50 protein-coding genes and 1 tRNA gene (1 of these 51 running past the window's edge) are annotated in these 57671 nt (G+C 47.3%); 34 read left to right on the forward strand and 17 right to left on the reverse strand.

The window, feature by feature from the left end:
- Window positions 1-151: 151 nt before the first annotated feature.
- Together ACYVGO_RS33675 and ACYVGO_RS33680 are read right to left on the reverse strand one after the other, a co-directional pair.
- Window positions 152-235, reverse strand: a tRNA-Thr gene (locus ACYVGO_RS33675).
- 144 nt (window positions 236-379) lie between these two features.
- Window positions 380-2773 carry a DUF349 domain-containing protein gene (locus ACYVGO_RS33680; RefSeq protein ID WP_460973113.1) on the reverse strand — a complete coding sequence of 798 codons (2394 nt, stop codon included), beginning with the start codon at window positions 2771-2773 and terminating at the stop codon, window positions 380-382.
- A gap of 83 nt (window positions 2774-2856) precedes the next feature.
- On the opposite strand from ACYVGO_RS33680, the gene pdxH reads away from it, so the two are divergent.
- From pdxH to ACYVGO_RS33705, 5 genes are all read left to right on the forward strand, one after another.
- Window positions 2857-3498: a pyridoxamine 5'-phosphate oxidase gene (gene pdxH / locus ACYVGO_RS33685; RefSeq protein WP_460973114.1), complete on the forward strand. Its 642-nt coding sequence runs from the start codon at window positions 2857-2859 to the stop codon at window positions 3496-3498.
- Between the two features lie 153 nt (window positions 3499-3651).
- Window positions 3652-5220: an MFS transporter gene (locus ACYVGO_RS33690; protein WP_460973115.1), complete on the forward strand. Its 1569-nt coding sequence runs from the start codon at window positions 3652-3654 to the stop codon at window positions 5218-5220.
- 96 nt (window positions 5221-5316) lie between these two features.
- Entirely contained in the window at window positions 5317-5538 is a 222-nt protein-coding gene (locus ACYVGO_RS33695; protein ID WP_460973116.1) for a DUF6814 family protein, read from the forward strand.
- 97 nt (window positions 5539-5635) lie between these two features.
- Window positions 5636-7531 carry an acetate--CoA ligase gene (gene acs, locus ACYVGO_RS33700; RefSeq protein WP_460973117.1) on the forward strand — a complete coding sequence of 632 codons (1896 nt, stop codon included), beginning with the start codon at window positions 5636-5638 and terminating at the stop codon, window positions 7529-7531.
- A 91-nt stretch (window positions 7532-7622) separates the two neighbouring features.
- Window positions 7623-8204 carry a Uma2 family endonuclease gene (locus ACYVGO_RS33705; protein ID WP_460973118.1) on the forward strand — a complete coding sequence of 194 codons (582 nt, stop codon included), beginning with the start codon at window positions 7623-7625 and terminating at the stop codon, window positions 8202-8204.
- A gap of 72 nt (window positions 8205-8276) precedes the next feature.
- Here ACYVGO_RS33705 and ACYVGO_RS33710 read toward each other — a convergent pair whose 3' ends face one another.
- Complete coding sequence (locus ACYVGO_RS33710) at window positions 8277-8816, reverse strand: hypothetical protein (protein WP_460973119.1); 540 nt, start codon at window positions 8814-8816, stop codon at window positions 8277-8279.
- A gap of 216 nt (window positions 8817-9032) precedes the next feature.
- Between ACYVGO_RS33710 and ACYVGO_RS33715 the strand changes: the two genes are divergently transcribed.
- The 3 genes from ACYVGO_RS33715 (at window position 9033) to ACYVGO_RS33725 (ending at window position 11893) form a co-directional block, all read left to right on the forward strand.
- Window positions 9033-10805 carry an ABC transporter ATP-binding protein gene (locus tag ACYVGO_RS33715; RefSeq protein ID WP_142773725.1) on the forward strand — a complete coding sequence of 591 codons (1773 nt, stop codon included), beginning with the start codon at window positions 9033-9035 and terminating at the stop codon, window positions 10803-10805.
- A 185-nt stretch (window positions 10806-10990) separates the two neighbouring features.
- Window positions 10991-11398 carry a helix-turn-helix domain-containing protein gene (locus ACYVGO_RS33720; protein ID WP_460973120.1) on the forward strand — a complete coding sequence of 136 codons (408 nt, stop codon included), beginning with the start codon at window positions 10991-10993 and terminating at the stop codon, window positions 11396-11398.
- Between the two features lie 111 nt (window positions 11399-11509).
- Window positions 11510-11893 carry a VOC family protein gene (locus tag ACYVGO_RS33725; RefSeq protein WP_460973121.1) on the forward strand — a complete coding sequence of 128 codons (384 nt, stop codon included), beginning with the start codon at window positions 11510-11512 and terminating at the stop codon, window positions 11891-11893.
- A 1-nt stretch (window position 11894) separates the two neighbouring features.
- Here the strand turns inward: ACYVGO_RS33725 and ACYVGO_RS33730 are convergent, their stop codons facing one another.
- A complete protein-coding gene (locus tag ACYVGO_RS33730; protein ID WP_460973122.1) occupies window positions 11895-12476 on the reverse strand; it encodes a Uma2 family endonuclease in 582 nt (193 codons plus the stop codon).
- Window positions 12477-12585: 109 nt separating this feature from the next.
- Window positions 12586-14085 (reverse strand): DUF952 domain-containing protein, encoded by a 1500-nt coding sequence (locus tag ACYVGO_RS33735; protein WP_460973123.1) that lies wholly within the window; start codon window positions 14083-14085, stop codon window positions 12586-12588.
- 276 nt (window positions 14086-14361) lie between these two features.
- Here ACYVGO_RS33735 and ACYVGO_RS33740 point away from each other — a divergent pair, with 276 nt between their 5' ends.
- The 4 genes from ACYVGO_RS33740 (at window position 14362) to ACYVGO_RS33755 (ending at window position 20438) form a co-directional block, all read left to right on the forward strand.
- Window positions 14362-16932: a DUF7133 domain-containing protein gene (locus ACYVGO_RS33740; protein ID WP_460973124.1), complete on the forward strand. Its 2571-nt coding sequence runs from the start codon at window positions 14362-14364 to the stop codon at window positions 16930-16932.
- Window positions 16933-17095: 163 nt separating this feature from the next.
- Window positions 17096-18154: a sugar phosphate isomerase/epimerase family protein gene (locus tag ACYVGO_RS33745; protein ID WP_142773719.1), complete on the forward strand. Its 1059-nt coding sequence runs from the start codon at window positions 17096-17098 to the stop codon at window positions 18152-18154.
- Between the two features lie 62 nt (window positions 18155-18216).
- A complete protein-coding gene (locus ACYVGO_RS33750) occupies window positions 18217-19002 on the forward strand; it encodes an SDR family NAD(P)-dependent oxidoreductase (protein WP_460973125.1) in 786 nt (261 codons plus the stop codon).
- Window positions 19003-19103: 101 nt separating this feature from the next.
- Window positions 19104-20438, forward strand: a complete 1335-nt coding sequence (locus tag ACYVGO_RS33755) for an MFS transporter (RefSeq protein WP_460973126.1) — start codon at window positions 19104-19106, stop codon at window positions 20436-20438.
- A gap of 84 nt (window positions 20439-20522) precedes the next feature.
- Here ACYVGO_RS33755 and ACYVGO_RS33760 read toward each other — a convergent pair whose 3' ends face one another.
- Entirely contained in the window at window positions 20523-21467 is a 945-nt protein-coding gene (locus ACYVGO_RS33760) for a hypothetical protein (RefSeq protein WP_460973127.1), read from the reverse strand.
- Between the two features lie 464 nt (window positions 21468-21931).
- Here ACYVGO_RS33760 and ACYVGO_RS33765 point away from each other — a divergent pair, with 464 nt between their 5' ends.
- From ACYVGO_RS33765 to tnpA, 16 genes are all read left to right on the forward strand, one after another.
- The gene (locus ACYVGO_RS33765) at window positions 21932-22840 is read left to right on the forward strand and encodes a hypothetical protein (RefSeq protein WP_142773715.1); all 909 of its coding nucleotides are present in this window, start codon (window positions 21932-21934) and stop codon (window positions 22838-22840) included.
- An 11-nt stretch (window positions 22841-22851) separates the two neighbouring features.
- Window positions 22852-23283, forward strand: coding sequence for a GPW/gp25 family protein (locus ACYVGO_RS33770; protein ID WP_460973128.1), 432 nt, complete (start codon window positions 22852-22854; stop codon window positions 23281-23283).
- A 69-nt stretch (window positions 23284-23352) separates the two neighbouring features.
- Window positions 23353-25242 carry a hypothetical protein gene (locus ACYVGO_RS33775; RefSeq protein WP_460973129.1) on the forward strand — a complete coding sequence of 630 codons (1890 nt, stop codon included), beginning with the start codon at window positions 23353-23355 and terminating at the stop codon, window positions 25240-25242.
- 1 nt (window position 25243) lies between these two features.
- Window positions 25244-26179, forward strand: a complete 936-nt coding sequence (locus tag ACYVGO_RS33780) for a hypothetical protein (RefSeq protein ID WP_460973130.1) — start codon at window positions 25244-25246, stop codon at window positions 26177-26179.
- An 86-nt stretch (window positions 26180-26265) separates the two neighbouring features.
- The gene (locus tag ACYVGO_RS33785) at window positions 26266-27423 is read left to right on the forward strand and encodes a hypothetical protein (RefSeq protein WP_460973131.1); all 1158 of its coding nucleotides are present in this window, start codon (window positions 26266-26268) and stop codon (window positions 27421-27423) included.
- A gap of 103 nt (window positions 27424-27526) precedes the next feature.
- A complete protein-coding gene (locus tag ACYVGO_RS33790) occupies window positions 27527-28447 on the forward strand; it encodes a hypothetical protein (RefSeq protein WP_460973132.1) in 921 nt (306 codons plus the stop codon).
- Window positions 28448-28596: 149 nt separating this feature from the next.
- Complete coding sequence (locus ACYVGO_RS33795) at window positions 28597-31146, forward strand: ATP-dependent Clp protease ATP-binding subunit (RefSeq protein ID WP_460973133.1); 2550 nt, start codon at window positions 28597-28599, stop codon at window positions 31144-31146.
- Between the two features lie 60 nt (window positions 31147-31206).
- On the forward strand, window positions 31207-31509 hold the full coding sequence (locus ACYVGO_RS33800) for a PAAR domain-containing protein (protein ID WP_142773708.1): 303 nt from the start codon (window positions 31207-31209) through the stop codon (window positions 31507-31509).
- Between the two features lie 35 nt (window positions 31510-31544).
- The gene (locus ACYVGO_RS33805) at window positions 31545-31991 is read left to right on the forward strand and encodes a hypothetical protein (protein WP_142773707.1); all 447 of its coding nucleotides are present in this window, start codon (window positions 31545-31547) and stop codon (window positions 31989-31991) included.
- Between the two features lie 108 nt (window positions 31992-32099).
- A complete protein-coding gene (locus ACYVGO_RS33810) occupies window positions 32100-33461 on the forward strand; it encodes a DUF5458 family protein (protein WP_460973134.1) in 1362 nt (453 codons plus the stop codon).
- 50 nt (window positions 33462-33511) lie between these two features.
- Window positions 33512-33892 carry a type VI secretion system tube protein TssD gene (gene tssD, locus ACYVGO_RS33815; protein ID WP_460973135.1) on the forward strand — a complete coding sequence of 127 codons (381 nt, stop codon included), beginning with the start codon at window positions 33512-33514 and terminating at the stop codon, window positions 33890-33892.
- A gap of 16 nt (window positions 33893-33908) precedes the next feature.
- Window positions 33909-34451: a type VI secretion system tube protein TssD gene (tssD, locus tag ACYVGO_RS33820; RefSeq protein ID WP_460973136.1), complete on the forward strand. Its 543-nt coding sequence runs from the start codon at window positions 33909-33911 to the stop codon at window positions 34449-34451.
- Between the two features lie 76 nt (window positions 34452-34527).
- Window positions 34528-34899 (forward strand): type VI secretion system tube protein TssD, encoded by a 372-nt coding sequence (gene tssD / locus ACYVGO_RS33825; protein ID WP_460973137.1) that lies wholly within the window; start codon window positions 34528-34530, stop codon window positions 34897-34899.
- Window positions 34900-34923: 24 nt separating this feature from the next.
- Window positions 34924-35427, forward strand: coding sequence for a type VI secretion system tube protein TssD (gene tssD, locus ACYVGO_RS33830; RefSeq protein WP_460973138.1), 504 nt, complete (start codon window positions 34924-34926; stop codon window positions 35425-35427).
- 3 nt (window positions 35428-35430) lie between these two features.
- Window positions 35431-37227: a type VI secretion system Vgr family protein gene (locus ACYVGO_RS33835; protein ID WP_460973139.1), complete on the forward strand. Its 1797-nt coding sequence runs from the start codon at window positions 35431-35433 to the stop codon at window positions 37225-37227.
- Window positions 37228-37406: 179 nt separating this feature from the next.
- The gene (gene tnpA, locus ACYVGO_RS33840) at window positions 37407-37868 is read left to right on the forward strand and encodes an IS200/IS605 family transposase (protein WP_460973140.1); all 462 of its coding nucleotides are present in this window, start codon (window positions 37407-37409) and stop codon (window positions 37866-37868) included.
- A 53-nt stretch (window positions 37869-37921) separates the two neighbouring features.
- Here tnpA and ACYVGO_RS33845 read toward each other — a convergent pair whose 3' ends face one another.
- Window positions 37922-38683 (reverse strand): TssN family type VI secretion system protein, encoded by a 762-nt coding sequence (locus ACYVGO_RS33845; protein WP_142773696.1) that lies wholly within the window; start codon window positions 38681-38683, stop codon window positions 37922-37924.
- A gap of 233 nt (window positions 38684-38916) precedes the next feature.
- Between ACYVGO_RS33845 and ACYVGO_RS33850 the strand changes: the two genes are divergently transcribed.
- Window positions 38917-39750: an SdiA-regulated domain-containing protein gene (locus ACYVGO_RS33850; protein ID WP_460973141.1), complete on the forward strand. Its 834-nt coding sequence runs from the start codon at window positions 38917-38919 to the stop codon at window positions 39748-39750.
- Window positions 39751-39772: 22 nt separating this feature from the next.
- Here ACYVGO_RS33850 and ACYVGO_RS33855 read toward each other — a convergent pair whose 3' ends face one another.
- Window positions 39773-40999, reverse strand: coding sequence for an ABC transporter permease (locus ACYVGO_RS33855; RefSeq protein WP_142773694.1), 1227 nt, complete (start codon window positions 40997-40999; stop codon window positions 39773-39775).
- A 162-nt stretch (window positions 41000-41161) separates the two neighbouring features.
- Here ACYVGO_RS33855 and ACYVGO_RS33860 point away from each other — a divergent pair, with 162 nt between their 5' ends.
- Both ACYVGO_RS33860 and ACYVGO_RS33865 read left to right on the forward strand, forming a co-directional pair.
- Window positions 41162-43381 carry an ATP-binding protein gene (locus ACYVGO_RS33860; RefSeq protein WP_460973142.1) on the forward strand — a complete coding sequence of 740 codons (2220 nt, stop codon included), beginning with the start codon at window positions 41162-41164 and terminating at the stop codon, window positions 43379-43381.
- A 17-nt stretch (window positions 43382-43398) separates the two neighbouring features.
- Window positions 43399-44565, forward strand: coding sequence for an exo-beta-N-acetylmuramidase NamZ family protein (locus ACYVGO_RS33865; RefSeq protein ID WP_460973143.1), 1167 nt, complete (start codon window positions 43399-43401; stop codon window positions 44563-44565).
- A 767-nt stretch (window positions 44566-45332) separates the two neighbouring features.
- Here the strand turns inward: ACYVGO_RS33865 and ACYVGO_RS33870 are convergent.
- From ACYVGO_RS33870 to ACYVGO_RS33880, 3 genes are all read right to left on the reverse strand, one after another.
- On the reverse strand, window positions 45333-45920 hold the full coding sequence (locus tag ACYVGO_RS33870) for a hypothetical protein (protein WP_460973144.1): 588 nt from the start codon (window positions 45918-45920) through the stop codon (window positions 45333-45335).
- A 167-nt stretch (window positions 45921-46087) separates the two neighbouring features.
- Window positions 46088-47047 carry a hypothetical protein gene (locus ACYVGO_RS33875; protein WP_460973145.1) on the reverse strand — a complete coding sequence of 320 codons (960 nt, stop codon included), beginning with the start codon at window positions 47045-47047 and terminating at the stop codon, window positions 46088-46090.
- A gap of 229 nt (window positions 47048-47276) precedes the next feature.
- Window positions 47277-47960 carry a hypothetical protein gene (locus ACYVGO_RS33880; RefSeq protein ID WP_460973146.1) on the reverse strand — a complete coding sequence of 228 codons (684 nt, stop codon included), beginning with the start codon at window positions 47958-47960 and terminating at the stop codon, window positions 47277-47279.
- Between the two features lie 339 nt (window positions 47961-48299).
- Here ACYVGO_RS33880 and guaA point away from each other — a divergent pair, with 339 nt between their 5' ends.
- Entirely contained in the window at window positions 48300-49832 is a 1533-nt protein-coding gene (guaA, locus tag ACYVGO_RS33885; protein ID WP_460973147.1) for a glutamine-hydrolyzing GMP synthase, read from the forward strand.
- A gap of 210 nt (window positions 49833-50042) precedes the next feature.
- A complete protein-coding gene (locus tag ACYVGO_RS33890; protein WP_460973148.1) occupies window positions 50043-50591 on the forward strand; it encodes a DUF2911 domain-containing protein in 549 nt (182 codons plus the stop codon).
- 113 nt (window positions 50592-50704) lie between these two features.
- Here the strand turns inward: ACYVGO_RS33890 and ACYVGO_RS33895 are convergent, their stop codons facing one another.
- The 6 genes from ACYVGO_RS33895 to ACYVGO_RS33920 all read right to left on the reverse strand — a co-directional run bounded on the left by ACYVGO_RS33895 (window position 50705) and on the right by ACYVGO_RS33920 (window position 56760).
- On the reverse strand, window positions 50705-52324 hold the full coding sequence (locus ACYVGO_RS33895; RefSeq protein ID WP_460973149.1) for an FAD-binding oxidoreductase: 1620 nt from the start codon (window positions 52322-52324) through the stop codon (window positions 50705-50707).
- Between the two features lie 28 nt (window positions 52325-52352).
- A complete protein-coding gene (locus ACYVGO_RS33900; RefSeq protein ID WP_460973150.1) occupies window positions 52353-52718 on the reverse strand; it encodes a hypothetical protein in 366 nt (121 codons plus the stop codon).
- Window positions 52719-52950: 232 nt separating this feature from the next.
- The gene (locus ACYVGO_RS33905) at window positions 52951-53313 is read right to left on the reverse strand and encodes a YtxH domain-containing protein (protein ID WP_142773686.1); all 363 of its coding nucleotides are present in this window, start codon (window positions 53311-53313) and stop codon (window positions 52951-52953) included.
- A 250-nt stretch (window positions 53314-53563) separates the two neighbouring features.
- Window positions 53564-54976 (reverse strand): phosphoglucosamine mutase, encoded by a 1413-nt coding sequence (gene glmM, locus ACYVGO_RS33910; protein ID WP_142776769.1) that lies wholly within the window; start codon window positions 54974-54976, stop codon window positions 53564-53566.
- A gap of 130 nt (window positions 54977-55106) precedes the next feature.
- Window positions 55107-55937 (reverse strand): transglutaminase family protein, encoded by an 831-nt coding sequence (locus ACYVGO_RS33915; RefSeq protein WP_460973151.1) that lies wholly within the window; start codon window positions 55935-55937, stop codon window positions 55107-55109.
- 88 nt (window positions 55938-56025) lie between these two features.
- Window positions 56026-56760, reverse strand: a complete 735-nt coding sequence (locus tag ACYVGO_RS33920) for a peptidase (RefSeq protein ID WP_142773684.1) — start codon at window positions 56758-56760, stop codon at window positions 56026-56028.
- Between the two features lie 406 nt (window positions 56761-57166).
- Here ACYVGO_RS33920 and ACYVGO_RS33925 point away from each other — a divergent pair, with 406 nt between their 5' ends.
- Window positions 57167-57671 carry the 5' portion of a hypothetical protein gene (locus ACYVGO_RS33925; protein WP_246859163.1) on the forward strand. Its footprint extends 26 nt past the window's final position, so 505 of the gene's 531 nt are visible here — the first part of the coding sequence; it begins with the start codon at window positions 57167-57169; its stop codon lies beyond the right edge, outside the window.

Genomic DNA, 57671 nt, shown 5'->3' on the forward strand with positions numbered 1-57671 from the left:
TTTGATTAATTCACAAACCTAAAAAAATACAATGCCCTCCACAACTTTTGGAACTGATCCATTATTTTCGCATTGAGCGACTCGGCGGAAGCATATTGCAAGTACATAAAAAAGCCACTTAACATTTTTGTTAAGTGGCTGATTATCAGTGAGCCAGTGGAGGGATTCGAACCCCCGACGCGCTTGCGCATCCTGATTACAAATCAGGCGGAATCGACCGCTATCCGACACTGGCAACAATCAATCGACTCGTTTCCGAATCGTGATGCAAAAGTAAGGAATTAGAGACTTTTGTGCAAACTAGTTCTAGAAAAAAACTAAAAAGAGTGGCCAGATTTATAACCAGACCACTCTTTTTAGTTGTCAAACGATCTCTACCTTATGCCTGAGCTACGCGCAACTGATGCCGAAGGTCGTCTAATTGCTTTTCAGCTTCAGCAATTTTCTTATCGATATCCGCACGAAGTTTATCGGCATTCTTCGACCGGGCGAAGAACTCAATATTATTCCGATAGGTCGCAATGTCGTTTTCGATGGCCGTAATGCGCCGACGGATATCGCTCTCGCGTTTGTTGCCAGCGTCGCCACCACCCCGATTGAAATCCCGATCGCGATCGCGTCCACCGCCACCACCGCTGTTCCGGGAACCACCAGGACGGGTTGCTTCGGCTTCACTCTGAAGCATAATCCGTTCCTTATCTTTGGCCGGAATCTTGCCTGTTGCGCCAACCAGTGCATTTACTGCGTTGATATAACGCTTCTGCGTCGACTGCATGTCCTTTTTCGGGACAAAGCCAATGGCGTTCCATTCCTTCTTGAACTCATTCAACTGAGACAAGTCGGCGTTGGCGTTGGCCGCGGCTTCGATCCGTTCGATGAGGGCAATTTTTTGTGTAAGGTTGCCTTCAAACTCGCGTTCGGTTTCCTGATTTTTCGAGCGCTTTTTATTGAAGAACGCATCACAGGCGGCTTTGAACCGGTCGAAAATAGTATTCTTCTGCTTCTCAGGAACCTGACCGATATTCTTCCATTGACGCTGTAGCTCAATGACGGTCTGCGTAATCTCGGGCGACTCTTCGCCAGCAGCCAGAATTCCTTCAACCTGCTCGCAGAGTTGAACTTTAGCCCGCAGATTTTCTTCCCGCTTGCTTTCCAGCTGGCGGAAAAATTCGCCTTTATTATGGAAGAATGTCTTTAACGCAGCCCAGAATTTTTTGCTGAGTTCCTTGCCTTCCTCGCGGGGCATCGGGCCTTTAATGGCATTCCAACGATCCTGAAGGGCCATCACCGCCTTGGTTTTGTCGTTCCAGTCATTAATACTGTTCGACGCAAACGAGGTAATGGGTACTAGTTCTTCATAGATCGCTGATTTCTCTTCATACAATTGGGCCGACTCTTTCCGTTGCTCGTTTGTCTGTCCACGACGTTTATCGTACAGGACATCCAGAGCGGCTTTCATCCGACCCCAAAGCACTTCCTGTTCTGCTTTTGGAGCAGGACCAATGTGCTTATATTCTTCAAATAACGCATTGGCCTCATCGATGGTTTGCCGGGTTACGGGCGTTTCCTCCGATGATTTCGCCATGGCTTCGACCTTTTCAATAACCTCCGTTTTCAGGCTGGTATTGCGTTTGCGGTCAAGCTCTTTTAATTCAAAGTAGATATTACGATTGCTGTAATACCGATCAACCAACGCATGGTAAGTTGCCCAAAGGGTAGCGTTGTGGGGCGAGTTCATGTTTCCGGCCGATTTCCAATCGTCCTGAATTTTCTTGAACTCGTTCCAGCTTACTTTAGGATCACCGGCGTTGTTTTCATCGGTTTCAACCAGTTCACGCAGGCGGGTCAGCAACTCCGTTTTCGATGCGAAGTTGGTTTCCTTAGCCTTATCTAAATTCTGGAAGTATGTATTTTTCTGGCTCTTGATCAGCTTATACAGCTCATCGAACCGGGAAACAGCATCATCATATTTGTACTCAAAACCTTCTTCAGCACCTGTTTCAGCCACATAAGCCTGTAGGGCTGCTTCCCGCTCCGCCCGCTTCATCTGATCGAACAACGGCTTAACCTCCTTCAACACCAGATCCGCTTTCTTAAAATCGCCGGGGGTAACAGAGGCCGTACTAATGGCCGCCATTTGTGTCTCGAGCAGATTAACAAAATCCGACTTAGTAAACTGGCTATAATCAACGGCAGAGTGACTCGACGCGTCATCGTCAACATCTGACACGTCGGCATACTGTGCTGAAATTTCCTCACTGATTTCTGGTGAAACCGGGGATTCGGGCGCAGTCGCTTCTACAGCAGGGGCCTCAACAGTCGCTTCCTCAGTAACAGAGGTATCATCAGTTTCGGCAACCGGCTCCTGTACAGGCGCACTGACTGCCGTTGGCTCGCTGGGTGTTTCAGGAGATGGCTCAGCACTAGCTTCAACTTCTGGGGTTTCAGCTACGGGCACAGCCGTATCAGTCGGGGCAACCTCAGCTGCCTCGGTACTGTTGTCCGAAGAAACGATAGATTCACTACTGTCGACAGGCGTATCCGTTGAGGGCGTTGTTATAGTAGGATCACCCACTGCATCAGGCTGCGTTTCGGCAGTCAATGCTGGTTCGGCTTCGGCCAATTCTGGCGTAGCCTCACTACCCTCGATGGATGCATCAGGGGTGACCACAGCGGGTGTTGTGGTATCTTCGGGAATATGCACTGCCAGCGATCCATTAGCCTCTTTGGTGGTTTCTGGCTGCTGGTTAATTTCCTGTTCTTGGTTTGCCATGTTGGGAACGTACCGATTACTTTTGCAAAAGTACGATAAAATGCGAATTTTCTTCTAGTACAGCCTTTAAACAAGCCCACAGAATGTCATCAGCTATCAGTGACTTACGTAATGAATACACATTAAGCGGTTTAGACACTGCCGACGTTGCCCCAGATCCGATTACTCAGTTCCGGCAATGGTTCGATGCTGCGTTACAAGCTGGGGTTCCGGAGCCCAATGCCATGCATCTCAGCACCGTGACGGCAGAGGGTCGTCCGGATGGACGAATCGTTCTGTTGAAAGATGTGTCGAATGAAGGGTTTGCTTTCTATACAAATTATGAAAGCAGAAAAGGTCGTGAACTTACGCAACATCCGTTCGCAACACTCACTTTTTTTTATCCCGAACTTGAACGTCAGATTCGTATTGAAGGTGTAGTAGAGAAAGTAAGGCCCGAAGAATCAGACGCTTACTTTAGCAGCCGCCCGCGTGGGAGTCAGATTGGAGCATGGGTATCGCACCAGAGTAATGTGATCGACAGCCGTGATGTATTGGAAGATCGCCAGCGTGAATTGGAAGCCCAGTTTGCCCATAAACCCGTTCCCCGACCGCCTTATTGGGGTGGTTTTCGGGTTCTACCCGATGCCATCGAATTCTGGCAAGGTCGCCCCAGCCGACTGCATGATCGGATTCGCTATAAAATCGTAGATGGAAACTGGCAGATTGAACGGCTGGCCCCTTAATTTTTCTAAACACGGAGAAAACAGAGGATACACGAAGAACACAAAGTTTTTTAAAACTCAGTGATCTCTGTTTTCTCCGTGTTTAAATTTTACGGTAAAAACTCTTCACGAACCGCTTTACCAGCCTATACGTCTTCCTTCTACTCTTAATGTATGGCTAAACATCGAGCCAAAGCGAAACCACTTGTTGATAGTCGAACCCTGTTTAGTGTCATCTCGGCCTCGTCCGTTGGCACACTCATCGAATGGTACGATTTCTATATCTTCGGTAGCCTGGCGGCTATTCTATCATCGCAGTTTTTTCCAAAAGATAACCCCACGGCGGCCTTACTTTCTACTCTGGCAACCTTTGCCGCTGGCTTCGTTGTACGCCCATTTGGTGCTCTGGTATTCGGGCGATTGGGCGATCTGGTTGGCCGGAAATACACCTTTTTAGTAACGCTGGTTCTGATGGGGGGCTCAACGTTTGCCATTGGGCTGATACCGGGTTATGCGACCATCGGTTACTGGGCGCCCTTACTGGTTCTGTTGCTTCGATTAATCCAGGGATTAGCACTTGGGGGCGAATATGGCGGAGCGGCTACCTATGTGGCAGAGTACGCACCCGCAGGCCGACGAGGTTATTACACAAGTTTTATCCAGACAACTGCGACATTAGGCTTATTTGTATCGCTGGGCGTGATTATGCTCACGCGGGAATCATTGGGCGTCGATAAATTTTCGGACTGGGGCTGGCGGGTGCCGTTTCTATTGTCGATTGTGTTGGTGGGCGTATCCATTGTCATTCGACTACGTATGGCCGAATCGCCTTTGTTTTCCAAACTAAAAACGGAAGGTACGCTCTCAAAAAATCCGCTGGCCGAGAGTTTTGGCAAGAAACAAAACCTGAAAATGGTGTTGCTAGCCTTGTTTGGAGCCACGGCGGGTCAGGGGGTTATCTGGTATACCGGTCAGTTTTATGCGCTGTCGTTTATCCAGAAAGCCTGCAACATTGAGTTTGTGCAGTCGAATATGATCGTCGCGATTGCGTTACTGGCCGCAACGCCCTTTTTTATTGTTTTTGGTGGATGGTCGGATCGAATTGGCCGTAAGCCGATTATGCTGGCCGGTATGGCACTGGGTATCCTGACGTACCGGCCAATTTATGATAAGCTATACAGTCTGGCCGACTTAACCCAGAGACAGGAGTTCGTTGATGCCCAAACGATTGACCGAAAGCTGGCAAAGCTGGACAATGGAGGCACATTGGTGACTATGACGACAACTCATTTTTATGAAGATGGGTTAATTGCGAAAGACATCGAAAAAACCGTTACGGCAACACCCAAAGGTCAACCGGGCAAGCCAGAACTGACAAAATCTGTCACATTACCCCGAGCTAGTTTCTGGCTGATGGTACTCCTGATATTTGTGCAGGTCGTGTATGTCACGATGGTATATGGCCCTGTGGCTGCGTTTCTGGTCGAGTTGTTTCCAACCCGGATTCGCTACACCTCCATGTCCTTACCGTACCATATTGGCAACGGTATTTTTGGGGGACTAACCCCATTCATTGCAACAGCCCTGGTTGCGACGGCTACCAAAGCCAATGAAACGGTACCAGGTTCTGTGGCGAAACCTTATCTGGAAGGACTCTGGTACCCGATTCTGGTAGCCGGTGTTTGTTTTGTGATTGGACTGGTGTATTTGAACAACAAGAGTTATACGACGGCAGAGGATTAACGGTTTTTAGTATTTGGTTTACGGTGGCCGACGCACGAGACTACAGATGCGTCAGCCACCATAAACCAAATACTGAAAACCATAAACATAAAACATATGGATTCACTCAAAAAATACTTCGGCATTATCTGGATACTTCTCGGTATTTATGTCGGCTATGATCGCATTACCGATAGTCTGACCAAAATTGGCAGCGACAAACTCGAAGACCGTGTATTCGGCTGGGTAATCCTCTGCGTGCTCGTACCTATTGTTGTGGGCGGATTGATCCTGTTTGGGAAATATGCGCTGGATGGAGAATATAAATCTAGAGAGTGAAAGAGGGAAAGAATGAAAGAGTGAATAGATTTGCGCCACCTTTTTGCGTGTGCGATTTTATTCATTCGCTCATTCACTCTTTCGCTCATTAATCATTATGCGTATCCGAACCTTTGACGAGTACCAAACTGCTTATCAGAAAAGTGTTGATGATCCCGAGGAGTTCTGGGCCGAAATTGCCCAGAATTTTCAGTGGCGTAAACCCTGGACCAAAACCCTGCAATGGAACTTCAACGAACCCAATATCAAGTGGTTCATTGGCGGCAAACTTAATATTACTGAAAACTGCCTCGACCGACACCTGGCTGAGCGAGGTGATCAGCCAGCTATTATCTGGGAACCCAACGATCCGAATGAAGCGGGCGTTACACTTACCTATCGGATGTTGCACGATCAGGTGTGCCGCTTTGCCAATGTGCTGAAACGCAATGGCGTTGTGAAGGGTGACCGAGTGTGTATTTACATGCCGATGGTGCCCGAACTGGCTATTGCGGTGCTGGCCTGCGCTCGTATAGGGGCTGTCCACTCGGTGGTATTTGGTGGTTTTTCGGCGCAAAGCATTGCAGACCGGATCAATGATGCACAATGTAAAGTGGTCGTTACGGCTGATGGTTCTTACCGGGGAAATAAAGAAATACCGCTCAAAAGTACCGTAGACGATGCCCTGATTGGTTGCCCAAGCGTTCAGAAAGTGATCGTTATGACGCGCACCCGCACACCCGTATCGATGCTGAAAGGTCGCGACATCTGGTGGGAGCAGGAACTGAAGCAGGTGACTGCCGATTGCCCTGCCGAAGAAATGGACGCCGAAGATATGCTGTTCATTCTGTACACATCCGGCTCAACGGGCAAGCCAAAAGGCGTTGTGCATACCTGCGGAGGTTACATGGTTTATGCTACTTATACCTTCCAGAATGTATTTCAATATGAACCCGGCCAGGTGTTTTTCTGCACCGCCGACATTGGCTGGATTACCGGACACAGTTATATTGTATACGGCCCGCTGGCATCTGGCGCGACTTCGGTGATTTTTGAAGGGGTACCCACCTATCCTGATTGTGGTCGATTCTGGGACATCACGGACAAACATAACGTCAATATTCTCTACACGGCACCAACGGCCATTCGGTCGTTGATGGGTTTTGGCCTGGACAAAGTGGAGAATCATGACCTGAGTAGTTTGCAGGTATTGGGCTCGGTCGGTGAACCGATCAATGAAGAAGCCTGGCATTGGTATGATGATCACATCGGCAAAAATCGCTGCCCGATTGTCGATACCTGGTGGCAAACTGAAACCGGTGGCATCCTGATTTCGCCCCTGGCAGGCATTACCAAAACTAAACCAACCTTTGCTACACTTCCACTACCGGGCGTTCAGCCAATTCTGGTGGATGAAAACGGGAAGGAAATTGAAGGGAATGGTGTGAGTGGTAATCTCTGCATGAAGTTCCCCTGGCCAGGCATTCTGCGTACCACCTACGGTGACCACGAACGCTGCCGCCAAACCTACTTCGCGACTTATCCGGGCTTATACTTTACCGGTGATGGTTGCCTGCGAGATGAAGATGGGTATTACCGCATCACGGGTCGAGTCGACGATGTGTTGAATGTTTCGGGCCACCGCATTGGCACAGCCGAAGTCGAAAACGCCATTAATATGCACACAGGCGTGGTGGAGAGCGCCGTAGTCGGTTACCCGCACGACATCAAAGGCCAGGGCATTTATGCATACGTAATTACGGATCAGCAACCCGATGGTCATGATGCCGAACTAACCAAGCGCGACATTCTGGCGACCGTAACCCGTGTCATTGGGCCTATCGCCAAGCCCGACAAAATCCAGTTCGTAACGGGCTTACCCAAAACGCGCTCCGGCAAAATCATGCGCCGAATTCTGCGTAAAATTGCGGAGGGGGACACGGGTAATTTAGGCGATACCTCGACGCTACTTGATCCTGCGGTGGTGGATGAAATTAAAGCGGGAGCGATTTAAGGTATACGGTTTTCGGTTTACACTTTTCGGTTACGCCGGGCGGAGACGTCCGGTGTTTTTTTGTTTATCTTTGGTCGAAAGACGCATAAACATGGCAACTATAGTCGAAGTACGCAATGAGCGCTATGGGATTCCAAAGTACGCCGGTAATATCATGACGAAGGCGGATTTTCTAGGCTGGGAGTCTGACGATAATTACGTCTATGAATTCAGCAACGGCGTACTTGAGCCCACCACTGGCATGAGACAAGAGGAAATGGCAATAATTCAGCGTATAACACGACGTTTTGCCCAAACGATGGCTTATCAGAATGATGCAGAACTGATGCCGGAAATTGAGGTTTGGGTTTCAGAAAAACAAATGCGCCGACCTGATCTCTCTTTCTACACAAGTGAACAAATTGCCGCATCAAAAAAACGCGATCCTATAATGCCCAGCTTTGTAGCTGAAATTGTTTCAGAAAATGACGATGCCCGGAAGTACATAAAAAAACTACATGAGTATTTTCAAGCGGGTGTACAGAATGTCTGGCTTGTTTTCCCGGATGATTATACAGTATACGTTTATACCTCACCCAAAACGGTTACCATTTGTACCGACAACGATGTGTTAAGCGCAGCCCCTGCTTTGCCTGAGTTGCAGATGACTGTGACAGAATTGTTTCGACGTTGATCGAATAAATAGGTGCTGAGATAATAAGCGTTTACCTCCTAAACCGTTTGCTGAAGCTTGTACAATCCCTCCTCACTTCACCTTCACAATCTCCCCGAAGTAGTTCATGAACAGCGTAAAATCCATCGTCTTTTTGCTGTCTGGGTTCAGTAGATGCATAGTCAGCGTGATGTAACGCTGGCCGTTGAAGGTGGGTTTGTAGATGACTTTTTGCAGGATGGACTGCTTGATGGCGTCGTCGCTTTTGGTAAAGTAGAGTAGATCGTCTTTGAGTAACGTCCGCTTAAATTGTTGACTTCCTGATTTTTTTGTGGCCAGCACCGTAATAGCATTGTCGAAATAGCATCCAGTGGACGCCTGTATGGAACTGGTGTCCTGATCGAGTGTCAACGTGACTTTTAGCGATTTACCCGACTCCTGATACACATCCGCTTTGCCTAATTTATCCGCGTCAACAACCGATTGGCAGTTCTTGGGTTTGGGGGCTGGTGCCGCCGTGGAATCTGTAGTGGTGGTGGTAGATTGGACAGTGGCGTCCTGTTTCTTTTCAGAGTTTCCACCACAAGCCGTTAATAGACCGAGAGCAAAAAGGAGTAGAAAGGTGTTTTTCATGAAATAAAGGGGTGGCTTAACCGCAAAGAGCGCAAAGGTATCGCAAAGATTGCAAAGAAATATTGCTTCGCGTCCTTTGCGAAATCTTTGCGCTCTTTGCGGTTAAACCACCATTTAGATGACCTAAAATGCTCCTTTTTGTGTTTCATTCATGAAGGCAGTCCGGTAGTATGTACGCCCGGTTCATCAACGTCTTGCTCTACCACCAACTCATTTATGCAACTACTTTACAGTTATTTACGGCGTTATTGGGGCCTCTTGGCTCTTGCGCTCTTATTAGCAGCAATCAATCAGATTTTCTCGCTGCTCGATCCGTATATCTTCCGCAAAATCATTGATCAGTACGTCGTTAAACCGGGCGGCACACTCCGGCCGTTAGGGTTCTGGGGATTCCTGAAAAACGGGGCTGGGCTCCTGATTTTGCAGGCACTGGGCGTGGCAATGGTGAGTCGCATCGCCAAAAACTTCCAGGATTATTATGTAAACGTAATTACCCAGCGGCTGGGTGCACAACTCTATACCGATGGCCTTCGTCACTCACTCGACCTCCCCTACCAGGTATTTGAAGATCAGCGATCGGGCGAGACACTAGGGAAGTTACAGAAAGTTCGAACTGATGTTGAAAAGTTAATTCAATCGTTTGTGAATGTACTATTTACATCGGTTGTGGGCATTGTTTTCGTGATGTGGTATGCTGCCACAGTGTACTGGCCTATTGCACCCGCTTATTTTCTGACTATCCCGCTGCTGGGTTTTGTGAGTTCGCTGCTAAGCAAAAAAATCAAGACCGTTCAGAAAACGATTGTAGCCGAAACTACTGCGCTGGCGGGTTCAACGACCGAGAGTCTGCGCAATATTGAGTTAGTAAAAAGCCTTGGTTTGGCCCAACAGGAAACCGAACGGCTCAATGCCACGACCGGAAAAATCCTGAAGCTGGAACTCAAAAAAGTACGCTACATCCGGTCGCTGTCCTTCATTCAGGGAACGTTTGTGAACTTGCTCCGCAATGCCATCATGCTGCTTATGCTATTTCTGGTGGTGCAGGGTAAGATTACCGTGGGTGAGTTTTTCTCCCTGTTCATCTATTCGTTCGCCATTTTCGGTCCCTTGCAGGAACTGGGCAACATCATCAATGTTTACCGCGAAACGGAAGCCTCGCTGGCTAATTTCCAGCAAATCCTGGATACGCCCCGGGATGTGCAACCCGTCCATCCTCAACCCGTTAAGACCCTCAAAACACTTGCCTTTGAGGACGTTCATTTTAAGCACCTCACTGCTGATAAACCCGCTCTGGATGGTATTTCCTTCGACGCGGAGGTTGGAGAGACCGTAGCCTTTGTGGGCCCCAGTGGTTCAGGGAAAACGACACTTGTGAAGCTACTGGTTGGTTTGTACAAACCGCTGAGTGGCCAGATTTTGTACAATGGTATTCCCGGCTCTGAGGTAAACCTGGATGAGTTACGCGAGCAAATCGGCTTTGTGACGCAGGATACGCAGCTTTTTGCCGGAACCATCCGCGAAAACCTTCGCTTCGTAGCTCCAAATGCCACCGATGAAGAATGCCTGACAGCTTTACATCAGGCAGCTGCCGACTCGCTGCTTTCCCGAGCTCCGCTAGGGCTCGATACGGTTATTGGCGAAGGCGGGGTAAAAGTGTCCGGGGGCGAAAAACAACGGTTGAGCATTGCCCGTGCGCTACTCCGGAAACCTGCTTTACTGGTGTTCGACGAAGCCACATCGGCACTTGACTCACTGACCGAAGAAGAAATTGGTCGAACCGTTCGCGACTTATCGGGTTCGCGCCGACACATCACGATCCTGATCGCGCACCGGCTGAGCACCATTCTACACGCCGACCGGATTTTTGTACTGGAACAGGGCCATGTGGTTGAGCAGGGGCGTCATAGCGAGTTATTAGCACAAAAAGGCCTTTATTATGCCATGTGGCGGCAACAAATTGGAGAGCGTAAAGATCTGGTGGCTGTTTAAGAACATTGATCGCCTTCGCAACGTCAAGTTAAATCCCGATGGTCATCTGTATGTTCCGGTTGATGCCAGTGGCGCAATAAACTTGTTTGTCAAACTACACAAACCCGCTGGGCATGAGGTCTGGCGGGTTTTGTGTAATTGGTAGTGTAGACAAAGAAATCAGCTAATAACCGCGTTTATCAAACATGACTTTCTACCATCAGCAGGTCCTGAAAATGAGAGATGAACTCTACGCAAACGAGGATTTGTGCAACCAGATAATTCGGGCAAAGCTGTTTATGGACAGCCAATTGGAACGTAGTTTAAATCTTGATGCTATTGCTCAGGAAGCGTCGTTCTCAAAATTCCATTTCATCCGACTCTTTAAAAACATGTACGGTCAAACCCCATATCAATACCTGACAACCGTCCGGATTGACAAAGCGAAACAGCTTTTACGGATCGACAAACCCGTTCAGGACGTCTGTTTTGCGGTTGGCTTTGAGAGCACAAGTTCATTTACAGGGCTTTTTAAAAAGATGACGGGTTCAACGCCTACTGCATTTATCGAGAAGGCTGTATCCAATCGTAATCGTATTGATAGAGCGAAATAGCAATTTTCGAGAAGTGTCTATTTAATTTCGTTCTGATCTTTGCGGTCTCGGTTGGTAAGGCTACATGAGTGCCAGCCAGCAATGATTTCGCACAAGAAAAATTGAAAAAGGATGAAGATTAAAGTAACGAGCCTATTGGTGGATGATCAAGAAAAGGCCCTTGCGTTTTATACGGAGGTACTGGGTTTTGTGAAAAAAACAGAGGTTCCACTGGGTGAACATAAATGGCTGACCGTTGTATCAGGCGAGGAGAGAGACGGTGTCGAGTTACTCCTTGAACCTATGGCTTTCGAGCCCGCCAGAGTCTACCAAAAAGCCTTGTTCGACGCCGGAATTCCATTGACTGCGTTCAATGTAGACGATGTCCAGCTTGACTATGAACGGTTAATAAAACTTGGCGTGGTATTCAGTATGAAGCCGACAACGATGGGCCCGGTAACTCTGGCTGTATTTGATGATACCTGCGGAAATAATATTCAGCTTGTGCAGGTATAAATTACTCTTCTAAAATCTCCGCCAGCACCGTTTCAAAACCTACCAGTACCTCTTCACCGGAAAGTTTTTCGGTGAAGAGTTTTGTTTCTGTAGATTGGTTCGGACGGTAGATGTAGGTTAGTTTTTCATCGGGAGAAACAAGCCATGCCAATCGGACTCCATTCAAAATCCATTTTTCCATTTTTGCTTTAACAGCGTGCAGATTGTCAGAGTCACTGGCTAGTTCCAGGACAAAGTCAGGAGCCAGGTATGGAAATGAGTGTTTCTCTTTTTTACTTAACGCATCCCATCGTTCCCGCCGAATCCAGGCTACGTCAGGGGCTTTCATCGACTTATCTTTTAGGAAGAAACCACCGCTTGAATCAATTACTTTGCCAGCTTTGGTTTTACGGTTCCAGATACCGAATTCGGTATTTAGTTCACTGTTGTTAGAACTCGTCAGAAGGTGGGTTGGAGACATGTTAATGTACAAAATCCCGTTCTCATCACGCTCAATGTTCAGTTCAGGATTGGCCAGGCAGAACCGGACTAATTCCTCATCGGTGAAGTGATCGATTTGGGGTATGTGTAGGGGCAATTGCATCGAAGTAAGCGTTTACGGCTATTGACAAATTTACTGAATCAGACCAAGCAAACAAAATAGATGATTTTTGCTCTTTTGTTTACTTCGTCGGGGCTCTAAAAAAGAGATTTCACTTCTTTAGGGTTTCCGTATAGGTTTCCCACGAGCAACTCTCCAGAAACATGTGGCCTTCAATTACGTTCGTTGCTGCCCCATCCGAAATCGAAAGCGTGGCTGTCCCCCCAACCGTTCCCCAAACCTGGCTCGGGTTAGGGGAGGGAAAGCAAACCAGGGTTTCGGCCTCAGCAGGGCTCATTATCAGCCGAAATGTGAGGTTGTCATGATGAAAGGAAATCTCTCCACCCGTTAGCAGTTTGGTATGATCGGGGCTGGCATAGGTTCTGTTTGTCAGGGTGTATTCCTTGCTAATCAGGTGGAAGCCGGATCGTATAATCTGATCGCCCTGCTGAAGGTATATATAGCTACCTGGGGTCCCGAAAATATTCCAGCCATCGCCCGCAAAGTGATACCAGGTCCAGCTTCCTCCCTGACGTGCAGGCGTATCGTCCAGCCTGCCTTGTTCATGATATGCCTGCCCTGAAAGTTGGGATTGAAAGTCGCCCCAAGAAAGTGATCCAGAAACGGTACTGTTAGGAATCTGGGAAACATAGCTGAAGCCTGGTGAATTTACAGGTGCTCCGGTTAGTACAGTGTGCAGGAATCCAGGCATTACACCCGTTGGGAAAGCGGCAAATGGAGGTTGCGTGGGTGTAATTGTAAACGTACCGGTTACTTCCGGGAAATTTACCTGAATCAAGAACTGGTTATTATCAGAGTCGCCAATTGCCCGAATCACTAAATGGGATGGAATTTCCAGGTGGTTGGCTGAGGTTTTCAGTTTCGACTGAGGAACCGTGGTTGTAAATCGTTTTACAACGCCTTCTTTTGTTTTAAGTGAGATCGTAAACACTGAATTTTTCGCCTTGTCGGGGCTACTTTCTTCCCACCAGTGTTGCGGAATGAACGCCATCACGACAGAGCTACCATCCTGGAGAAAAAAATCGAAATACCACCACTGAAGCTGGACTTTAGGCCGCTGGAAATTCCGGATCTGAAGTTTATGAAACCGCTCAGGGTTCTGCCATTCCTGGTAACTGAGAAATTTATTGACAAGGCTGTTAGGGATTAACTTAGCGCTGAGTCGTTTGAGGAAAGGCTCTCTGGGCAAGTTGAAGTTCCCATCCTTATTGGGTAGAAAGGGATATACCTTCTTCACCAATGTTCGCGAAAGATCGCCATAGTAGTGCGGGAGTGAGACGTTGATGCCGGGAACACGATCCCATTTCAAGCGAGGGTCAGCAGCCGACACCGCGAGTTTCACTAGAAGCAAATCGTTCTGAGCCTTATAAAGAGCACGAGCTGTCGGAATCACCTGTTCGGGTGTTAAAAGAGGAATAAAGCCGTCGCTGGAAAAGATCGCAGGGTGGTAACTACTCTTTGTCGACTGGGCAAGCCAATCCGCTTTCCTGACAATATAATAAAGTGTTTCTGATGCACTAGCCACGCTGATCGTCACCACCTGCAGGAGCGCAAACAGAAAAATAGGGATAACAGTAGTGCGTTGACTCATAGGCGCATGCCGGATTTCATAGGAATACTCTTTCAAAATAGAATCTACCAGAATCTTAGAACAAGTAAATCAGTAAAACTACGGTCAAAATACACATATAGTTTTCGCTGGCTTTTGAATGAAGGTAAAGTTTCCCGAAACACGTATAAACAACGCCATTCAACAACCCGTCTCAGAGACCAATTAAGTTTTGCAAAAGCGTCCAATATCGATATGGAATGTAAGTAGTATCTTCTTAATAATGCTTTATCATCCTATAATGCCAATTTCTGCCTCATGGTTAAGCCCGCTTATTACATTAGCTTGATTAGTGCTGGCCTGTTGTGTCTGCTCAGCTTTAAAACGAACGTACGAACTAGGCTGAAAGAGGGCCCCTCGCCAGTAAAAACGCCAGCCCAAGAACAGGCCACGTTTCAGCTTGAACCGGGCCTTTCTATTCAACTTGTTGCGTCTGAGCCAATGGTTCAGGACCCGGTTGCCATCACCTTCGATGAACATGGCCGACTCTGGGTGGTTGAAATGCGTGGTTTCATGGCCGATATCAACGGCGACGGTGAAGACAAACCCGTTGGGCGCGTTTCGGTGCTCGAAGATACGAATGGCGATGGCCAGATGGATGTCAGCAAGATTTACCTCGATAGTCTGGTTATGCCCCGAGCTATGGCCTTTGTGCCAGGAGGAGTACTGATTGCTGAAAACGGGGCCTTATGGCTTACGAAAGACCTGAATGGTGATCTGAAAGCGGATACAAAAACCGTTGTTGATCCAACCTATGCGGCTAGTGGGCTACCCGAACATGCACCCAATGGTCTCTGGCGTGGGTTGGATAACTGGTACTACAGCGCGAAATCACGTCTTCGGTATAAGCTGATGGACGGAAAGCCTGGCGCGACCCAGTGGCAAAAGGACAGTACCGAATTTCGTGGACAATGGGGAATCAGCTATGATGACAAAGGCCGGTTGTTTTATAACTATAACTGGTCCCAGCTTCATGCCGATCTGGTGGCACCCAATTACCTGTCCCGAAACAAAAACCACAAACCAACGACTGGTATCGACTACGGACTGACCATTGACCGTCGGGTGTACCCGATCCGACCTAATCCGGCGGTGAACCGGGGGTATATACCTGGAACGCTGGATAAAGAAGGGCACTTGCTGGAATTTACGGCCGCTTGCTCGCCACTTGCCTACCGGGGAACAGCCCTGCCTGCGGCCTATTATGGCAATGCGTTCGTCTGCGAACCCGCCGGTAATCTCATTAAACGCAATGTGGTGGAAGAAAAAGGGCTGCTGATTACAGCGCATGACCCGCACCCTGGCACCGAATTCCTGGCGTCGACGGATGAGCGGTTTCGACCCGTTCATATGGCTTCTGGGCCGGATGGAGCCCTTTATATCGCTGATATGTATCGTGGACTTATCCAGCATAAGGCGTATGTAACACCCTACCTGAAGGAGCAGACACTTGCCCGTGAACTAGATAAACCAGTCAATCGGGGACGTATCTGGCGCATTGTTCCGCAAAACTGGAAAGCCCAAAAGACGAAGAAACTGTCGGATGAATCACCGGATGAACTTATCGCTGAATTGTCGAACCCCGACGGTTGGCATCGGGATATGGCCCAGCATTTATTAATTGATAAGAATGATAAGAAAGTTGGCCCGGCTTTAACAAATCTGGCGTTGAAAGGTGATCAGCCCCAGGGACGTTTCCATGCTTTATGGACGCTGGATGGACTAAAACTCAGTAAACCCGATGTACTGGCTGGCTTGGTTGCGGATCAGAACGCGCTTGTTAGTTCAACGGCACTTCGGCTACTCGAGCCGTTCGCGAAAACAGATAAAACCGTTCGGGCTAAATTGGGCGAGCAACTACTAAGCAGATGGGAAAACGCGCCCATTGAGCTTATCTTACAGATGACCTTTACGGCTGGTGTGCTCGACCAACCCATTGCCCAGCAACTCCTGGCGAACATTGTCGGGCGATATGGCGAATCGGCTCTGATTCGGGATGCAGCCATGAGTAGCCTTCAGGATCAGGAGTTTGCCTTATTACAGCGTCTGGTTAAATCCCCACAATGGCAGACGCATGAACCTGCGAAAGAAATTTTTCTGGAGATGCTGACGACCTCCATTGTTCGAAAGCGAAACCCTGCCGAGTTGACGGCATTATTAACGCTTTTAGACAGTCATAAAGAATCGTTTGGCTGGCAGGAGAAAGCCATACTGACCAGCATGTCTATTGCGGGGAGCAGCAAAATGAAGCCGATAAAACTTGCTGCTGCTCCCAACTTGTTAGCCAAATCCAGTGCCAAAATTGATCCATCCCGACTGGCATCCCTGGAAACGATGTTTGAATGGCCAGGGCACGTAGCGGCAAAAAGCAGCTCAGTGAAAAAGAGTCTGCTAAATGACGAGGAGCAAAAACTATTTGCCTCTGGCAGACAGCTTTACCTGAATACCTGTTCGGGTTGTCATGGTACGGATGGAGCTGGACTCTCTCGATTTGGCCCGCCTTTAATTGGATCAGACTGGGTGTTGGGCGACGAAAAAAGACTGGCATTAGTCCTGCTTCACGGGATGGAAGGGCCTGTCGAAATAAACAAGCGAGTCTACGATGCCCCCGAAATACTCCCGGTTATGCCCTCTCACTCCACCATGGACGACGCGTCGATCACGTCTATCCTGATGTATATCCGAAACGAATGGGGAAACAACGCGGGCCCGATTGGCAAACGGACGGTGGGTATGACCCGCGTTTTAGCCCAGGGACGTGTAGTGCCCTGGACGGCTAAAGAGTTGAATAAATATATTCTGGAGACACAAGCCGCCAGTGCGAAATAAAAAAGTCATTGATTGTCAAGAATTGTCATTCGTAGTCATGTATTGCTGAGCGTGGCAGGTTAGTTTATCGAAAAACGCACGACAATGGCTGACGACGAATGACAATTCTTGACAACCAATGACCACGCCTGACCATCAATGACAATACTTGACCTTTACCAAAATGGATAGACGAGATTTTATGCAGAAAGCCTCCGTTGGGGCCATGGCGTTATCCTTTCCTACAGTCCCGGAATTCTTTGCCGATAAGCGGATGGGCATTGTGGTACACTCCTACTGGATGCGGTGGAACTCAAAAGTGGAAAGCCAGAAGTATCCGGCTTTCACCAACGCCCTTGAACTGTTAGATCATTGCAGTCAGCTCGGAGCAGGTGGTGTTCAGGTGATTGTCAATGGCTGGTCAGCCGATTTCGCCAAAAAGGTACGCGAGAAGCGTGAGAAGTTAGGCCTCTATCTGGAAGGGTCGATTGGTTTACCCAAAAAAACCGAGGACGTTCCAAAATTTGAGCAGGACGTGATCAATGCACGAGAAGCTGGAGCGCATGTGCTACGAACCGTTTGTTCGAGTGGCCGACGGTATGAAACCTACCATTCTCCCGCGGCCTTCGACGAGTTGAAAAAAAACGCTCTGGCTTCGTTGCAATTGGCCGAGCCCGTTCTGCGCAAGTACAAAGTCAAATTGGGCGTCGAAAACCATAAAGACTGGCGCGCACCTGACCTGGTAAATCTCCTGAAACAGGTCAATAGCGAATGGATTGGCGTAACTCTCGATTTTGGCAATAGCATGGCGCTACTGGAAGATCCTATGGAGGTTGTGCAGACGTTAGCTCCTTACGTGTTCAGTACGCATGTTAAAGACATGGCGTTGGAGGAATACCCCAATGGATTTCTGCTATCAGAAGTGCCTATGGGAAAGGGTATTCTGGACCTGAAAAAGATGGTTGAAATCTGCCAGAAGAGCAATCCATCTGGTACGTTCAGCCTGGAAATGATCACGCGCGACCCACTGGAAATACCCTGTTTGACCAATGCCTATTGGGAAACGATGGGCTCCGTACCCGGCTCCGATCTTGCCCGAATGCTACGGATGGTGCGGGAACATAAATATCCCGGCGGACTACCCAGAGTTAATCAGCTAAGCCCAGATGGTAAATTGGCGCTGGAAAACGACAATATAATTGCCTGCATCAAATACAGTAAGGATACATTAGGACTCAACTAAATAGGTTCGCGCAGTGATAGCTAAAGCACAGTTTATTTCTGCGGGAAACACCAATCCAAAACATGAGTAAAGAAATACTTCCAGGAATTAGTCAATTCAATCTGAGTGGAAAATCGGCCATCATTACCGGTGGCTCAAAAGGGTTAGGTTTAGCGATGGCCGCCGGGCTGGCTTCGGCAGGTGCCAATGTGATGCTGGTTAACCGTAATGCGGAGGAAGGGGCAAAAGCCGCGCAGGAACTAAGCGAGGATTTTGGTATTACAGCCATTTCCTTTAGTGCCGACATTGCCAATCAGGAGCAAACGGAAGCAATGGCTCAACAGGCAATGGATACGTTTGGCCAGATCGATATTCTCATCAACAGTGCCGGAATCAACATTCGAGGGCCCATTGATGAGCTAACACCAGACGATTTTACTAAGGTGATGGAGGTGAACGTAACGGGTACCTGGCTGTGTTGCAGGGCTGTAACGCCATTTATGAAAAAAGCCGGACGAGGTAGTATTATCAACCTGGCCAGTACGCTCGGCCTGGTTGGTTTGTCTAATCGAACGCCGTACACATCCAGCAAAGGGGCTGTTGTTCAGATGACGCGTGCCCTGGCGCTGGAACTGGCTCCGTTTAATATCAACGTCAATGCCATTTGCCCAGGTCCGTTCCTGACCGAGATGAACCTGCCCATTGCCGACACCGAAGAAGGTAAAAAGTTTGTGGTGGGCGCAACGGCTTTAGGCCGCTGGGGTCATTTGCGCGAAATTCAGGGAGCCGCCATATTCCTGGCCAGTGATGCCGGAAGCTATATGGTTGGTTCGATGCTAACCGTTGATGGCGGCTGGACAGCCAGATAATTTACGATTTACGGTATTCGGTTTACGGTGGGCTGGCGCAATAAAAGGCTGACGCGCCAGCCCACCGTAAACCGAATACCTAAACCCCCTAAACCAAAAAAATGGAACAGTTAAGCGGCAAAGCTAAAGCAACCCGGGTACGATACGGAATGCTGGCACTCGTATTCGTTAACGTAGCGATTAGTTATCTGGACCGCACCAATATTGGGGTTGCTGCGTCGGCCCTGGGTAAGGATCTGAACCTGTCAAAAATAGAGATGGGCTATATTCTATCCGCTTTTGGCTGGGCGTATGCGGCTTTGCAGATTCCCGGCGGATTAATTGCCGATCGGTTTGGGCCTCGTATTTTGTATGCGTTCTGTTTGATTACCTGGTCGATTGTAACACTAGCCCATGTACTTGTTCGAGGCATTGCCAGTCTGTTCTTTCTTCGGCTGGCCACCGGCACGCTGGAAGCGCCTTCGTATCCCATCAATAACCGGGTAGTCACTCAATGGTTCCCCAATAATGAGCGAGCGTCGGCCATTGCCATGTATGTGTCCGGGCAGTTTATTGGCCTGGCTTTTCTGAGTCCAATTTTGGCTATGGTTCAGGTGTATGCAGGCTGGAGAGGATTGTTTATCGGTACAGGTCTGCTTGGGCTGGTTTGGGGAATTATCTGGTACCTGTTCTATCGGGACCCGCTCGATAGCACGAATGTAAATAAAGCTGAACTGGATTATATTGAAGAGGGAGGAGGTTTGTTCAGAGCTAAAGATCAAACCAAGGGCCAGGCCACTATCTGGCAATGGTCCAATATAAAACTGATTTTTTCGAGCCGGACACTATGGGGTGTTTATATCGGGCAGTTTTGTGTCAACGCTACGCTCTGGTTTTTTCTGACCTGGTTTCCAACCTATTTGGTGGAATATCGACATTTAAGCTTTATCAAATCGGGCTATCTGGGGTCAATACCATTTCTGGCGGCCTGTGCAGGTTTATTACTATCCGGCTTCCTATCCGATTGGCTAATCAGTCAGGGGAAATCGGTAAGCCTGGCCCGAAAAGCACCCATTATTATTGGGTTTATTTTATCGTTAAGTATTGTTGGCGCTAATTACACGGACAATAATACTTTGGTCATCTTTTTCCTGTCATTCGCCTTTTTCGGGATCGGCATGGCCCTCATTTCCTGGATATTTGTATCGACTCTCTCTCCTAAACATCTGATTGGCTTAACGAGTGGTGTATTCAATTTTATGGGCAACCTGGCATCTATTGTTGTGCCAATTGGGATTGGTTATCTGATACAGGGCGGGAGTTTTAAGCCTGCTCTGGTCTTCATTGGTACAATCGAATTTATTGGTGCCTGCTCGTATATTTTCCTTGTCGGTAAAATTGAGCGAATCGAGTCCCCAATTCAGGCCGATATTAACGAAGGAAAACTAGTATCATAACAAAGGGGTTTAAACACAGAGCCACAGAGAACACAGAGCAATAATCTTTTACTCTGTGCTCTCTGTGGCTCTGTGTTTAAACCCCTACTTCTTGCGCACGAAGAAGGGGCGTATCAGTATAAATGAGATGAGCCAGAAAAATAAAGGCACCAAAACCTGCTCGTAGTCCAGTGAATAATTGACCGACATAAAGTCATTGACTGATTCATCGTAATACGCTTTTAAGGAGTCATTAGGCTTAAGGTGGTCATAATCATCTTCACTAATTGGAATTACCCGCTCCTGTTGCTGGTGCCGGATGGTTGCTTGATAGACATACTCACGCCAGCTGCTAGATTTTGAATTTCGGTACTTTGCGCGCCGATCTGTTTCCAGCACCTTAACCGTAATCTCTTGCCCGCTTGTTTTGATGTGCTGATAATATTGATAATACCTCCAGGTATCGTAGGTAAAGAAAACGGAGGCAACGAATAACTCCGTTACGAGAATGAACCGGGCTATATTCTGTAGAAAGGTCACCGGAATAAGCGTGACAATAACGCCCGTGATCATAAAAAAGGCCGCGGTTGTGAGCACGATGCACAGGAGTAACAGCTTGTTTTCGTTGCTGAAATCACGAACACTAGTCCAGTCAATCAACCGTGATTTTCGTTTCGATTGATCAAACTTAACTTCACTATCCGGTTGGCGAAACCTGTCATAGCCGGGATGATAGAGTAATTGAACCCGATCGCCGGACCCCACAAACTTGCCATCCATAACAAATCGGGTGGTATAGGTTTTACCCTGATAGGAAAACGTAAGGTAGGTGGAGTTGCTTAGTATATCTCGCCAGGAACGTTGCTTCTGATTAGCCTCATCAACCGTTACGGAAATTAATTTACCTTCTCTCACAAATTGACTTTGGAGTCGCGAATCCTGATAAAGTCCCCAGCAAAACCAGGTGACAACACCCAAAATACCGGCGACAATCAGTGATAGCAGGAAATTATAAATACGGCCAATAGACGTAAAAAATTGTTTAAGCATGGATAAGAGCCAATGTAAGAGTACCGATTAGCTAAAGTTAATTGAATAAGAAAGTCAATTGACGAGCCAGTATGTAAACGGTTGCAAAGACCTACGAAAATCATGCTTGTTTACAGTTTATAGTTTGAAAGTAAAATTAGATGTATATGCGTCTTACGAGGACGAGATACATACGGTTAAAAGCGTCCCTTTGCTCTTGTAAATCAGTAATTTGTCTTTTTATTTGATGCTGATCCCGCCTGATTTAGTTAACGGGAAGCCCACCTGCCGAACTTATCTCCGTTTAAACATAAGCCTGTGGTGAAAACCCGGATTTATGCCCGTTGAGTAGCGTAGTTATACGCTATGACGCCGTTTGTTTAACGTTTTACTTTGTCGTTTACGGAACTCAAGCAACTGATAGTTGTCGGGTTGCCGGTGCCGTTACTTGTATGTTGTTATATCCTCGATAACTAATAAATCAAATGACTACTCATCGCTACCTAACTCTATTTTTTCTGCTGGCCGCGAGTATTACAACTGCACAAGCACAGCCCGCAATTGCTTTAAATACCATCACTACGTCAACTGAGCCAGGGGCGACTAAGAAAGCTCCTCTCAGAACGAAAGCCGCTGTTGAATCACCATTCTACATAAAGATTTATGGATTTTATGGATTACTGACGCCAGGGTCGCAAGTGAATTCCAGTACCTCATCAAGTTCGACGGGGGCCGTTACCTCGTTTAAAACGAGCGCTAAAGGATTAGGGGCGGGTCCTCGGGCAGGCATCGGTATTGGCACAATCGTCAGCGATTTTATAAACATTGGCATAGATGCCGATATGCTGTTTGGGCCTACGCTTACTACCGATAATATCTACCAGGGAAGCAATTATCTATACACGAGCACAACCACAACAACGTTCAGAGTACTATCGATAACGCCCAATATTACCTTCAAAGCCTTATCACGGCCCTCGTATTATATCTACAATAGGCTGGGCATTGTTGGTGGTATCGTGCTTGATTATAAAACGGTGCAGACTAGCCTGAACAAGCCTAATGTGGGCGTAAGCACTGCTAATGTATACACCAGTGATTTTACCAAAAACTCGCTGTCCATTGGCTATCAGGCTGCTTTAGGCATTCAGTTCCGCCTAAGTCAAAGCCTGCGTGGGTTTGCGGAGGTAGTTGCCTATAACCAATCGTTCCAGCCGAAAGAGGTAACAAATACGAACGTTAGTACCAGTAGCGGGAAAGTGACCACAACGACTACCGTTACCCAGTATAAGAGTGAAGGCGACTACACAAATAATTCCCCCTATCAGTCAGCTATTTACAATGTTGCTATGAACAGTGTGGGGGTAGGGGTGGGCTTATTATTCCGGTTTTAACGAAGTATGGTATGCCACAGCCCTATTACGCTTTGCCGCTGCGCCTGGATGAAATAGTCGCGCACAAGCCGCACCCAACGTGCTCATTACCACAATCCATTGCCCAAAATCTCTACCTGATGCTGACCTCGCACTTTAACGAATCGAGGTTCGATGAATCGTTTGGCTGTAGTTTGTGGGATGAAGATTTCTCCAATCTGTCGAACAGCCGATGGAAGGAAGATATACGCCAGTCGATAGAGGCCTCCGTGCTTGAGCATGAAAAACGACTTACGCAAGTGCGGGTGCGTGTTGATCTGACGGATCAGGAAATTCAACTCGATCGAACCAACCGACGGGTAAAACGGCGACTTAGTGTCTGGATCGACGGATTGTTGGTACGTACAAATGAACAGTTTTCGTTTCAACGTAGCTTGTTTCTGGCTCCACTTTCTACTGAATAATAAGTATAGTTTTTGGTTCACGAATGGGTCAGCCCACCGTAAACCAAAAACTGTAAACCTCAAACCCATATGACGGATCTTGTTTCTGAAGGCTTTGCCCGTGAGCGCGTGAAGGCCAGGATGCTACGCCGGGCGGCTGAATTGTGGGGCTACGCAGAAACCGACCTGGATAGTTTCGACCCGTTGGTGGCGCTGTTGATCGAGGCCTGTTCGGTTGAGTTTGAGCGGGTATCGGTGGCCATTGGCAATACCCAAACCCGGCTGCTGGACCGTCTGGCGCAGCTTCTCCACCCGGAGCCAGATGTAGCCAGGCCGGCCTTTGGTATCGCGCAGGTTCGATCGGTTGAACCCAGGGCCACTGTAGCAACAACAACGCAATTATGTTTCAAACGGGCAGGAGTATCGCGCACGGATTCAACCAATGCGCTGGAAGCTTTTTTCTCTCCTGTCGAAGCCTATCCAATTGTCGATGGGGCTATCCGATACGTGGCTACCACCGAAACAGTATACCGGGTAGACGAACCTACGCAGAAAACCCCCGTCGCTCAACGCCAGGGCGCACCCGCAATTTTGCCGTACCAATCCCTTTGGCTGGGACTAGAGCTGGCCGAGGGAATCACCTCGCTGGAAGGGGTATCGTTCTTTATTGATTGGGCGTCGGAAACGGATCGGGTTACGTATCAGCCTGCCCTTAGAGGTGGTTCGTGGTGGTTGTCCGGTCAGGAACTTCGGGTCCGTGAAGGATTTTCCAGCCGAACGGTGCCAAAAACGTCGGATTTTCTTTTTGAAAATGAGTTCAATAGCATGTTCAAGGTTGAGAAACAGGCAGTATCGACATTTGAGCGTCATTTTGTAACAGTTGAAACGGCTCCTGCATTTAAATCAGCTGGTATGCAACAGCAGGCGTATCCGACACCAATCGGGCAATGGTTTCCTGAACGGGAGTTACGGGCTCTTCGTGAGCCGCTTTGGTGGATCGAGCTACGATTGCCCCATACAGTAAGTGTGCAGGCCCTGGCTGGAATGATTGTAGGGCTGAACTGTTTTCCGGTCGTTAATCGACGGCTTCACCGGATTACCTATCGGCTTCAGCAAAATCTCAATATCATTCCGCTGGAAACTGACCGATGCTTTTTGGCGATGCGGGACGTCCGCACCAATCAGAATCGCCAGTTAACATCCATTCCACTCGGAAACCTGTCGGACTTAGCGGCTGATACTTATACTGTGCAGTATGGAGTCAGCCGATTTGACGACCGGGATGCCCGCCAGTCGCTGACCAATTTGCAGGATTTATTGCGGGATGAAAGTGCCTCCTTTGCCGCCCTGGGAGAAGATTTTCTAACATCGGTCATTCGGGAATTAAATCAGGCACTGGCCCGACTGGAAGCAAAAGTAGATCAGAAAACGCGTAAACGAGATTCCATCCCTTACCTGATTATCAAACCGAAACAGCCCGGTGATACCGTATTTATTGAGTACTGGACGTGCGATGGGGAAGCGGCTAATAGGGTGCCGGTTGGGAGCCGACTAAGTCCTTATGCGGATAGTTCGATTCGTAAGGAGTCCGGTTTTCTTATGACAACTACCATTGGTGGGCGCGAACGGCTAAAGGAGTCTGAAAAAATTACGCAGTACAAACGGGCCCTGTTGACCCGGAATCGTATTGTTACGCTGGAGGATGTACGGGTTGTGTGTCAGGCCGAGCTAGGGCATCACCTTCAGTCGGTTCGGGTGGAGCGGGCTTTTCGGATAGACCCACAGCCCACAAACGGGTTTCAGCGGTGTATCAAAGTGAGTCTGGAACCGTCGGCAAGAAGTACGTACTCACCAGCAGACTGGGAACAGCAGGTTAAACTAATACAGAATAGACTGGAGTCACAATCGGTTTCGGCCTTACCGTATCAGGTGGTAATTGGATACCTTACAAAAACAGTAACCCATAAAAATAAGCCATAACATGGAGCCCTCAGCCGACTACGCCGAACGTCTGAATCACCTGCCGGTTGACCTGCGGGCAGAGGTTGTATTGGCAGAGATGCTCGACGACGGTGTTTCGCTCGACGACGTGATCATTAATCCGGTTGGTGCCTTTAACCGGGCATTTGGTCGAGACATTAGCCGGACTGAGTGGATTGAAGCCCAGCATCAGTCGAAACGGTGGTTACAGATTGACCTGAACCGGACTGGTCTTTATGACCTGTTGCCGGAGGGAGTTTTTCATCAACCAACAGCAAACGACGCATCATCGACGAAAGAAAGCGTACTGCGCGAAATGGCCATACAGCGTCAGCGTGAGCAGGCGGCCCGGCGGTTTTTTCTACCCATCGAACAGGAGTTTTTTCGGCAACGTGTTCGGATAGAGCAGGGACAGCAAGCGTTCTTATCCGATGCTGATGCGTCTTTGACCGATAACCCGCTGGGTTGGTTCTGGAATTTACCTGATTTCCTGACACCCACCCAGACAAAACGGCTGCTGTACCTATTGCCCATAGTATCCCAACTGGCAGGAGACCTGATCGCCATGAAGGCTTGTTTCGAGCAACTAGTCGAGGAGCGGGTAAGCCTGCAGGTCGATTCGCCAGGTATGGTTTTTTTACAGACCGATACACCAGCATTGGGTCAGTGGGAGCTGGGTACCGATTCGGTGTTTAATGGCTGGCTACATAGCGAAGAACCTATAGTACGCATAACGATACACATCGACCATTCTGACCAGGTGACCAGTTACTTGCCTGGTCAGAATGGTCGACGGCTACTTGAGTGGCTGGCAGGTTATCTTGTGCCGTTAGATACTGACTGGCGCATTGAACTGGATACATCGCAACTAAAGGATTCGTTTTTATTTGCCAGCGATGAGTCGATTGGTCGATTGGATTTTACAACGTATGTATAGAATGAATAATGAATAATGTAGAATGAATAATAAAGAATGAATAGCTTCAGTATGAAACATTATTCATTCAATAAACCCTCTCTAGTATGACTGTACCTGAACTTACTTACCCACCTGTCAACTGGGTCGATGGCATGAAGATCGCCCGTCGGCATTTTACCGAATGGGAAAATTTTATGCATGACCAGTTGCGCGACAGCAACGCCCTGGGTTTATCCCGATTTAGATATGGAATCCTGCCTGCCGAGAATGCGCTTGATATGCAGATTCAGTGCGATTTTAACCAGCAGATTCGGGTGCAATTGCGGAGTTGTCGGGCTATAAGCCCACACGGTGGCCGCATTGATTACTATAGCCCCGCCGATTCACTCACCTGTACAACCTCCTTTGCATCGTTGGCTGAAACATACGGCCTGCAAACGGGAAAACCACAAACCTTCGACGTGGTTCTGACGGTCAATCCGTTCAATCGCATCCCAACCGGCGAACCTATTCTGACGGAAACGCCCCCACGTCATCCCCACACCCGACCTGATTATCGGCTGGATGTGGTACCATCGACGCAGGTACGTCCTGACGAACTCAACTACCAACTGATTGTTGGGCGGGTTCGGTACGGCAATGGCGAAGTGCAGCAGGATATCGATTACCTACCTGCCTGCACATCGGTGTATAGCCTGCCCCGACTTCAACAATGGCATCAGCAGTTTGGGAAACACCTTGAATCGCTGGAAACCAATGCCTATAAAATTTTGCAGCGTACCAAGGAGCGGGATACCAAAAATGCACTACAAACCAGCACCTTACTAATGGCCGAACGGGTAGCCTTCATTCTGGGCGACATCAGTACCCGCTATAGCTGGATTATTCCCTATGAGCCGCCGGTTCAAATGGCCGAAACCTTACTGCGACCCATTCAGGCGGTACGAGTGGTCATGACCATGCTGAGCGGCCGTGAACGGGAAGAGTTCATTAGCTACATCAGTGAGTGGGCCGATCTGACACCGGGGGCGCTGGAAGCACAACTAAATGCCACCCTTCAACTGCCCTATGAGCATACCGAATTAACAACCTTGCTCACGGCAGTAGACACATTTTACCGTACACTAACGAACGTTTTTTACAAACTGGCTCAGTTGGATTTCATTGGCAAGCGCAAGGGGCAAAACGTATTTATCATCGAGCATGAGGTAAAGGAAACCCCGCCCGAAAAACCCCGTTCGCGCTGGAGTCCACTAGGATAGGGCCATTGAATAAGAGTTAGGCACCGCTTACTAAGAGGTCGTCCGTACCTGTCGGAAAATAAGGTAGCATTGATCGATACTTACTAATCTCCTCCACTAACCTATGGAACCGCTTAACAAACCCGAACGGCAGCAGGCTTTCAGTCGATTTTTGGGCGTTTATTGTCTTTCGCTGAGTGTGCCTTTGTTGGCAGTCTACCTGCTGTTCAGCGCACCAAACTACGTATTAAAGCAGGAAAATGCCCGGCTTAACGAAACCCTGACCGAACAAACCCAAAAGCTGATGAAACGGATGGATGGGGTAAGCGCGGATCTTAAAACCATTCAAACCACCGATCAGGCTTACCTGAAAGCAACGGATATAGAAAAGGGAAGCATAAAAAACCAGCTCTCAGGTCTGGAAAGTGGTCTTCAGCAGCAAGTGAATGGGCTTAAAGCCGACACGGCACAATTGCAGCCTCTTAACAAACAACTGTCATATGGCATCATTGGCGCATACGATGCCGTATTGACCTATCGTAATAGCATCACCTATCTGCGCGACCTGCTCGAGAAAAAGGGCATCGACGCAAGCCAGGTCGATAAACTAACGGCAGCGCTCACCCAGGCTCGCCAGGAAAATGAAATGCTGAAAATTCTGGCAGCTAAAACAGCCGCACCAGCCGCAGCTGCGCCTGCTCCGTCGGGTGGAGGAGGGCCCAACTACCTGGCACAGTTTCAGGAATGCACGGGTAAAATGGTAGCCGCCCAAAATCGGATTAATGAACTGACGGCGCAACTAAAAGCAGCTGGGGCTACGATTCCGGCACCCGCTCCGGTATCGGCTGGTGTTTCCCGGGCAGATGTTGAAATGGACATTGTAGACCGTTGCGAGAAAAAAGCTGATGCCACCAACCGTCCACCCCTCTGGCGACGACCGCTTTATGAGTTTGCGATGGAAACACTCGAGAAAAATACCCGTCCCGACGCCAAGCAACGTATTACGGCAATCAATGATAAACTGCGCCGGTTAGGCTCTGACTAAAATAGTGTCATTGATTGTCATTAATGGCCATTGGTTGTCATTCCTTGTAAAAATCAATGCAACCCAAAATTGACTACCGAATAACTATTAATGACAATCAATGACAACCGAATAACCATCAATGACAAAGCACTAAATCCCTTATTCTGATGGCGTACACGGAAAGCGTAAAACGGGCCATACAGATTGCCCAGGCCCTCTCAAAAGAGTACCAGAACGAACTATTCGCTCCGGCGCATTTGCTCATGGGTCTGTTGCATAATGAGGTCGGAATGGCTTCGTGGCTGGCGGTTATTGGGCAGGATGTGCCTTACCTACGCGAGTGGGCGGAGGTAAGGCTGGAGGCCAGTCCGAAATCGAGCCGATTATCCCCTAATCCACCGGGCGATGAGCAGGTGAAAACCGCTATGGAACTGGCCGATCTGGTAGCCATGCAATTGGGTAAAGCGCAGACAGATCCCGTTTGTGTGCTGGCTGCTCTGTTGAAACCCGGTGTAGCGTTTACGGCTGAGCAGCTACGCAGCTTGCCCATCACACAGGCCGAACTGATGCAGGCGGCTTTGGCGGATGCCGATGTACAAACTGCCGTAGCGTCCGATAGTAAAGAGACTGGTCAACAGAAATCCAGTTCATCAGCATCGGCAACACCGGGGCAAGCGCTCCTTCGCTATTGCGTGGATAAAACAGCCATGGCTGCCGAAGGCCGGTTAGATCCAATTATTGGCCGTGACCGGGAAGTACGTATGATGACGGAAACCTTAGGTCGGCGAACAAAACCCAACGTTATTCTGGTAGGCGAACCTGGGGTTGGCAAAACAGCTCTTGCCGATGGTTTTGCCTTAAATATAGTGGCAGGACAAGTACCCAATCACCTGCAAAATGCCCGGTTGCTCGAACTTGATCTGGGTGCGCTGGTAGCAGGAGCTTCCTACAAAGGGGAGGTAGAGGACCGGCTGAAAAGCATCCTGAAAGAACTGAAACAGGATACGAAGATCATTCTCTTTATCGATGAAATTCACCAACTGCTGGATAGCCGGGGGCCGCTGGGAACGGGCGTGGCTAACCTCCTCAAACCCGAACTAGCCAAGGGAAATCTGACGGTTATTGGTGCCACAACCCTCGATGAATACCGAAAATACATTGAAACGGATGAGGCTTTCAGTCGTCGCTTTGATGTACTGCGTGTGGAGGAACCGAACGTGGAGACCGCCATTCGGATGATTCAACGATTGGTGCCTTTCTACGAAAAACACCACCAGCTCAGTGTAGGCACCGATGCCGTGGCTGAAGCGGTAACCCTGGCCAAGCGATATAGCCGCAATCGGCGGTTGCCCGATGCCGCCGTTGACCTGCTCGACCGTACGCTCTCGGCAGTACGGATGATCAGCGAACGAACACCTGCCGAAGTGGCTCAACTGACGGAACAGCTCGATGCCTTGATCGTCAATAGTGAAGGGACAGATTCCCTGCGCGACCTACGCTATCTGCATCAGGAACTGGAAAATAAAATCAGCCCGATCTTACTGGCGAATCTGACAGCGGATGCCGCAACCGATGAGGAAGCTGTAACTGATCCGTTTGAAACGGCTTCAACCTTATCCGACCATATCCGACAAACTCTGGGTCGCCTGACGGAGATGATGGCTACGGCCAAAACGAGTGTCGATCGACACGACGTGGCGGCTGTGATTTCTCACAAAACGGGTATTCCGCTTGGCAAAATCCAGAGCCAGGAGCGTGATAAACTGCTGGCGATGGATGAGGTACTGAAAAAGCGGGTGATTGGTCAGGATCATGCCGTAAAAGCTGTAGCCGATGCCATTCTGGAAGCTCGCTCTGGGCTGACGAAAGCGGGTCAGCCCATTGGTTCGTTCTTCCTACTGGGGCCAACCGGCACCGGAAAAACCGAACTGGCAAAGTCGCTGGCCGATTTCCTGTTCAACGACGAGTCGTTTCTGATTCGGTTCGATATGTCGGAGTTCAAGGAAGAGCATTCGGCGGCTCTGCTTTATGGTGCTCCTCCGGGCTATGTTGGCTACGAAGAAGGTGGTTTGCTGGTGAATAAAATCCGGGAAAAACCGTACTCGGTGGTGCTGTTCGATGAGATCGAAAAGGCGCATCCATCGGTATTCGATATCTTCCTCCAAATTCTTGATGAGGGCCGCTTACACGACCGTCTTGGAAAAGAAGGCGACTTCTCCGACGCTGTTGTTCTGTTTACATCAAACATCGGTAGTCAGTTAGTTATCCAGCGTTTCGGTGAGGGGCAGATTCCGACGACCAACGAATTAATGGAGTCGATGAGTCGGAATTTTCGGCCCGAGTTTCTGGCCCGCCTGACCGAGATTGTACCCTTTGCACCAATCTCCGAAGAGAATGCGATTCGGATTTTCAGTCTGCATCTGCGTGGACTGACTGATCAGCTCACCAAGCAGGGAATTACGCTCGACTTGACGACTGAAGCTCGTAGGCACCTGGCCTTGTCGGGCTTCACTCCTCAGTACGGTGCCCGGCAACTAAAGGGTGTCATTCGAAACCAGCTTCGGCGACCTATTTCGAGGATGATCATTGCGGGCGAGGTAACCAAAGGATCGGCCATTCAGGTCGGGCTTCAGGGAGACGACTTACAATGGGCCATAACGCATGAGGAAACACCCTTATCACAAGTGCCAGAAATGAATCCGGTATTATCAGGCTAGTTGAAGCTCTTACGCTGACTAGGCTAACAACTTTTAACAACACTTGACAACTAACAGACTATGCCACAACCAGCCGCTCGCTTAATGGACATGCATGTTTGTCCTATGCAAACACCCGCCGTAGTTCCTATTCCACACGTAGGTGGGCCAATCATGGGGCCGGGTATGCCAACAGTGCTCATCGGTGGCCAACCGGCCGCAGTTATGGGCGATATGTGTACCTGCGTAGGTCCACCCGATGTAATTGTAAAAGGCTCGGCTACAGTTCTCATTGGCGGCAAACCAGCCGCCCGAATGGGCGATATGACTGCGCATGGCGGCAGTATAGTGGCTGGCTGCCCAACGGTTATGATTGGTGGATGAATTGATTTCTAATTTTTTACCTAACTGCGTAAACTATGTTTGACTACGGAATTGGTGGACAGGAGCGCAAGCTCAACGTTAGCGAGAGTATCGTTGACATTCCCCAGAACAAAACCCTCTTGATTGAGAAACTGACTGCCGACCCCTCGTTCCGTCCGGAAGTGGTAGAAGGTCTAAAAACAGTAGGTGAGGTATTCGCCCATTTCAAGCCGGAACAGGAAGTTGAATTTGATACCGAAGAAGGCAGCACCATTAGCGAAACCCTGCGATTTAACTCACTGGCTGATTTTGGCAAGAAAGGGATCATTGCCCAGAGTGAATATTTACAACAACTGAACATGACGTTTGAGGATTTTCAGAAATACGTCCGCCAACTCAAGTCGAACAAAATCCTGAAAGCAATGCTCGAAAATCCCGATGGCAAAGCGGCCTATATGGCGGCCATTCAGGCCATGATTCGTGAACTGGAAGAAGCCCAATAATTAGTTTGACGTTTGTCGTTCGCAGTTTGAAGTTAGCTGCTACGAGTATCATCGTGCGTCAACCAACTTCGAACGTCAAACTTTGAACCTGAAACCCTAAAAAACTACATGGAAGCACAGGATAAACCAGTAAAACTAGGCGAAAAGACAGCAGTATCGACCCTGTCACTCGATGAGAGCTGTACCAAACTAGCTAAATACGGAGGCTTTTCCATTCTGGAAACTACTCTGGATGGCGTACAGAATTTGAACCCTGAGAAAAAAGCCCGCAAAAAAATCTTTCTGACTGAAGAGGCCAAGAAGCAGGAGCGTGCCGATTTGGCCAAGCGACTGCATCTGATGCTTGATCTATTAAGTAGCGCCGATACCGTGGCCGAACTGGCCGAAACGGCACAGAGTAAAGCTGAAGCGGCTCAGACGCTGTTGAATGAAAATCTGCGTCGGGCGTTTGAGGCCAACCGTGGTCTGGAGCAGTCCTATCGATCGGTGGCGAGTTTTTACGCCAATACCGATCAGGATAAAGCCAAAAACGTCAACATCATGAATGCCGAGCCGGAGCAACTCACCGACCTCGACAATACAACCTTTATTGATGCAGTGGCTGAAGAATTTGCCCGGACGTTTGACCGGCTTGATTTACGCGACAGCTACTCCCTGCTGGTATTGCCCGGCTATCTGGGCTCGAAAAAAGTCGTGGATAAGTGGGCGCAGATTGCGCATAAGAACAAGGTTATGCTGGTAACCGACTTTCAACATCTGGATGCGCCCGATGATGTTATCGATCTTTTTGAATCGGCCGATCTGACGGGCGGAGATGCCTACCTCTCTAACGTAATGATGACCTGTAACTGGCTTGCCGGACGGGGGAAACATCAGGATGTTGGCGAGGAAGAAGATCTCTACGTACCCGGAGCAGGTGCCTTAGCCGGAAAGCTCTATGCCACGGTTATGTCGCAGGTGTCGGCTGGGCGAAAGCACGGGGCGTTGAACGAAGCTGATGGCGTGCGATTTCCGCTGAAAAAAAGCGAAATCTCGGCGCTGGAGAAAATGGGCCTGATCCCTATGGTGAATGAGTATGGTAAGGTGATGCCCTTTTCGGCCAAAACGCTCTTCAACGGCGACAATGTTGGTTTACAGACCTATTCCGTCGTGCGCGTTTTCGACTATATCACCAAGGTGCTGATTGATTTCCTGAACCGTCGGGCATTCGAAAATTTCAATACCAATACGCGTATGGACATCCAGAAACAGATCATTAAGTTTCTGGATAGTGTAACGGGGCCTGGTAAGCTCATCGAGAAGTTCAAGTTGCTACGGTTTGAGCGCGACCCTAAACAGAAAGACCGTATTCTGCTCGACATCCACATGGTGCCGTATTTCCCGGCCAAAACGTTCCTGCTTAAGCTCGACGGGCAGAAAGGTGACGATCCCGATTCGGCTGAGTGGAAAGCGGACTACGACCAGGAATAGATTGCTGGTAGTCACTAGCTCAGATTTTACTATCTCTAAACGTTATACATATGCCTTCATTTAAAGCAGAACTCGAAGTTGAGGGGGTAACGCACCCTTTGAACCGATTACATTTTTATAGTAATAGAAAGCGGGACGCAAGGGGGCGCCCTTCTTCAAAAAGTGCCTGGATAGTGGTTGCAGTCATAGATGTTACTGAGGATAGCACCATAACCGGTTGGATGATCGATAAAAACGGGCACAAGGAAGCCAAGATTACCTACTATAATGCTGATGACGATAGTGTTCTGAAAACGTGGACACTGAAGCAAGCTATGTGTTATTCGATGACGGAAAAATTTATTTCCGATGCCGGGTTTATGTCGACTACCTTACTCATTGTAGGCGATGAGATTACCAATGGGAATGCATCTCTAAAATACGACGCTTAATAAAAAACTTCTAGCTATGGCAAACAAAGCCACCTTAAACGTTTCCGGTGAAGAATTTACCGTACTCGAATTTTCGTTAAGCCTCAAGCAGAAATACAACGCTCAGGGAAAGCCGGCATCAGGTGTTTATCTAGGCGATTTTTATATGGTTCTCACGGCAGAAAGTGACTTCTTCTTTGAGTGGCTGGCCGACAATACCCGGATGGAAAGTGGTAAAATAACTACGTATCAGTCGGATCAGGATGCTAAGTTTATTGAATATGCATTCGAGAAAGGGTTCGTCACCTCTGTTCTGGAAAGTTTCCATGCCGAAGACCCGCTGGGAAATACATTTAATCAGATTGGATCGATAGAAGACGTAAGCAGTACCACATTTGAACAGGCAATGAACGTATTAAACGATGCGAAAGACCCTGATGTGACCTATTTTAACAGTCAGCGAAATATGCTTAGGGATTTCCAGAAGCGTACGGGTACCCCTTACTGCCTATTTGTGACAATGTCCAGCGAGAAACTTAGAATACGTGATGTTGAGCATGATAACAAATGGCTCGGGTAACACCTGGGCAGATGGTCCAACCGGGCCATCTGCTCTGTCGTAAAAATATGATTTCACGATTACTCTTATTCAAATCATGACTTTTGAAGGAACCCTGAATGTGGATGGCACCGCCTTTACTATCCATTGGATGATGCTACAGATAACCCGTGATGAGGATAAGCGGGGTATACCTGCATCCAGACCCGATTGGAGCCTGGTAGTCAGTTTAGATGCTATGGACGACAGCACGATTAAAAGCTGGATGATTGATCCGAATATGCAAAAAGATGGCAAGGTGATTCTAAACAGTATTGATGACCCGGGTACATTTAAAGAAATCGAATTTAAAAAAGCCATCTGTGTCAATTACTTTGATGAGTTTTTTGCTGACGTTGACTACCTCAACACCATCATTAATATCACAGGCGGGGAGGTCACGATAAATAAAGCTACGCTACATGTTTAAGCCCTATTTTAACCCCTGGACCAGATGTCATTTCAGGCTACCTTAACCGTTGATGGTAAAAAATTCAATGTGTTGCAATGTACGCACCTGATGGTGCAAAATTATAAGCGGGGTAAGGCCACCTCTGGTGTGCGGGGGGGCACTATTATTTTGATTCTAGACGGTACGGATGATGACTTGCTAGGCGACTGGGTTACGGGACCGACTGTTAAAAAAGACGGTGAGATTGTCTTTGATCGGATTGATCAGAAATCATCTTTGCAAAAGCTGGAATTTCAGGAAGCCTACGCTACGCAGTACTTTGAATTTATGTCGTCCCACGATATCAGTACCGATAGTGTTTTAGCCGCTATGGAGGATTACTTTAAATTAGATGTAACGACGGAGAATGAGAATGATAAGCGAGCAATAATCAATCGGAGAGCGTTGGTACGATTTGCCGAACGCACGCGTACCAGCAACTGTATTTTGTTAAGGCTTTCAGCTCCGAAGATCAAACTCGATGGTATTGACCATCAAAATACTTAATCAATGGCCAAGCAGGTCGTAACACACGTAGAGCTTGAAGGAGGCAAAGAACTGAAAAATGTTTCAGGCTTGTCTATCGAGCAGGACTTATTCGGCCACCATACGTTTGAACTGTCGGTGCCATTTGAAGATCTGGAAGACGCCAATGAATTGTTTTTTCATGAGTCACACCGAAACGTTGTTGGCAAAACCATTCAGTTCTCGTTTGATCCACTACTCGAAGAAGGCTCCTTTGACTTTAAGTTTAAAGGCATTGTAACTGAGCTGGCGCTGAAAAATACCAGCGACATGTCGAATGTGTTCCTGCTCAAAGGGTATGGACTTACTATCCTGCTGGAAGACAGTAAACTACGCCGAACGTTTCTGCAATATAGTTTGGGTGATATAGTCAATCAGGTACTAAATCCCTATCCCAATAACTTACTCAAGCGGTCAGTTGATGCCAAGTCGTCTGAATCCTTAAAATACGTAGTCCAATACGACGAGACGAACTTCGAGTTTCTGGCGCGGCTGGCTGCCGAATATGGCGAATGGTGTTTCTACGATGGTCAGCAACTGGTATTCGGCAAACCCGATGACCATAAGGTTGACTTTAAAGTAGATGGCATGCAAACTTTTGCCATGAGCCTTCGGGTTATGCCTGCCAAATTTCTCTATAGTCGCTACGATTACATGGCCGATGAGACCTATGAAAGCCACTCGGACAACCAGCAGGTGAGTGGGCTGGGCCAGTGGGGCGATTTTACGCTGGATGAATCGGAGAAAATGTTCAGCCAGGAGTCACAATTGCCCTTACCCAAGCTCGTGTATGGCCAGAGCGAACTGGATGAAATTGCCAAGACACAAAAGGCAATGGAAGCCAGTCGTCTCGTTGATTTTCAGGGATTTGGTGAAAATCCGGATGTGTCGGTTGGGACGGTCATCTCCGTAAAAGGCTCTCGCATTACCGAACGGGGTACGTCAGAAGAAAACTTCGGAAGTTACCGGGTTACCCACGTATCCCATTCGCTGGATAGCAGTGGAAATTACTCCAATACGTTCCGGGCCGTGCCTGATTCGGTGACTTACCCGCCACCCAACCCATCATTTAAACTACCTACTGGCAAACCTGAACTGGCCCGAGTTGTTGATAATGAAGACCCAGAAAAGCTAGGCCGTGTGAAAGTTGAATTTATGTGGCCTGGCAACGATAAGGAATCCGACTGGCTACGGGTGGGGCATCCCTACACGGGCGATGGTGAGGGCATGCTGTTTATTCCTGAAGTGGATGCACAGGTCATGATCGGTTATGAGTCAAACCTGGCCGAATACCCCTTCATCATGACCAGCCTATACCCGAAAAATAACAGTGTCGATTATACCCAGCGCGATAATGTTCAGAAGGCTATACAGACCAGAGGTGGCAACAAGATTAGCCTATACGATAAAGACGGCGAGCAAAAAATAGAACTGACCAACGTCAATAAATCCGATACACGTGTTCTGTTATCCTTCGCCGACAATGGCCAGATTACCATTGAAACTCAGGGTGATATTAAAATTTCGGGGAAAGATATTGAGGTGAACGCTACGAATGATATCAAACTCGAAGCTCAAAATAACATTGAGCTAAAAGCCACTAACGGCGTAAAAATCGAAGGAACAGCCAGCGTCGAACTTAAAGGTGCCCAAATCAAAGCCGAAGCCGACGCTACCGCCGAAGTCAAAGCGAACGGTCAACTCTCGCTCCAGGGCGCACAAACCTCGCTCAAAGGTGATGCCATGGTGGAAGTGAAAGGGGGCGTGATTATGTTGAACTAAGGTTTGCCATAGCAGCATCGGTCATACCACCACTGAAGTGATGGGTTACAGTATCGGCCATCCCTACGGGATTAGTGGAATTTGAAAATCCCGTAGGGATGATCGATATTGTAACCCACTACGTCAGTAGTGGGACATAACCGATAGCCTAACCAAACAAGGGATGACCGATACAAATTATGGCAAATACCTATCATCAAGTTTATATTCAGTCTGTTTTTGCAGTCAAGTACCGGGCGGTCATTATTGATACTGCCTGGCAGAACGACCTCTTTGCCGTGATTGGTAATTTAATCAATGAAACCGGCTGCCAATCGATTATCGTTAATGGCGTTGCTGACCATGTTCATTGCTTTATCGGCCTGAAGCCAACTGTATCCATTTCGGAGTTGATGAAGGCTGTCAAAGCCAAATCGTCAAAGTGGATAAATGAAACCGATTTGACGCCTTCGCGCTTTGAATGGCAGGGAGGCTATGGGGTATTTTCCTACAGCCGCTCACATATTGACAATGTGTACAGGTATATCCAAAATCAGGCTAAACACCACCGAAAACAGACGTTTCGGGAAGAGTATCTCAACTTTTTGAGGAAATTTGAGGTGCCGTATGATGAGCAATACATCTTTGCGGATTTGATCTGATCAATTCAAAATAGCGATCATCTCCCTGTTATTGTGCGGATTTACTATTGGCTTTACTCCGCCCGCATGGCAACAATGGTAGCGTTGTCGGCTAAACTGTTTTGATTGAAATCGAGTGCTGGGTCCAGATAAACGGGGCGCTGCCACCAGGCCGATTTTTTGGTGAATACCCAGCCGAAGGGGCGGCCGGATGGGTCGGCGTAGTGAATTGGGCTGGCTGGTGTGCGTTCGTTGTAGTCATTGATAAACACCAGAAACAGATCCCCCAGGTTCATGGCAACGGGCGCTTTCGCCTTAAAATTTGTAAAATTCGGGTCATTCGGCGTCTTCAGGAACTCGAACTGAATCACTAAAATCTTTGATAAATCCAGCAGATCAACATCGGGCATGTCGCCATTGATGGGGTAGTACCATTTCCGGTAATTGGCGGGTGGTATTTCACGATAGTAGCGGTAAGCCTGCACCACTAAAAAGGGAATTAGGAACGGTATCAGGCTGGTTACAAAAGGCCAACGGTCGGCTAAATAGCCTGTTTGCTGGTAAATAATCAGGGTAAATACAATGCCTAGCAGGAGCACAAAGAGCGTACCCAGGAACCCCCAGCCGAACGAAGCGAACAGGGCGGGAACAAAGCGCGGGCTGAGCCAAAGATGGAGTATGCCGATACCCAGTGCCAGTAATTGGGCAAGTAAGTAATACGATTGAAAGTTAGTGCTGTCGAGTGTGCCCGCAAAACCTGCCGCGCCCAGCAGCAGACCGACCACAATGCCATACAGAAGCCCCGGAACTCGTTTTGCAAAGGATAAATTGGGCATTATTGGTAAAAATTATTGATCGTTGGTAGTCGAATTCGTTCGTATTGCAATATGGTCGAAAAATTAAAAGAACACATCAAAAAGTCAACGAAGGGACAATAAAACTGGTCATTCAATCACTAATCCCTATTAATGTCCCACTGATTTTAGAGATAGTAAACTAAGAAATATCGTCGGGTTTGCACGATAAACCGACACCAACGTCTACTTTTAGGGGAAATCCCCTTCGTTTTATGAATCGTTTTTTTCTGGGCGTTATGCTCACTCTTGCAGGCTGTGGGCCATCGTCGAAACAGAATGAGAAACCCGAAGCCGGAACGCTCGAAGCTCCGTTTAAACTGCCTTATCAGTTAAGTAAAGCTGCCGAAACCTATACCCTGCCTAAAGAACTGACCGAAATATCGGGGTTAACATACTACAAAGGAGACAAACTGCTTTGCGTTCAGGACGAGGAGGCCGTTGTGCATGTTTTTGATACAAAGAAAGGTAAAGTAACGAAGGACTTTGGCTTTGGCGGCTACGGTGATTTTGAGGGGATCGAATACGTCAATGATGAAGTGTATGTGCTGGAAAGCAATGGGAATCTATTCCGCTTCGCGCCCGAATCGACAAAAATTGGCCGAACCAAAACCGACCTGCCTAAAAATACGGAAGTGGAAGGGCTTGGCTACGACCCCAAAACCAAACGACTCTTGATTGCAGTCAAAAACGGCGAAAGATCGAGTGACAAAGCGGTGTACTCGTTCGACTTGCTGAACAGGGCCGTTTTCAAAGACATGAGTCTGAATGATGAGCAACTCAAAGCCGCTGGCATCGACCCCAAAACCTACAAGCCTTCGGGTATTGCCGTTCACCCAATAACTGGTGAGTGGTACATACTAACCTCGGCTGGCAAACGTCTGCTGATCACCAGCCGCAGGGCAAAAATCATCTATTCCGAATCTCTCGATCCTAAACTATTTCGCCAGCCTGAGGGTATTTGTTTCGCCCCCAATGGTGATTTGTTTATTGCCAGCGAGGGTGCCGGAAAGAAGGGATCTATTTTGAAATTTGCCTATCACAAGTAGGTTCAGATATCATTGATACCAGCTACTTCTTAAACGCCAGCGCCTTCACGGGTTGAATTCGATTAATAATAATCGTTGGAATCCACAAGACGAGGGCGATCAGTAAAACAGTAGCCCCGTTCAGGGCCAGAATGGTTGGCCAGTCCCAGACGATGGGAACGTAGTTCATGAAGTAGTTTTTGGGATCGAGGGGAATCAGTTTGAACTTGTCCTGAATGAAACAAATGCCAAGCCCTATTGCATTGCCGATTACCAGTCCCCAAATCACCATATCGAATCCAACGAATACAAACATACGCCGAATGAGGGCATTGGGTCCACCAAGGGCTTTCAATAGGCCGATCATGGGTGTTCGTTCCATCATCAGCACCAGTAGTACCGATACCATATTGAAGGACGCAACGAACGCAATCAGACTTAACAGGATGACCATGTTACGGTCGAGAAGTAGCATCCAGTCGAATAATGGGCGATATTGATCAGTTACGCGGGTGAGCCGCATATCGGGATCCAGCACATTCGTAAGACTGCGGGCGGTAGGCTCTAACCTGGCAAAATCCTTAATGAAAATTTCGTAGCTCCCTACAGAATCGGGTCCCCAATGGTTGAGTCGTTGAATAAGCCGAATGTCGCCCAGCGCAATGGTTTTGTCCACTTCTTCCAGTCCTGTTTCATAGATGCCTACCACCGTCATTTTACGCGCCCTGGGCGGATTGCCCAGAAAGTACAGCGGCACACTTTGACCTACTTTGACCTGTAACTGGTTGGCCATGTACTGACTTAGCAATAGTTGGGTTGACCCAAATCCCGTATCGGCTCCTACAACAGGCACCTTACCCGCCACCAGCGAGCCCTGAAACATACTCCAGTCATAATCTTTGCCTACTCCTTTTAACACAACGCCGGTTAACTCATCGCTGGTTTTCAGAATACCAGCTTTTAGGGCAATTGCCTGAATATGCCGGATACCCGGAAGCTGGGTACTGTCGCGGTATAGATTCGTACGAAGGGAAAGGGCAGGTTCTTCGTACGACACGTTGTTTGTGAACTTGCTCACCTGCAAATGCGCCCCAAACAGAAATATCTTCTGCTGAATCGTGTCTTTGAATCCAAACAGCACCGCAAAGGCTACGATCAGAATGGCTAAGCCGAGAGCGATACTGGCAATGCCAATTCGGGTAACAGTGGCAGAAAAGCTGCCCTCGGGGGCGTGGCGGACCTTGCGGGCCAGAAAAACAGGGACGTTCAAAATAAGTATTGGTTTATAGTATTCTGTTTTCAGTTTATAGTTTCCAGCGGGCTGGCGTATGGGAAGCTTTCGGGTCAGCCACCGAAAACCATAAACTGAAAACCGTAAACCAGTTTTGTTCTGGTTTGTAAAAGTAAGAGTTTTACAGAACGCAATTTGTCAATGATGGCTGTATCGCTTACACAACGAGGGGGTTTATCGGTTTGTTGGTTCAAATTATCCCTTATTTATTTGATATTGGGGTTAGGGCTATTAACTAACCTCTCGGTTTACGCCCAATCGGTTAGGCGAATAGATAGCCTGCCACATGATGGATTGACGCTTTACTCGGATTGGCGCTGGCATTCTGGCGATAATCCGGCCTGGGCGAGTCCTACTTTTGACGACAGCCGGTGGGATACCATCCGGCCAGCACGCAGCATACAGCGCTTAGCTGATGTACAAAAAAAGCCACAAGGCTGGCTACGGCTGACGTTTACTCTGGACTCCACAGTGGCTCAAACTCCATTGGCACTTGTAATCAATCAGATAGGAGCCACGGAGCTGTATGTAGATGGCGTGCTGTTTCAGCGTCTGGGTAAGGTTGGATCAAATTTTCGGGATCAGGAAGCCTACAGTCCAACATCCCGGGATGCCTTTATGCTGCCTGTACGATCAGCAGGTCGTCATGTGCTGGCTGTTCGACTGTCACAGCATCGTCCGCCCTGGTATATGCCTAAGTTCATGTATTTCAACCGGTCAGTCTTCGGGGCCATGCTTTTTCCGGCTGATAAACTAGCCTCCCTGACAATCAGCCGTATTTACCTGCAAACACTTGGTAACTACCTGATTATTGGTATCTTTTTCATGCTTGGGATAATCCATTTTATGTACTACAGGTACCGACGGCAATGGATAAATCTGTTTTTTGGGCTCACAATGCTATTAGGCGGTGGTTGTATCATAGTGATTGAATTGTTGGGCCTAATGACGAATGCTTCGGTTCTCGAATGGATGTTTTTGAGCCAGGGCCTATCGATTGCTCTATTTATGATATTGTTGCTGGTTACGTATTATGTTTATCTGGGCCAGCCTGTTTCGTGGTTTTTTGGAATTGTGGTCGCCCTATTGCTCATTTCACGAATCGGGTCTGTATTTACAGTATCCGTAGGCATTAATATTATCTCCGTCAGTTCAATTGTAGCCCTGTTTGCCGATGGTATTCGGATCAGTATTGCTGCTATACGCTCTAAACGGCTCAACGCCCGTTTTATGCTGACCAGCATCCTGGTGTTGATGTTTATCTTGATCGTAGGTGGATTGGTTGGCTGGCTGGTTGCAACTCAGTATCCTGCTTACAGTGTATATGTTGGTGCAGTAACAAATTTACTGTTCTTTCTAACCTTGCCCATCAGTTTTGCGGTTATTCTGGCCCGCGAGTATGCACAGACGAATCGTAATCTGGAAGATCGATTAACGGAAGTCGCTCAACTTTCTCAGGAAAAAGAAAGCATCCTGACCCAGCAGAACCAAACTCTTGAGCGGCAGGTAACCGAGCGAACCGCCGAACTAACTCAGTCATTAACCGAACTTCGGGAAACACAGCAACAGCTTATTCAGCGCGAGAAAATGGCCAGCTTGGGCGAATTGACGGCTGGTATTGCTCATGAAATTCAAAACCCGCTTAACTTCGTGAATAACTTTGCCGATGTGTCCGGAGAATTGGTTCAGGAGCTAAAGCAGGAGCGAGCGCAGGCCAGTCGGGATGCGGAACTGGAAGCTGAACTATTAGATGACCTGGAGCAAAATCTGCAAAAAATCAGCCACCACGGCGGCCGGGCATCCTCCATTGTTCGGTCTATGCTGGATCATAGCCGAGTGAGCACCGGCCAACGAGAACCTACTGATCTGAACGCATTGGCCGACGAGTACCTTCGATTATCGTATCATGGAGTACGAGCAAAGGATAAAAATTTCAATGCTCACCTGATTACCCAGTTCGATCCGACCGTTACTAAAGTAACCCTGGTAGCGCAGGATATTGGTCGGGTGCTGCTCAATCTGTTCAATAATGCATTCTATGCGGTTAATGAACGGGAGAGCAGGAGCAGAGAACTGGGGGAGTCGTATCAGCCTACTGTTACAGTCAGCACACGAACTATGGGGAAGTTTGTAGAAATACGGGTGAGTGATAACGGAATGGGTATTCCTGAATCGATTCAACGAAAGGTTTTTCAGCCGTTTTTTACCACCAAACCAACCGGGCAGGGCACGGGTCTTGGGCTTTCGCTCAGCTATGATAGTATTACGAAAGGGCACGGGGGAGAATTTATCCTTGAAAACACAGCTGGCGAAGGTGCAACGTTCCTGATTCGACTACCAATTTCTCAGAAATCCGAGTGAACCTTCACGTATCAACTATGAACCATCTCAAACAGGTCCTTGTCATTGTACTGATTTCAATCTACAGTCTGCTACCTAATGCCTTTAGCCAGCCTATACAGACGGGTGCCGACCAGATGAATCTTTATCTGCCCGCCCTACAGGGAAAACGGGTTGGCATGGTCGTCAATCATACATCGCGGGTGGGGCGCTCCCATCTGGTCGACAGCTTGCTCACACGGGGCATTACCATCAAAACCATTTTTGCTCCTGAACATGGATTCCGGGGGCAGGCGACTGATGGCGAAAAAATCAGCAGTGTACGAGACCCGCGCACTGGCATTATGATCACGTCGCTGTACGGCAAAGACTACAAACCAAGTCCGAAACAGATGGACTCCCTGGATGTAATCGTGTTTGATATTCAGGATGTGGGTGCCCGATTCTATACCTATACCAGCACCATGCAGTATGTGATGGAAGCCTGTGCTGAAGCCAATAAACCCATGATTGTACTCGACCGACCGAACCCCAACGGCCATTACGTGGATGGTCCGGTTCTGGAGACAAAGTTTAAATCGTTTGTAGGCCTGAACCCAATTCCGGTTGTCTATGGACTAACCATTGGCGAATTAGCCCGGATGATTAACGGCGAAAAGTGGCTGGCTGGGTCGAAAACCTGCCCGTTAACGGTGGTGCCGCTCAAGAATTATACACACCAAACACCCTATACCTTGCCGATACCACCGTCGCCCAACTTACCGAATCAGCAGGCCATTTTGTTATACCCATCCCTTTGTTTCTTTGAAGGAACCGTCGTGAGTGTTGGCCGTGGTACCGACAAACAGTTTCAGGTCATTGGCTCGCCGTATACAAAGTACGGGCCTTATACATTTACGCCCGTCGATAAACCCGGTGCCGTGAATCCTCCCCTGGAAGGGCAGCTTTGTTATGGCCTGGATCTGACAGCAGCACCTATCCAGAAACAGGGGTTAATGCTGGATTACTTCTTTGATTTCTTCAATCGGGCTTCCGATAAGAGCAAGTTTTTCCTGGCTAACAACGGCATCGACCGGCTGGCGGGTACCGATCAACTGCGGCTTCAATTACTGGCGGGTGTTTCGGAGACCAAGATTCGGCAAAGCTGGCAACCCGCGCTGGATGCGTATAAACTCATGCGAAAGAAGTATCTGCTATATCCGTAGTTTTCTTTTAGTGCGTTCAATACTGTGTTGTACTGATTGCAACTGGAGTTTCCTTTTCAGAGCCTATTTTTTTGCTGGGAAATAGGCCTTGTAGGTCAATACAATTCCGGTAAGAATTAGGACTAGTTCTACGAAAAGCGCAGAGTTATCATTTTTGAACTGTGCCCTATACTGTTGAGGGAAAAACATTCGTACAAGGCCAAGAGCTATAGCTAACCAGCCAATAATCGTTAGGCTCATTTGCCACCCTAACACCCAACTATTATGACTACGAACAATGGCCACTCCTGCTATGAAAAGCAGCACCCCTGAAAGATAAACTAGCGGAACAATTTGTGTATCGTAAAGAGTTGGGTTCCACAGTTTCAACTCCGACAAGACCATAACCAATAATGTTGGCCCAACAATCCCCGCAATTGATCTTGATTTTTCTATTTCAGCTAAGCCTTTTTTTACTGTGGTGCTTTATGTATTCATAGGGTCTAATTAAATTAACTAACTGCCTTTTCGATACTTTTTTTGGAGTTCAACAAATGAAGCTATTTTATTCTCTAGCTCTTAGCTCAAAAAATAGATTGATTTGAATGTTTTAGCCAATTCTTAGTCTTTAGATTGCTGGTTTAAAATGGTATACAACGTTAAAGCCTTGGCATTGTAAGGGCAATCAAGGCTCGTCAGACCAATTCTTGTACTAAAGATAAATAGAAATGCAAATGTTCAGCCTATGTTCGTCAGCCCCTGTAATGCCAATGCAATGTTGTGCGATATTATATTCTGCTCCAAATCTCTCTTGCTAATTGTCTTGCTTGTAGTCCATATCCGTTTACTTCACCCGAATTAAGAATAATTTTCTGGCCGTCTTGATATTTGGGAATAAGTCTTTTGTCTGCTAAGCCATTATGATGCATTAAACAGTTCCGAATGTCATTAACAAACTTTATATCAGTTAATAATTGTCCCGAAATTCCTTGAAGGTTCTTTTCAATAAATTTAATCTTTTCCGCAAATGTTAAGCGTCTTGATTGCTCCTCGGCAAGTGATAAAATCAAATTGTCACCTTTTTCTTTTATTGTTTTGAACGTTACTTTAAAATCGTTCTTGTCTGGGTTTGTAACCAATAGTTTTACAATACATTTAGTTAAGAAATCTTCAAAGTGGGCGAAGCCTAAAAGAAGTGCTGATGTTGTTATGTGATTTTTGTAATTATCAAAATTGTTTTCGTAAAGCTGTTCGATCGTCATTCCCATATTGAAACGGTCATGATGCTTTATTTGTTGGTAAACGTGTTCATCTGAAACGTCAAGAAAACCAATCAAAAGATTTAGTTGATTGGTCAGGTAGTCAAGGTCGTACATTCGCTATTGTCTTGGTTATGGTTGCCTGTCGTAATAATATCGCAGTACGGTTCTCGACTTGGCGATGTGGCGGATTTTTAGCAAAAAAGTTCAATAGAATTACTGCTGTTGAACCTTGCACAAATATTCATTAGAATTCCGTCAGTTGCCATATTGCCAAACCGATGTTAGCTGCTGCCTTTTTCTTCATTGTTCTGTTTTTCTAAAATTTTATTATAAAGTTCATTCCTCTTGTTAAATGATTTTGTTGTCCCAATAACAGCACCAGTCTTTGTAAGTAAATAATTAAACTCCCAAATGTCGTTGTCATTAAATGTAAATTGAATTTTTTCAGCGTCAAAGTTTTTTAACTGTTCTACTTTATCGGCTACTGTTTTGAGTTTTTCAGTCGTCAATGAATTTAGAACTTTGTCTGCTTTATGAGTAGTTATAACTAATTCAATATTACATTCGGTGTTGGGATAAGAAATTACAAAATTCTTTGGTCGGTTTGATGGCTTGGCTTTCTTTATTGTTTCCACTGCAAGTTTAGATATTAGTTTATAGAATTTAGCCAAGTCTTCTCCAATTGCATCACCTAATTTTTCTGTAACCTTTGATTTGATTATTCCAAGAGTCGTAGCAAGGATTGTAGTTATTGTGATAACTGTTTCCGGGTCTGGCAATTCAGACTTTCGTCCAAATTCAGACGTGTCAAATTCTAAATCACTTTCTTGTTTTACTAATTTATAAATTTCTTTATGTTCATTAAGTTTCTCAAAATTGGCTGGGTCTGTCGCAATAGATAGTTTTTCTATTTCGCTTTCTTCACATTCAATAAATGGGTATTCACCTTCACTAAAATACTCTTTCACTAACCAAGTTCCATCGTCAAGTGTAATAAATTCTTGTTTGTCAAAATACATCATTTCAGCAGACAGATAATATTGTTTATCGTCTCCTTGAAAAACTTCTCCATTTGAGATTGCACCAAAAGGTGGAAATGTCCTTATATGATCTAAACCTAAACGAGGCTTTCTCTTTCCATTTAGTTGAGGCAACATACTGTCAAGGGCACTTTTCAACATCATAAATCCTTGACTGTCCAAGTGTGTTGAGCTAAGGATATATCTTTGTTTTCTTATCATTGTCGTGTCGGTATTAAGCTTGCATATAACGTCTAGGTATTTGCGAAGGCTGGGGAATAGACTTCCGTCAGCCCGGCAACCTGAAGCTAAATTTATAATTAAAAGTTGATGATTTGAAAATAGCTAAATAGTTATTCGTCTGCCCGATATGAAGCCAGATTGAAAAACAAAAAGTTGAAACACAGCTTCCGTCTGCCCAGCTTTTGCAAATACCAATGTAAGCAGCAGTTTATTTTACTTTATTTATGTCAACCGTTACTGTGTCCTCTGTTGTGTATTTGCCTTTTTTTGATAATGCTACTAATTTTTTGTCAACCAAATTGAGCAAACTTTTGGAATAATATTGTTTTTGTCCGATTACACTATCTGGCACTATTTCAAAACTTAAACTTTCAAGTTCCTGTCCGTCTATGCAGCAAGATTTTCCTATTCCAAAAAAAGATGAAGGATTAAAACCTACAAGATTTTTGTCGATATTTTTTCCGTCTTGCTGAATGACGGTGGGCTTTAAGTATAATTTGTCAAACGTCCATTTTGTAAGATAACCGATTCCATTGCTGTCAACTGTCAAAACATTATTGCTTGCATTTGATTTCACTAAGCTAATTTGTCCGCAATAGCCATTGGGAACAGTTATTGTCAACTTTGGTGAATAAAAATAATAATGTAGAAATAAAAAAGCTGCTGTCGTCACAATGAAAAATAAAGTAAGAAACGATGTTTTTTTTAATAAGAGCTTTAGAAGTCCTGTCAATACCAAACCAACAATAATAACTCCGACTAAAAGCATTGCTCCTAAAAACCAACCTGGTAAAATCATTCCACCTGGAATTGCTGTCAACTTATAAACCAAAGTCGCCAAAAGTAAGAGGGATATAAGTCCGAATGTTATTTTTAGCGTACGGTCTGTCATTTTAAATTGCTGCTTACACCTAAATATACGAAAGTTTTGTCGTACTTTCTGTATTTATTTGGATTTTACTGTTATTTATTTTAACTTTATTGACATGTTCTGTTGCTAGATTTAGCGAATAAAGGCATCTTTACAATACCCGCTGATACTCGTTTTGTCTAGCTTTTCGCACAAATAACCAGGTTTATACCACCTGAAAATATACGATTACCTGTACTATCTGCTAGTGCCTGTTCTTAACTTTTCCATAAAACTAACAGGCTACTTCTCCGTCTATCTCTGCGTTGCAGCTTTTGCGTATCGAAAAATGCCCTAACTTTGCATTTTAGAGACCTATACATGGCCACCGAACAAATTCTGATTCTGGATTTCGGTTCGCAGTATACCCAACTCATAGCCCGCCGGGTACGCGAACTAAACGTTTATTGCGAAATCCATCCGTATAATCACCTCCCTACAATTACGCCCGATATAAAAGGCATCATTCTTTCGGGTAGCCCATCGTCCGTTCGTGATGCGGATGCTCCTGATGTGCATTTGGCTGCTTTTCGGCATAAACTACCTATTCTGGGCGTGTGCTACGGGGCGCAACTGCTGGCATATACCAGCGGGGGCGAAGTGAAAGCATCGTCCATACGCGAATACGGCCGGGCTAAACTGGGCACCGTTAACAGCGAAAATCCGCTCTTGAAAGATATCGATCAGCATTCGCAAGTCTGGATGTCGCATGCCGATACCATTACGAGCGTTCCCGAGAATTTCAGGATTATTGCCTCGACGGATACCGTTCGGGTAGCTGCTTTTCAGGTTGAAGGGGAGCAAACGTACGGGATACAGTTTCACCCCGAAGTAACGCACTCGCTACAAGGGAAAACCGTGCTCCATAATTTCGTTGTTGATATTTGCGGCTGTGCCCAAGACTGGACCGCCGAGTCGTTCGTGGAAACGACTGTGGCACAGCTAAAGCAGAAAATTGGCAACGATAAAGTGGTACTTGGGTTATCGGGCGGTGTCGATTCATCGGTAGCGGCTGTACTCATTCACCACGCTATTGGCAAAAACCTGTACTGCATTTTTGTGGATAACGGTGTTCTTCGGAAAGATGAGTTTTCGGGCGTACTGGAGTCTTACAAAACGCTGGGACTGAATGTGAAAGGCGTTGATGCCAAGGAACAATTCTATACCGCACTCGCTGGCCTGACCGATCCTGAAGCTAAGCGGAAAGCCATCGGTAAAACCTTCATCGATGTGTTTGATCATGAAGCGCACTTGATTGAAGGCGTATCGTGGCTCGGACAGGGAACTATCTACCCCGACGTTATCGAGTCGGTGTCGGTAAAAGGCCCTTCGGCCACTATCAAGTCGCACCATAACGTAGGTGGCCTGCCCGATTTCATGAAGCTGAAAATCGTGGAGCCACTAAATACACTGTTCAAAGACGAAGTCCGGTTAGTCGGTCGGAGTTTAGGCTTGCCCGAGGCTATCCTGGGGCGCCATCCGTTCCCCGGACCAGGGCTGGCGATTCGGATTCTGGGCGATATCACTCCCGAGAAAGTAGATATTCTGCAACAAGTCGACGCCTTGTTTATTGACGGTCTGAAACGCGAAGGCTTATACGATAAAGTCTGGCAGGCGGGCGCTATGTTGTTGCCCGTTCAGTCGGTTGGTGTCATGGGCGATGAACGTACTTATGAGCGGGTAGTGGCTCTCCGTGCCGTAACAAGTGTGGATGGTATGACTGCCGACTGGGCGCATTTGCCCTATGAGTTCCTGGCCGATGTTTCTAACGAGATTATTAACCGGGTGAAAGGGGTTAACCGGGTTGTGTATGACATCTCCTCGAAACCACCCGCTACGATTGAGTGGGAGTAAACAGATTGTTGGTTTTCGAATTACGATTCGGGCCGCTGGTGCGGTACGATTTTTACAAAATGCCCGGTGCTGATTTCTGTGCCGGGCGTTTTGTTTTTATACGTTCCTGAACAGGTGAAGAACACTGAGTAAATAAACTCAAATGATAGTCAAGGTTTTAAAATCAAATGTCTATTTTTAGCCACTAATGCCTAACTTTTTTTGATTACTATGAAAACTACACAACTGAACCGGACCGTTGCGCTGACACTGGCCGGTGTATTCATGACGATGATGAGCATGGCACAGGGTGACAAAGCAAGCCGACCTAGCCCGCCAGCTATGGCCAGCGGGAAAATCAATGGGGCAACGATTACCATTAATTACAGTAGCCCATCGGTAAAAGGGCGGCAGGTTTGGGACCCAAGTGGTACGCTGGCCCCCTATGGAAAAGTATGGCGGGCGGGCGCTAATGAAGCGACCATTTTTGAGACTGATAAAGAAATTAAAGTAGAAGGCAAAGCATTACCTGCCGGAAAGTATAGCCTATTTGCCATCCCTGATCAGAAGGAGTGGAAATTCATCTTTAATTCACAAACCGGTCAGTGGGGTATCAAGCGGGGGGGAGAAGCCAATCGCGACCCAGCGAACGATGTACTGACCGTCTCTGCAAAGCCGTCTAAATCGTCTTCGATGAATGAGAAGCTTGTCTATGATGTAACCGGCAAGGCTGTTGTCTTGAAATGGGAGAACGTTGAAGTGCCTATTGCCATTAAGTAGGCGCTTTAAGGTTTTAACACAGAGATCACGGAGCAAGAAAAGAGACACACGGAGCTATATTTTTCTCTGTGTGTCTCTTTTTTTACTCCGTGATCTCTGTGTTAAAACCCTATCTACACAATCGGACTCTCCAGAATTACCTCCTTATCCAGCCCGCATTTTTCCATGAATTCATTTGTAAAAACAGCACGCGTCTGTGCATCTAAAAGTTGATGACGAGCCTTGAGCCAGGTGTCAACAGCTGCGTCGGAGTACATTTGCCGGAGACGGCTGGGGTTCAGGCCAAAGTTGACTTTACCCCAGTGCATGGTGTACGGAATGCCGGCTACATCCAGCGCGTTCCAGACACGCTCCAGAAACTGATTTGTCAATGCGGAGTCAATCCCATCAAGCTCCAGCACACAGGTTATTGGAAAGCGCGTAAACCCTAAAATTGCCGACGTCTTTTTTACCCATCGAAGCCCTAAAACTCCCGGAAAGGCTGACTGGGCGTTTAGTTCGATTATTTTTTCGAGAACCCGTGGGCTATCTCTGGAATCCATGCCAATAGCCGCACTGGAAGCCTTGCCCCGAATATCCGTTGGTGCGAAAAACTCCATCATCGTACCTACCCAGCCATTGGTTTGTTCTTTAGCTGCCGGATAAAGTTTATTGACCAGGAAGGGTACCAACACACTTGGTCGAAGGGCATCTAATACAGTTTGCATCAGGCCTAGTGTATCGTCTCCGTAAATAAACTCAGGTTTAGGTGGAGGGGCTACTGCCTGGTCTGGTTTAGTCGTGTGTTTGACAAGTATCCTGACAAATGCTCCCTTAGTCGTATCCGCGCCAGTTAAGTCAATCTGATGTGGATTAACCATTAGTTGGAAATGGTAGGGCTCGGCGGTTGAGGAGCTGGCTGGCAGTGGGGGCGTAAACTGATTGGCAATCCCCGAGAAATCGCAATCGGTCATGGCTTTTTTCAGCGCGTCGTTATACGGAGTTGTATCGACGCTGTAGGATTTCAGCCAGAATAGATTCTCAACTTCCAGAAGCAGGCCGTGAATAAATCCGAACGACCCAAAACTAACCAGCGTAGCATTGAACAGGTCATCGTTGCGTATAACTTCCGAAATACCCAGGTTATCGGTAAAATTAGATTTAGTGATTGGATTAGACGCTCGTTCAAGCCAGACATGTCGATCAGGCCCGCAGATCAGGTGAATGCCAACAACGGTATCCTGCACGGCTCCAAAGGTAAAGGCAGCCCCATGCGTACCGGTAGAAACGGCTCCGGCAATGGTTTGCCCATTACTGGCCCCAGAGGCTCGTACAGATTTCTTACTTTCTTCGAGCATCTGCTCAATAATATGGATTGTTAGGCCGCATTCTGTAAAAAACAGATTACTGGCCGATTTTCCACTGGCTAGATAAGCAGGATCGACAGAGGCTGCACGAAGCCCGAATGTTGTTGTCAGTGCATTGGCATCAACCATACCGCCGTTTGTAACCCCTACTTTTGCGAACGACCAGTTTTTTCCAATAGCCCGCATGCGTTGCCCATTGTCGATCGCATGACGGATTAACCACTGAAAATTAGCTGTAGTCTGGCGATAGGCCCCCCGCAAATCGGCGGGTACGGTTGGAATCCTCAGCTTGAACGACGCATTAGGCGTTAGCGGCTGGGTAAAGTTTTGATGCTTGTTCGTCAGTTCATTGACTGCTAAAAGCTCTAGTCCATTAGGCAGATTCATGGGAATTTGTGTTTAGGTGGGAAGATGGTCAGAGTGAGTCACGTCGGGGTACGTATGGAGCACAACACCACCGCACCTGCTGTTTATTAACGATACCGAGGGTAACGGTCGACAGCAAATAATGTGCGAATGTGGATTTTACCGTAACCCCATTCAGGTGATTAAAGCGTGGATCGCAGGGGGGCTTGAGATCGGTTGGCTGTTTGAATCCCCAGAAGTAAGCCGTTACCGTTTTCTGGGAATATGTTACCCCTTCAGGGGTGTCACAATCTGGTTCGGTTGCCACACGGGTTGTAATGCAGCCAGCCAATGCGTACGTAATAATTACCAAAAATAGAGTTGCCCATGGGCGAGGGTGGCCTATTGGCCTGGAGGTGGGTACGTGTAGGTTCATAATTGAAATGGGTAGGATGAATAATCGCAAGAAATGTATATTAATAATTAATAGGAAAGCTAACTCATTGAGGGAACGGTATATACAATAAAAAGAGTCAGGCTTCTGGCAGGGGTTTTATACGCCATATCTTAGAGATATGGCGTATAAAACCCTGCCAGAAGCCTGACTCACACAATTAATGGGCGAATAGAAATGGAATTTCTGTACGTCCCCGCTTACTGATCCGTGCTTAGTTCAGCTTCAGTGCGTCTTCGGCATGGTTGATGCCAGACTTGGCCGCATCTGCTGCATTATTAACGGTACTGTTATACGCGGTTTTCGCGCGATCCTGTTTCTCGCTAACAGCAGCCTGCGTGTCATTCTTATATTTATCGAATATCTGCTCAGCTTTTCCAGCATATTGATCAGCCTTGTCTTCAGCCTTTCCAGTTAGCCGGTCAATCTGCGATTTTACCTGGTTAACGCCCTCTTCCCACTGATTCTGTAAATCATTGGCACCCTTTGTCAATTTATCACGGGTATCTTTACCACTACGGGGTGCTGTTAAATAACCAATGGCCAAACCTGCTAGTACTCCTCTTAAAAAGCTCATGATCGTGTCTGTTTTGAATTCGTTCTGGGATTGCCAATACTAGCTTAAAAAACATGCCATATCGTAAGAAAATTAATCATGATGCTGATTATCAGTAATTTGTTGGTAATTTAAATGCTAATCAAATAAGTCGATCAGTAATTTCTGAGGATATTATTCTACAAATTAGGGGCTGTGGGTGGGCGTAGTTTAACAAAAAAGCCACTACATCAGTAGTGGCTTGATTAGGAGATTATAGCTATAAGAACGTTTATCGGTTCTCGGCAATCACTTCACGAATATCGTCGATGATTTTTCCGGCTAGGTAATCGGCTGTTGCCAGCGTATCCGATTCCGAATAGATCCGGATAATTGGCTCCGTATTTGACTTCCGTAAGTGTACCCACTCTTTGTCGAACTCGATTTTTACTCCATCAATGGTATTGATTGGATTACGGGCGTATTTGGCCTGTATCCGATCCAGCACCGCATCGACATTGATATTCGCTGTGAGTTCGATCTTATTTTTCGAAATATAATAGTTGGGGTAGGTCCGACGCAGCATAGAGGCCGACTTGCCCGACTTAGCCAGATGCGTCAGAAATAAGGCAATACCAACCAATGCATCGCGGCCGTAGTGCAGTTCTGGATAAATAATACCCCCGTTGCCTTCGCCACCAATAACAGCATCTTTGGCTTTCATCATCTCAACCACATGAACTTCGCCCACGGCAGATGCGGAATGCTGACCACCATATTTCTGGGTCACATCCCGTAAGGCAACCGTACTCGACATGTTCGATACCGTATTATTCGTTTTGGCGCTTCCGGCAGGGTTATTTTTCAGAACGTAATCGGCCACGGCTACCAGCGTATATTCTTCCCCGAAAGGAGACCCATCTTCACAGATCAGTGCCAGCCGATCTACATCCGGATCTACGACAATACCAAGATCGGCGTTGCCTTTGTTCATCTCTTTAATAATGTCACGGAGGTTTTCGGGTAGCGGCTCGGGGTTGTGCGCAAAATTACCGGTTGGCTCGCAATGAAGTTTCGTAATGCGTTCTACACCAAGGGCTTCAAGCAACATAGGTACGGCTATACCACCGGTTGAGTTAACCGCATCGACAACAAGCCGGAAATTTCGTCCGGCAATGGCTTCCCGATCCACCAAAGGCAAGGCCAGAATCAGGTCGATATGTTTCTGTAACCAGGTTGAATCAGTGCGGTACTGACCTAATTTGCGTACTTCGGCAAAGTCGAACGATTCGTCTTCGGCAATCGCCAGTACATCGGCTCCGTCCTGTGCTGAAATAAACTCGCCCGTTTCATTGAGTAGTTTGAGGGCATTCCATTGAATTGGGTTATGACTGGCGGTCAGGATAATTCCCCCTGCGGCTCCTTCTCCCGGTACTGCCAGTTCAACGGTTGGTGTGGTCGACAAGCCCAGATCAACCACGGTTAAACCAAGGCCCTGTAAAGTTGCGGCTACTAGTTTGGATACCATTTCGCCTGACAGGCGTCCGTCGCGTCCAATGACAACCGTTTGTCGTTCTGGGCTGCGTTTTCGAAGCCATTGCCCAAAGGCAGCGGTAAACTTGACTACATCTAAAGGCGTCAGCCCGTCTCCGCTGCGCCCCCCAATCGTTCCTCGAATCCCGGAAATAGACTTAATTAATGCCACTTGATGGGTTGGATAATGTTTTTGGTTAAAGCTGTAAATATAATCAGTAAGTGGGTAAGTTAGAGTAAGTCGATACGTAGCCGGTACGTCAGCCATACACGTACGGCAATTACTTACTTATTCACTTAGTTCACACAAACACTAATTCTGAGCGTAAGCTGGAATTAGCCTGACCCGTAAACGTACCGCTGATAGGTGCAGCCAACTCTGGCTTAGCCGTTGAGGTCAAAAAAATATGCCGGTTCACGACAACTGATCCTTCTGTCGGGTCAAAACCTCGCCAACCTGCTCCGGGTAAATACACTTCAGCCCAGGCATGCAATTGATGTTCCTGTTGTGGATTACCAAATAAATAACCACTTACAAAACGGGCAGCAATGCCTAAACTCCGGCAGGCTGCCATAAACAGAGTTGTATAGTCCCGACAGGATCCCTTTTGTAACGTTAACGTTTGTTCAGGTGGGAACGGTGCGCCATGCTCACGGATTTCGTAGGTAAATTTTCGAATCGTTTGGTTTAAGGCCATCAGAAAGGCTGTAGTTTGCCAACCGGCTTCTGTGGCTAACTGGCGTGCCCATCGTTCAACACGTTCTGAAATTCCCACCCGCTCTAAATAGGGGTAGAGCAATTCTTCTACCGCTTTCGGATACCGGAAAGGAACCTGCTGGGTTTCGAAGGGAAATAGAACGAAATCAAAGGAGTTAAACTCATCCGAAGCCAGCTCCATTTCTACCTGCACCTTCAGATACGACGTAGGATGGCTAAAGTAAACCAGCTGTTGTACATTACCTTCCACATCAATATTCCGTACAATCCGAGCTGGTGTTGGATCGATCACCAAATCGTAGGCCAGCAGCCGCTGATAGGGATACATTCGCGGGTAAAGGTAGAGCGTTTGCGGCCCTAGTGCCACCGGCAGATCGTACGTGTATTCAGATGCGTGCCGAACATGGAGATGCATGGTAGTAGGTAAAGTGAGGTAAGTGGAATAGGTGAAGTAGGTGCAGGGGTTAGGCCACTCATTTCATCTACTTCACCTATTCCACTAATTACTTAGCCGAACGGACTTTCTCGAAAATAGGGTCCATCCAGTAGGAGGGTAGTTTTCGGACGGAGTTGCTCAATAGAGCACTCCACTGGTGCGATACTTCATCCATATCTTCTTTTTCAAGACGATATTCGGTCATGTGAAAACTGTTTTTCGGGTAGATGACCACATCTAACGGATAATCGACATCGTTGGCACTGACGCGCGTAGCATCAAAGGCAAGGAAGCCAATTTTGAGCGCATCCTGTAAGCTGGATTCGTACGATAAGTTTCTGAATAACAGCGGCTTCCCGTAGCCAGAGTTGCCGATGATTTTGAACGGAGATCCCTGATCTACTTCAACCCAATTGCCCTCCGGGTAGAGCATGTATAACTTATGTTCGTCATCGTCTTCTAACTGACCGCCAACAATGGCATTCAGGTTAAAATTTAACCCATTGGCAATGATCGACGACTTATCTTCCTGAGCGACCCGTTTTACCTGTTCCCCAAACGCGTTGACCGCTTTGTAGAGCTTATTAAAGGATCGATCCTGTTCGGTAAGCACTTCACTGAAATACGTGATGGCTTTATCGCGAACTGAGCGAAGGCCCGAGGTCATGATAAACAGCGAGTGATTCTCGACTTCATGAACCGAAATTTTCCGATTCGACGATACTTCTGAGCCGGAAGTCAACCGTCTGTCGGCGATGGCAACCAGGCCCGATGCAACTTTAACGCCTAAACAATATGTCATTCGATACAGTGGGAAATCCGAAGTGTCCACTCTGGGAGTATCCACTCCGGGAGTATCTACTCTGGGTACTAAACCAGACAAATATACAGGTTACCCCCGTTTTTGTTCGTTTTGCCAGACTCTTTTCTCTAAAAATGCTGTGTGGCTGTACTTGTTTTTTGTAAGATAATGGCCTCAACTGTACGTATTGCGTGATCGTATGGTCGTTTAATTTTAGCTGGATCGTTCCTAGTTATTGCTGTTAGTGGAGGTTTGATGAAGGTGAATCCCTACTGCCGACTTCGTTAGCAAACCCCATTGAACAGGTTGAGTCCGGCGTTTGAAATCGTAGAACTATTTTGGATACCATGAATGGCTTTTTGGGTACGAAAGGTTTGTTTTTGGGAAAGGTTTGTGTTACTTTGGCATGCAGAAGGTGATCATTCCCTCTGCCCGTTTTGCGATGAACTTTGACGACGAAGACGACGACGATAGCTTTCTGGATTGGGATGGCTTTGACGAGGACTATGACCCCGAAGAAGCCCGTGCCGAAATGGAGGCAGAAAATCGACGCATCAAAAATTTGCCCATCCTGCGGAAAGCGAATGAATTGATGGAGCTGACACAGGCTATTGTCGAAACCATCAATAAGGAAGAAGATGTGCTCATGATGCATGAGCAGATGCTGGCGAATGCCATGATGTTAGCTCCCAAGATTGTTGGGGCAGAAGGGGGAGATTTATATACCCTGCGGATGGAAAATGCCGTGATTATAAAAATGCACGCCCGTGAACTGCTGGCTCAAACCTCGTATTGTAAAGCGGAGAAGCTAGCCGCTACGGCCTATTTGAACGTACTTCGTGAGGAGATCGAGCAATTTCGACTACTGTTTGTTGAATGGGTTAATGGCTTTGATAAAGATAACGATGCTC

It is taken from the genome of Spirosoma migulaei, from assembly GCF_054776855.1.

What these genes read in the sequence shown, in the direction of transcription:
- pdxH (WP_460973114.1), top strand. Translation starts at nt 2,857, where the DNA reads ATGTCATCAGCTATCAGTGACTTACGTAATGAATACACATTAAGCGGT.
- ACYVGO_RS33900 (WP_460973150.1), bottom strand. Translation starts at nt 52,718, where the DNA reads ATGAACCTACACGTACCCACCTCCAGGCCAATAGGCCACCCTCGCCCA.
- ACYVGO_RS33705 (WP_460973118.1), top strand. Translation starts at nt 7,623, where the DNA reads ATGGCAACTATAGTCGAAGTACGCAATGAGCGCTATGGGATTCCAAAG.
- ACYVGO_RS33765 (WP_142773715.1), top strand. Translation starts at nt 21,932, where the DNA reads ATGACTACTCATCGCTACCTAACTCTATTTTTTCTGCTGGCCGCGAGT.
- ACYVGO_RS33780 (WP_460973130.1), top strand. Translation starts at nt 25,244, where the DNA reads ATGGAGCCCTCAGCCGACTACGCCGAACGTCTGAATCACCTGCCGGTT.
- ACYVGO_RS33865 (WP_460973143.1), top strand. Translation starts at nt 43,399, where the DNA reads ATGAACCATCTCAAACAGGTCCTTGTCATTGTACTGATTTCAATCTAC.
- ACYVGO_RS33770 (WP_460973128.1), top strand. Translation starts at nt 22,852, where the DNA reads ATGCCACAGCCCTATTACGCTTTGCCGCTGCGCCTGGATGAAATAGTC.
- ACYVGO_RS33810 (WP_460973134.1), top strand. Translation starts at nt 32,100, where the DNA reads ATGGAAGCACAGGATAAACCAGTAAAACTAGGCGAAAAGACAGCAGTA.
- ACYVGO_RS33850 (WP_460973141.1), top strand. Translation starts at nt 38,917, where the DNA reads ATGAATCGTTTTTTTCTGGGCGTTATGCTCACTCTTGCAGGCTGTGGG.
- ACYVGO_RS33880 (WP_460973146.1), bottom strand. Translation starts at nt 47,960, where the DNA reads ATGACAGACCGTACGCTAAAAATAACATTCGGACTTATATCCCTCTTA.
- tssD (WP_460973138.1), top strand. Translation starts at nt 34,924, where the DNA reads ATGTCATTTCAGGCTACCTTAACCGTTGATGGTAAAAAATTCAATGTG.
- ACYVGO_RS33805 (WP_142773707.1), top strand. Translation starts at nt 31,545, where the DNA reads ATGTTTGACTACGGAATTGGTGGACAGGAGCGCAAGCTCAACGTTAGC.
- ACYVGO_RS33745 (WP_142773719.1), top strand. Translation starts at nt 17,096, where the DNA reads ATGGATAGACGAGATTTTATGCAGAAAGCCTCCGTTGGGGCCATGGCG.
- tnpA (WP_460973140.1), top strand. Translation starts at nt 37,407, where the DNA reads ATGGCAAATACCTATCATCAAGTTTATATTCAGTCTGTTTTTGCAGTC.
- ACYVGO_RS33890 (WP_460973148.1), top strand. Translation starts at nt 50,043, where the DNA reads ATGAAAACTACACAACTGAACCGGACCGTTGCGCTGACACTGGCCGGT.
- tssD (WP_460973137.1), top strand. Translation starts at nt 34,528, where the DNA reads ATGACTTTTGAAGGAACCCTGAATGTGGATGGCACCGCCTTTACTATC.
- ACYVGO_RS33785 (WP_460973131.1), top strand. Translation starts at nt 26,266, where the DNA reads ATGACTGTACCTGAACTTACTTACCCACCTGTCAACTGGGTCGATGGC.
- ACYVGO_RS33755 (WP_460973126.1), top strand. Translation starts at nt 19,104, where the DNA reads ATGGAACAGTTAAGCGGCAAAGCTAAAGCAACCCGGGTACGATACGGA.
- ACYVGO_RS33895 (WP_460973149.1), bottom strand. Translation starts at nt 52,324, where the DNA reads ATGAATCTGCCTAATGGACTAGAGCTTTTAGCAGTCAATGAACTGACG.
- ACYVGO_RS33835 (WP_460973139.1), top strand. Translation starts at nt 35,431, where the DNA reads ATGGCCAAGCAGGTCGTAACACACGTAGAGCTTGAAGGAGGCAAAGAA.
- ACYVGO_RS33720 (WP_460973120.1), top strand. Translation starts at nt 10,991, where the DNA reads ATGACTTTCTACCATCAGCAGGTCCTGAAAATGAGAGATGAACTCTAC.
- ACYVGO_RS33790 (WP_460973132.1), top strand. Translation starts at nt 27,527, where the DNA reads ATGGAACCGCTTAACAAACCCGAACGGCAGCAGGCTTTCAGTCGATTT.
- ACYVGO_RS33845 (WP_142773696.1), bottom strand. Translation starts at nt 38,683, where the DNA reads ATGCCCAATTTATCCTTTGCAAAACGAGTTCCGGGGCTTCTGTATGGC.
- ACYVGO_RS33730 (WP_460973122.1), bottom strand. Translation starts at nt 12,476, where the DNA reads ATGCAATTGCCCCTACACATACCCCAAATCGATCACTTCACCGATGAG.
- ACYVGO_RS33735 (WP_460973123.1), bottom strand. Translation starts at nt 14,085, where the DNA reads ATGAGTCAACGCACTACTGTTATCCCTATTTTTCTGTTTGCGCTCCTG.
- acs (WP_460973117.1), top strand. Translation starts at nt 5,636, where the DNA reads ATGCGTATCCGAACCTTTGACGAGTACCAAACTGCTTATCAGAAAAGT.
- ACYVGO_RS33920 (WP_142773684.1), bottom strand. Translation starts at nt 56,760, where the DNA reads ATGACATATTGTTTAGGCGTTAAAGTTGCATCGGGCCTGGTTGCCATC.
- ACYVGO_RS33860 (WP_460973142.1), top strand. Translation starts at nt 41,162, where the DNA reads ATGATGGCTGTATCGCTTACACAACGAGGGGGTTTATCGGTTTGTTGG.
- ACYVGO_RS33795 (WP_460973133.1), top strand. Translation starts at nt 28,597, where the DNA reads ATGGCGTACACGGAAAGCGTAAAACGGGCCATACAGATTGCCCAGGCC.
- ACYVGO_RS33915 (WP_460973151.1), bottom strand. Translation starts at nt 55,937, where the DNA reads ATGCATCTCCATGTTCGGCACGCATCTGAATACACGTACGATCTGCCG.
- ACYVGO_RS33905 (WP_142773686.1), bottom strand. Translation starts at nt 53,313, where the DNA reads ATGAGCTTTTTAAGAGGAGTACTAGCAGGTTTGGCCATTGGTTATTTA.
- ACYVGO_RS33775 (WP_460973129.1), top strand. Translation starts at nt 23,353, where the DNA reads ATGACGGATCTTGTTTCTGAAGGCTTTGCCCGTGAGCGCGTGAAGGCC.
- tssD (WP_460973135.1), top strand. Translation starts at nt 33,512, where the DNA reads ATGCCTTCATTTAAAGCAGAACTCGAAGTTGAGGGGGTAACGCACCCT.
- ACYVGO_RS33870 (WP_460973144.1), bottom strand. Translation starts at nt 45,920, where the DNA reads ATGTACGACCTTGACTACCTGACCAATCAACTAAATCTTTTGATTGGT.
- guaA (WP_460973147.1), top strand. Translation starts at nt 48,300, where the DNA reads ATGGCCACCGAACAAATTCTGATTCTGGATTTCGGTTCGCAGTATACC.
- ACYVGO_RS33715 (WP_142773725.1), top strand. Translation starts at nt 9,033, where the DNA reads ATGCAACTACTTTACAGTTATTTACGGCGTTATTGGGGCCTCTTGGCT.
- ACYVGO_RS33710 (WP_460973119.1), bottom strand. Translation starts at nt 8,816, where the DNA reads ATGAAAAACACCTTTCTACTCCTTTTTGCTCTCGGTCTATTAACGGCT.
- ACYVGO_RS33680 (WP_460973113.1), bottom strand. Translation starts at nt 2,773, where the DNA reads ATGGCAAACCAAGAACAGGAAATTAACCAGCAGCCAGAAACCACCAAA.
- ACYVGO_RS33875 (WP_460973145.1), bottom strand. Translation starts at nt 47,047, where the DNA reads ATGATAAGAAAACAAAGATATATCCTTAGCTCAACACACTTGGACAGT.
- ACYVGO_RS33760 (WP_460973127.1), bottom strand. Translation starts at nt 21,467, where the DNA reads ATGCTTAAACAATTTTTTACGTCTATTGGCCGTATTTATAATTTCCTG.
- ACYVGO_RS33750 (WP_460973125.1), top strand. Translation starts at nt 18,217, where the DNA reads ATGAGTAAAGAAATACTTCCAGGAATTAGTCAATTCAATCTGAGTGGA.
- tssD (WP_460973136.1), top strand. Translation starts at nt 33,909, where the DNA reads ATGGCAAACAAAGCCACCTTAAACGTTTCCGGTGAAGAATTTACCGTA.
- ACYVGO_RS33690 (WP_460973115.1), top strand. Translation starts at nt 3,652, where the DNA reads ATGGCTAAACATCGAGCCAAAGCGAAACCACTTGTTGATAGTCGAACC.
- ACYVGO_RS33800 (WP_142773708.1), top strand. Translation starts at nt 31,207, where the DNA reads ATGCCACAACCAGCCGCTCGCTTAATGGACATGCATGTTTGTCCTATG.
- ACYVGO_RS33740 (WP_460973124.1), top strand. Translation starts at nt 14,362, where the DNA reads ATGGTTAAGCCCGCTTATTACATTAGCTTGATTAGTGCTGGCCTGTTG.
- ACYVGO_RS33725 (WP_460973121.1), top strand. Translation starts at nt 11,510, where the DNA reads ATGAAGATTAAAGTAACGAGCCTATTGGTGGATGATCAAGAAAAGGCC.
- ACYVGO_RS33695 (WP_460973116.1), top strand. Translation starts at nt 5,317, where the DNA reads ATGGATTCACTCAAAAAATACTTCGGCATTATCTGGATACTTCTCGGT.